Below are 55,036 nucleotides of genomic sequence, written 5' to 3' on the forward strand. Positions count from 1 at the left end.
GAAGCTGGCCAGGTCGGCGGAGGCGGCCGGCGTGGTGAAGTCGATGACCACGTCGGCCACGGCAAGTGCCTCGTCGCGGCTCACCAGCCCATCGCCGACACTGCCTGGCCGGTGAAAGCGGGCGGCAAGCGCCAGACGCGCATCGGCCCGCACGGCGTCCGCCATCTGGCGGCCCATGCGGCCGAGCGCGCCAGCGATGGCGATCCTGATCGGGGGCTGCGACATCGGCTCCCGCTATTTCCACATGCCGCGCATGCGCGCGCCGATGTCGACGCGCACCTCCGGCCGTTGTGCCCTGCCCTGCGCCGCTTGCGCGGCCGGCCACGAAAGCTGCTGGAACGCGGCAAGGATGGAGGGCGGGATGAAACGGGTGCGCGAGGCATAGAGATGACGGTCGCCGCGCGCCGCCTGGCCGTGCGGAAAGAAGCGCTGCGGCATGACCAGGTTGAGGCTGTCCTTGGCTCGTGTCATCGCCACGTAGAGCAGCCGGCGCTCCTCCTCGATATCCTCCTTGGTGCCGACGCCGAGATCTGCCGGGATGCACCCGTCGACCGTGTTGAGCACGAAGACGTTCTTCCACTCTTGCCCCTTGGCCGAGTGGATGGTGGACAGGATCAGATAGTCCTCGTCGCGATGCGGCGGCCCGGCCTGGTCGCTGGTTGCGTCCGGCGGGTCGAGCGTCAGCTCGGTCAGGAAGCGTTCGCGCGAGGCATAGCCCGACCCGATCTGCTCGAGTTGCAGCAGATCCGCCCGGCGCGTGATCGCATCCTCGTGGATGCGCTCCAGATGCGGTTCGTACCACAGCCTGACCTGTTCGAGATCGGCTGGCCATTTGGCGCCGGCCCGCAAGCCGGAATAGAGCGAGACAAAACCCGGCCAGTCGTCCGCGGCGCGCTGCGGCGGACGCCAGCCGGCCAGGCCCATCGCCTCGTCCAGCGCCGACGTCATGGCTTCGACGATCTGCGCGGCGGCCGAAGGGCCGATGCCCGGCAAAAGCTGCAGCACGCGAAAACCGGCGACACGGTCGCGCGGATTTTCGGCAAAGCGCAGCACTGCCAGCACGTCCTTGACATGGGCCGCATCAAGGAATTTCAGGCCACCGAACTTGACGAAGGGAATGTTGCGCCGCGTCAGCTCTATCTCCAGCGGCCCGCTGTGGTGCGAGGCGCGAAACAGCACCGCCTGTGACTTCAGCGCGGTACCGGCCTCGCGCTCCGCCAGGATGGTGTCGCAGACGAAGTTGGCTTGCTCGACCTCGTCACGAACGGTCACAAGTCTTGGCTTGTCGGCGGATTTGCGTTCCGACCACAGGTTCTTGGTGAAGCGCTCCGAGGCTTCGCCGATGACCGCATTGGCGGCCGCCAGAATGGTCTCGGTCGAGCGGTAATTACGCTCCAGCATCACCACATCGGCGGTCCGGGCGAACTGCTTTGGAAAATCGAGGATGTTGCGCACCTCAGCGGCGCGGAACGAATAGATCGACTGCGCGTCGTCGCCGACCACGGTCAGCCCGGCGCCGTCGGGTTTCAGCGCAAGCAGGATCGACGCCTGCAGCCGGTTGGTGTCCTGGTATTCGTCGACCAGCACATGGTCGAAACGCCCGCCCAGATGCGTGGCGATTTCAGGCTCGGCCGTCATCTGCGCCCAGTAGAGCAGCAGATCGTCGTAATCGAGCACGTTCTGCGCCTGCTTGGCCTCGACATAGCCGGCAAACAGCTGCTTGAGCTGTTCTGCCCAGCCGGCGCACCAGGGGAAGGCAGACCCCAGCACCTCACCGAGCGGCGCCTGCGCGTTGACGGCGCGAGAATAGATGGCAAGGCAGGTGCCTTTGGTTGGAAAGCGCGCTTCCGTCCTGGAGAAACCGAGTTCGTGGCGCACGAGATTCATCAGATCGGCGGAATCCTCGCGATCATGGATGGTGAAGGCCGGATCAAGGCCGATCTCCAGCGCATAATCGCGCAGCAGCCGCGCACCGATGCCGTGAAAAGTGCCGGCCCAGGTCAGCGCATCCGTGATCACCGCGGCATCGCGGCCGAGCACCTCGCCGGCGATGCGCTCGACGCGCCTGGCCATTTCGGATGCGGCGCGCCGCGAAAACGTCATCAGCAGGATGCGGCGCGGGTCGGCTCCCTTGACGATCAGATGCGCGACCCGGTGCGCCAGCGTGTTGGTCTTGCCCGAGCCGGCGCCGGCAATGACCAGCAGCGGCCCCGCAATCTTGCCGTCGCCATGTTCGACGGCCTGACGCTGGGCGTCGTTCAGCCGGGCGAGATAGGCTGGCTGGACGGTCTGTTCCAAAAAAGTCGAATCATGGGCGGCGAGGTTCATCGCCCATCAAGCATCGTTTCCGCTTTGTTCGCAACAGAGAAGCAACGCCGCCAGGTCGGCGAGCAATACGATCAGCGTTTCGGATCAACGCCCATCGACGCGGACTGCCGGCGCAGCGCCTCGCGATCGTTTGCGGGCGCCGGCAGCAAGAGCGGATCGACACTGTCGGGTACCTCGTCGATCATCTTGCGGGCGAGACGGTAAGCGACAAAGGCCAGCGTGCCAACCAGAAGCAAGCGGATCATTTGGGCGGTCCTCCTTCGCTGGGTCAACCTGAGGCTGGTCGTTTTGTTCCCTCGGCGCAATCGCCGCAATCAAACCGGCACCGCTTCGTTCCGAGGTTGAAGGAGGTGGCGATGAAAAAAGCTGGGAACGATCCTCGCGCTGGTGTCCAGCGCAAGACGATAGCGCCTTCAACGCATTTCCGCGATGCATTCCTCGAGGCGCTCGAGGCGGAACTTGGCATTGCGCAATTCGTGGCCTGCGTCCTGGCGCAACTGTCGTGTCTGGGCCGAGGCAGCGGTCAAGTTTTGTTCGAGTTCAGTGATCCGCGCGCGCACCAGTTGCGCTTCATCCTGACGCAACGCCTTTATCCAGCTCCGCCCGCGCATCCACGCACCCGCAGCACACCAAAAGCCTGCCGCAGTCATCGCAGCAAAACCCTAACCTCCGCCAAGCGCGAGCATTCTAAATTTAACGAAAGCTAATTTAGCGCAAAGAAGAAGGCCGGCGCCGCTTGGGAGGTAGTCTGATAGCGCCGGCCAGGCGGATATCAGGTCCGCCGCGCGAGGGAGGCTAGCTGAGTCTTGCCGCTGCGTCATGCGAGATCAAGGATTTCAGCCTTTCCCGGGCGTTTTCCCCCCGTAAAATGCCGCGAAAAGGGCCCGAGGGTTCAGGTCCCAAGCCGCTGCCTGGCGATGGCGACATGGAAATTGACGCCGAATAACAGCCCGTCATCGTTGAAGTCGTAGCTGGAATTGTGAAGCGGTGCCGAGGCCTCGCCATTGCCGAGGAAGACGAAGCAGCCCGGCACGTGGTCGAGGAAGCGGGCGAAATCCTCCGACGCCGTCATCGGCTCGCGGGCGACCGCGATATTGCCGGGCTCGAACACGGTCCCGGCGGCCGCGAAGGCTGCTTCGACCAGTTCGGCATCGTTGCGCAAAGGCACGAATTCCCTGGTGTAGTTGACTTCGGCGGCAACATTGTAGGTGGCAGCGATGCCTTCGGCGATAATGCGCATCTGGCGTTCGATTTCGGCGCTGACCTCGGGGCGGAAACTGCGCGCGTCGCCAAGGATTCGGGCAAGGCCCGGCAGTGCGTTGCGGGTGCCGTCGGTGACCAGTTCGGTCACCGAAACCACGGAAATGTCAGCCGGGCTCAGCCGGCGCGAGACGATGGTCTGCAGGCTGGTGACCAGCGCACAGGCGGCAACCAGCGTTTCCTGACCCGAATGCGGCCGCGCAGCGTGGCCGCCCACCCCCCTGAGCACGATCTCGAAGATATCTTCGGCCGACATGACCGGGCCGGCGCGGGTTTCGAAATGCCCGACGGGCGGGCCCGGCATGTTGTGCAGGCCAAATATCTCGTCGAAGGGAAAGCGCTGCATCAGGCCATCGTCGAGCATCGCCAACGCGCCTTTTCCCCATTCCTCCGCCGGCTGGAAGATGAAACGCACGGTGCCGTCGAAACCGCCCTCCCCGGCCAGGAGCCTGGCGGCACCCAGCAGCATCGCCGTATGGCCGTCATGGCCGCAGGCATGCATGAGACCGGGATTGCCGGAGCGGTATGGTGCGGTCGATTGCTCCGATATGCGCAGTGCATCCATGTCGGCCCGCAGTGCGATGGCGCGGTTGCCGCTGCCGCGCTTCAAAGTGCCGACGACGCCGGTGCCGCCGACACCCTCGGCGACATCATCCAGGCCGAACTCGCGCAGCTTGGCCGCGACGAAGGCCGCGGTGCGCTTCTCCTCGAAGCCGAATTCGGGGTGCGCGTGCAGATCGCGCCGCCATCCGGTCATCTCCAGCTTCAGCGCATCGCGATCGATTTCAGCCATTGCCTGACATCTCCTGATCCGCAAGGCGGGCGACGACATCAAGCAGGATGTTGGCGCCGGCGACAAGCTCGGCATCGGCGGTATGTTCGCGCGGATTGTGGCTGATGCCGCCGGCGCTCGGCACGAAAATGATCGCCGCGGGCGCGAGGCGCGCCATAATGGCCTCGCGCAGCCAGCCGACAAAGCGGTCGCGACCCAGCCTGTCGGCGTGGGAGGCGGCCAGCCGCACCAGCCTGCCCTCGCCGTCACGACCGATGCCGCCGAGCTCGCGGATGCGGCCAAGCAACCTTTGTGCGTCGATCGAGGTCATGGCTTTGCTCCAGAGAGCACCTTGCCGGCAAGCACATCCGCCGGATTCATGCCGACGAGTTCGGCATAGCGGCGGGGATCGGTCGCGCCTTCGGTGTTGACGACCAGCACGCGCGAAGCGGCGTCGAGGCCAAGCTCGGCCCTGTGACCGGCCATCGCCCGGATCAGGCCGGCAAGACCGACCCCGCCGCTTTCACCGGCGACGATGGCCGGATCGTTGCCGGTGGGGCGGGCCAACCGACGCATCACGGCGACGGCGTCGTCCTCGTCGACGGTCATGAAGGCATCGGCGGCGCGTGCCAGCACCCGCCAGGCGACCGGCGAGGCCTCGTAGCATTCGAGCATCGCCATGACCGTCGCCTCGCCATGCTCGATCTTGACCGGATGCCCGGCCTTGGCGGCGCCGAAGACGCAGGCGGCACGGGCGGGTTCCACCACCGTGAAAACCGGCCGGGTTTCACCAAGCACGATGGCGAGATGGCCGGCGATCGCGGCCGCGATGCCGCCGACGCCTGCCTGCACGAAGACATGGGTCGGTGGTTCCCGGAGCTGGCGCAACGCCTCGCGCACGATCGCCGTGTAGCCCTGCATGACGAGGCCCGGAATGCGTTCGTAGCCCGGCCATGAGGTATCGGAAACCACCGTCCAGCCTTTCTCGGCAGCGGTCTGCGCGGCCTGCCTGACCGAATCGTCGTAATTGCCGTCGACGCGGATCATCTCTGCCCCATAGCGAGCGATGGCCGCGACGCGTTCGTCGCTGACGCCGGCATGGACAAAGATCACCGCCTTGGCGCCTACGAGCCCGGCGCCTTGCGCGACGGATCGCCCGTGATTGCCGTCGGTGGCGCAAGCAACCGTCATGGTAGCCGCAACCGACCGGACTTCGGGCCGATCGAGATCGCCGACGTCGACGCGGCGGCCGAGCCGCTTGCCGGCCTCCTCCAGGACCAGGCGGAAAACCGCATAGGCGCCGCCCAACGCCTTGAAGCTGCCGAGGCCGAGCCGAAAGCCCTCATCCTTGACGTGCAAGGCAGCGAGACCGAGTTCGCCCGCCAGCGCCGGCAGCGCGTGCAGCGGCGTCGTCATATGATTGTCACGGCGGGCAAGGAAACGCTCGACCGTGTCCGCCCCGGCAATGCCGAGGGTTTCGGCATCGGCCGCGTCCAGCGGCCGGCCATGCAAGGCATTGCGATTGGTCAGGAACATTGACGGTCTCTCCTCGGCATTATCCGAGAGAAGATATTGCAGGATACACGCAAAAGGCGCTGTAATTCGGCGCCTGGAATGCAGGTTTGTTTCACTAGGGATACGCCAGTGCCTCAGCCGCCAGCCTCACTCGACAGCTTCGATCTCGCCATCCTTGCCATTTTGCAGCGGGACAACACGACGCCGCAGCGGCTGATCGGCGAGGCGGTGAAGCTGTCGGCGCCTGCCGTGCAGCGCCGCATCAAGCGCATGGAGCAGACCGGCGTCATCGCCGGCAATGTCGCCATTGTCGAGCCGGCGGCCGTCGGTCAGCCCATCACCATCTTCGTCGAGGTCGAGCTGGAAAGCGAACGCACCGAACTGATCGATGCGGCCAAGCGGCAATTCTCGGCGGAGCCGCAGGTGCAGCAATGCTATTATGTCACCGGCGAAAGCGACTTCATCCTCATCATCACCGTGGCCGACATGGGCGCTTATGAGGCGCTGACGCGAAAACTGTTCTTCGGCAGCAACAATGTGCGGAAGTTCCGCACCTTCGTCGCCATGGACCGCGTCAAGGTCGGGTTGACGGTGCCGTTGCCTGGATGAGCCGGTGGCACCCTTGGCACGTCTCTGACATTCTGGATCTCGAATTGGCGGTGGAGGCGCGCATGGACGAAACCACGAAAATCGCGATCATCGGTGCCGGACCGGCGGGCCTGGCGGTTGGCGCGTGCCTGCGGCAAGCCGGGCTGGATTTCGTCATGCTCGAAAAGGAGCAGCAGGCGGCGCCAGCCTGGCGACGCCACTATGACCGCGTGCATCTGCATACGACCAAGCGCTACTCCTCGCTGCCCTTCGTCCCCTTCCCCAGGGATTATCCGCGCTATGTGCCGCGCCATCTCGTGGTCGAGTATCTCGAAGCGTATGCAAAGCGTTTCGACCTCGAGCCCCGCTTTGGCGAGACGGTGCGGGCGATCGCCCAGGAAGGCCGCGGCTGGCGGGTGGAATCGACGTCCGGCGCCTTACGCGCTTCGCATGTGGTGATCGCGTCCGGCTACAATGCCGAGCCCGTGCTGCCCGAATTCAACGGCATGGACGCCTTCAAGGGCAAGACGCTGCACAGCGCCGACTATCGCAACGCCACGGCTTTTGCCGGCCAATCGGTGCTGGTCGTAGGCATGGGCAACACCGGTGCGGAGATTGCACTCGATCTTGCGGAAGGCGGCGCCCGGCCGACAATCTCGGTGCGTGGCGGCGTCCACATCGTGCCGCGCGAACTGTTCGGCGTGCCGATCCAGGTGGTCGGCATGGCGACGCGGTTCGGGCCACAGCGCATCAACGACGCCCTGTTCCCCGTCATCCTCGATCTGGTGCTGGGCAGGCTGGAGAAGTTTGGGCTCAGACGGCCGAAGCAGGGACTGCTGCAGCAGATCGCGCTTGCATCGCGCATTCCGGTGATCGATGTCGGCACCATCGGCAAGATCCGCGAAGGCGCGATCAAGGTGGCGCCCGACATCGCCGAAATCTCGGAACGCGGCGCCCGTTTTACGGACGGCAGGGACAGCGAATTCGACGCCATCCTCTTCGCCACCGGTTACCGGCCGGGCTATGCCAGGTCCCTCGAACCCGGCATCGAGCCGGGACCCAGCGGCGTCAATGCCCGCGCTTCGGATCTCGGCCTCTATCTGGTCGGCTTTCACAACGCGGTCACCGGGCTGCTGCGCGAAATCGGCATCGAAGCCCAGGCGGTCGCCGACGATATCCGCCAGCGCCAAAACAGGAAGAAGGCGGCCGAAACCCTGCCGGTGTGAAACCAGGCCGCGCTGTCAATCAGCCGTGGACGATGTCCTGAGGATCATGCCGACGATCGACGACGCTAGGCCGCCAGTTCACCCGCCTTGCGCAGCCACACCTTGTTGTCGTGGAAGGCAGCGCCGCCATAGGGTGCGGGCGCATCGGCTCCCGTGAGCACATTGATGCCTTCGCCGCGCTCATGCGCGCTGTTCGGCCAGATGCCTTCGGCGATCACGACGCCGCGCTTGATGCCGTCGAACAATCTGGCGTGCAGCACCACCTCGCCGCGCATGTTGCCGATCTCGACACGGTCGCCGTCGGCAAGCTCGAGAGCCGCCGCGTCATCGGGATGCAGCAGGAGTTCCGGGCGGCCTTCCTTGGCCTTCGAAACCGGTGTTTCGGAAAAGGTCGAGTTGAGGAAGTTGCGCGCCGGCGAGGTCGTCAGCCGGAACGGATGCGCCTCGTCAGCCACCTCGATCAGGTCGACATGATCGGGAAATTCGGGCAATCGCGCCACCGGGCCGAACAGACCCATGCTCTTCGGCGGCCGGTTGGGAGCCGCTTGCCCGGTCCAGTCGGCGCGGAAGCGGAATTTGCCGTCCGCATGGCCAAAGCCCCGGATGAAATGCGCCGTCTCGAAATCCGGCTGCAGGTCGACCCATTTCGCTTCCTTCAAGGAGTCGAAGCTGCCCAGCCCGCGCTTGCCTAGAATGATGTCGATATGCTGCCGTTCGGTGAGGCCGAAGCCCGGCCTGTCGGCGACGCCAAGGCGCGCGGCCAGTTGCTCGATGACGAAATGGTTGGTGCGCGGCCCTTGCGGCGGCTCGATCAGCTTGGGGCCAAGCGTGATGTGCTGGTTGCCGCCGCCCTTGTAGATGTCGTCATGCTCGACGAACATCGTCGCCGGCAGCACGACATCGGCAAGCTTGGCCGTGTCGGTCATGAACTGCTCGTGCACGCAGGTAAACAAATCGTCGCGCAGGAAACCCTGCTTCACCAGCCGCTGCTCGGGCGCGACGTTCACTGGATTGGTGTTCTGGATCAGCATCGCCGTCACCGGCGGTCCGCCATAAAGCGCGTCGCTGGCGCCGGTCAGCACCGGGCCGATGCGCGAATGGTCGAGATAGCGGATCGAGGGATCACGCATCCTCGTGCCTTCCAGCACATCCTGATTGAGCTTGAAGATGCCGGAATTGGAATGGAAGGCGCCGCCGCCCTCATACTGCCAGGCGCCGGTGACGGCGGCGATGCAGGACGCCGCATGCATGTTGACGGCGCCGTTGCGCTGCCGCGCAAAGCCATAGCCGAGGCGGAAATAGGTTTTCTTGGTCGTGCCGACCAACCGCGCGAGGGCTTCGATCTCGGCAACGCCAAGGCCAGTGATAGCAGAGGCCCATTCCGGCGTGCGCGTAAGCAAATGCGCTTCCAGCCCGTGCGGGTCGTCGGTATATTTTGCGAGATAATCGCGATCGGCCATGCCCTCGCGAAACAGCACATGCATCACCGCGCAGGCCAGCGCGCCGTCGGTGCCTGGCCTCAGCACCAGGCCCATGTCGGCCTGTTTCATGGTCGCGTTTTCGTACACGTCGATGACGACTATTTTCGCGCCGCGCTCCTTGCGCGCCTTGATGGCGTGGGTCATGACATTGACTTGCGTGACCACTGCATTGGTGCCCCAGATCACGACGCAGTCGGATTTGCCCATCTCGCGCGGGTCCGGTCCGCGTAGCGCGCCTGCCCCCATCATCCACCCGGTCCAGGCGAGGTTGGTGCAGATCGAGCCGAAGAAGCCTGAGTATTTCTTGGCGTGGCGCAGCCGGTCGATGCCGTCGCGCTGCACCAGCCCCATCGTGCCGGCATAGTAGTAAGGCCAGACCGTCTCCGAGCCATACTTCTCCTCGGCCGAGATAAACTTTTCGGCGACGAGGTCGAGTGCGGCCTCCCAGCTTGATTCCTGCCAAACGCCCTCGCCCTTGGCGCCCTTGCGCACCAGCGGCTTCAGCAACCGGTCGGGATGATGGACGCGGTCGGCATAGCGGGCGACCTTGGCGCAGACGACACCCGATGTATAGCTGTTGGCCTTGGCACCATGGACGCGGCCAATGCGGTTGCCATCGAGCAGTTCGACCTCGAGCGCGCAGGTCGACGGGCAATCATGCGGACAGGCCGAATGGCCGATGCGGAGGTTCGCGTGCTGGTTCATGGATCCTGTTTAGCGGCTTTGGAGGCTGAGGTGTAGGGCCAGATGAATGCGAGCAAAGAGCCTTGACGGACCGTAGTTTAAAAACTACATCACACTGATGTTCGAGCTGAAACAGACGGAGACTTTTCGCAAATGGCGAATGAAGCTCAAAGATGAACGTGCACGCGCATTGATCGCCTTGCGCCTGGACCGCGTTGCTTTCGGTCATGCGGGAGATGCCGAACCCGTCGGGGACGGAACCAGTGAAATTGCGCATCCACTACGGTCCGCATCTACTACCGCAAGCACGGCAATACGGTGCTGATATTGCTGTGCGGTGGAGACAAAGGCAGTCAAACGAAGGACATAAAAACAGCAAAACGCCTTTCGGGCGATTGGAGTGAATGACATGCCTGAAAAATTGAGTACGTACGACCCCGCCGAGGACCTCAATTCCGATGAGGCCATTGCCATCTTCATGACAGAAGCGTTCGAGACCGAAGACAGCGGGTATATCGCGCATGCGCTCGGCGTGGTGGCTCGCGCCAAAGGCATGACGCAGATTGCCAAGCAGACGGGATTATCGCGCGAACAGCTCTATCGATCCTTCAGCAGCGATGGCAACCCGACATTGAAGACCACGATCGCCGTGATGAATGCCCTGGGAATGCAGTTGACCACAAGGCCACATCCCTGACGCCAAGCGCGGCGCAATCTCCCCGCAGGAGGAGTGACGAGCACCCTACTCCGCCGTGCCTTCCTCGTACTCCGCGGACATGGTCAGCCATTTTTCCTCATGGCCGGCCAGCGTCTGGGCAAGCTGCGAGCGTTCCTTGGCGAGCCTGGTCGCCGTCGACGGATCCTTCTCATAGACCGCTGGGTTGGACAGTTCGTCCTCGATGCCATCGATGCGCTTGCGGATGCGGTCCATCAGCGCCTCGGTGGCGCGGATTTCCTTGGCCAGCGGTTCGAAGGCGGCACGGCGCGCGGCTGCATCGCGGCGGCGGTCGGCTTTGGACGCCTTGTCGGCCTCGCGCTTGCCGCGGCGGTCGCCGGAGACGCCGGTGACCAGCGTCTTGTAGTCTTCGAGATCCCCGTCATAGGGATTGACCGCGCCATCCTTGACCAGCCACAGCCGGTCCGCGGTCGCCTCGAGCAGATGGCGGTCGTGCGAGATCAGGATGACGGCGCCGGGGAATTCATTGAGTGCGTGGATCAGCGATTCACGGCTGTCGATGTCGAGATGGTTGGTCGGCTCGTCGAGGATGAACAGGTTCGGCCCTTCGAAAGCGGACAGCCCCATCAACAGCCGCGCCTTCTCGCCACCGGACAGGTCCTTGGCAGGCGTATTCATTTTCTCGGTCGTGAGACCGAACTGGGCGACGCGGCCACGCACTTTCGATTCCGGCGCCTCGGGCATCATTCGGCGGACATGCTCATAGGCATTTTCCTCGGGACGCAGATCGTCGAGCTGGTGCTGGGCAAAGATCGCCACCTTCAACCCGGGCGCCACCGTCATGATGCCAGTCTCCTGCTTCAGACGACCCGAAAGGAGTTTGGCGAACGTCGACTTGCCATTGCCATTGGCGCCAAGCAGCGCGATGCGGTCGTCGGCGTCGATGCGCAGCGTCATCTTCTTCAGGATCGGCTGACCCTCGGTATAGCCGACATTGACGTTGTTCAGCGCAACGATCGGCGAGGCCACCGTCTTCACGGGTTCGGGGAAAGAGAACGGCCGAACGGTGTCGTTGACGATGGCCGAGATCGGCTTCATCTTTTCCAGCGCCTTGATGCGCGACTGAGCCTGTCTTGCCTTGGAGGCCTTTGCGCGAAAACGCTCGACGAAGGATTCCATGTGCTTGCGGGCGGCCTCCTGCTTGACCCGGCCCTTTTCCTGCAATTCCTTCTGCTCGGTGTACTGGCGCTCGAACTGGTCGTAGCCGCCGCGCCAGAACGTCAGCTTCTTCTGGTCGAGGTGAACGATCGAATTGACGGCGCGGTTGAGCAGATCGCGGTCGTGCGAGATCAGAAGCACCGTGTGCGGATACTTCGACACATAGTTTTCCAGCCACAGCGTGCCTTCGAGGTCGAGATAGTTGGTCGGCTCGTCCAGCAGCAGGAGATCCGGCTCGGAAAACAGCACGGCGGCCAACGCCACGCGCATGCGCCAGCCGCCGGAGAAGGACGAGGCCGGACGCCGCTGCGCGGCGTCGTCGAACCCAAGACCGGCTAGGATGGTGGCCGCGCGGGACTCGGCCGAATGGGCGTCGATGTCGGCCAGCCGCATATGGATGTCGGCGATGCGGTGTGGATCGGTGGCGGTCTTTTCTTCTTCGAGCAGCGCGGTGCGCTCGAGGTCCGCCTTGAGCACGATCTCGATCAGCGGGTCCTCGGTTCCAGGCGCTTCCTGCGCCACCTGGCCGATGCGCGTGTTCTTCGGCAGGCTGATCGAGCCGGTCTCGGAGGGAAAATCGCCTGTTATGGCCTTGAACAGCGTCGTCTTGCCGGTGCCGTTGCGGCCGACGAGGCCGGCCTTGGTGCCGGCCGGCAAGGTGAGCGAGGCATGGTCGAGGAGCAAGCGCCCCGCCATGCGGAGCGAGAGGTCATTGATGATAAGCATGGCCGCGCTTTTGCACTGGACATCAACGCTTCGCAAGACCTTGCGGGCCAGTTGACCGCACAAGGCCTGGAAACGGCGCACATAATGCGCCGTCAGAGCAGCCGATCAGCGGCCTGCCATACCGGCCAGCAAGGCCTCAGGCAGTGGCCTTGCCGCGCTTTGTCGCCTTGGCCGCGACTGCCGGCGCAGCGGCCGGCTTGCGGCCAAGTCCAGTCGATTTCGCCAACGCCGACCGGGTCGCCGAGTAATTCGGGGCGACCATCGGATAGTCCGGTGGCAAGCCCCATTTGGCCCGATAGTCGTCCGGGCTCAAACCGTAGTCTGTCCTGAGGTGTCGCTTGAGCGACTTGAACTTCTTTCCGTCCTCCAGGCAGATGATGTAGTCGGGAAATACCGACTTTTTCGGATTTACAGCCGGAACCAGGCTCGGGCTTTCTACGACGGCCGCGCCAGCCAGCTTTCGGACCGAGGCGCTGACGCTGGCAATCAGGTCAGGCAGGCCGGAAGCCGGAAGCGGATTGTTGCCTACATAGGCCGAGACAATATCGGCGGTTAGCTCGATAACGATCTTATCCTCGATATTTGACAATTCTTTCACCCTATTTCCGACAAAGTCATCTACCCCAGTGAAGACTTTTGTCTATGTATCTTTTTAACCGCGTCCCCCAACGGGCCGCCAAGTCCCAAAACGAATCAAGACTTGACGTCAACTATCTTTATGGGAAATCGACGTCGCGCAAATTAGAAAATCTAATACTTGGAAGTGGCAGACTTGGTTGTCCGACCATCCGCCAATATCTCAAGAATACGCTTCCAGCGGGCACAACGCCCGAAATCCTTCTGCTCAATCGCCTTTTCGGCCTTCATCGCGGCGTAAAGCGGTGCCTCGGCGCCGAATTCCTTGATGAGCCAATGCGCTTCCTGCCTGGCGAGACGTTCATTGTCGTCAAACATAGTCTTGCGCCTCCGAACGCTCCAGGCCGACCGCGACACAACTGCCGATCACGAGGATGGCGCCGGCAATGGCGGTCGTCGTCAGCCGTTCACCGGACAAGGTCAGCAGCAGCGTCGAGGCAATCGGCGTGAGATAGGCGACGACAGCGACCTTGCCGCTGCCTCCGAGCTTCAAGGCGCGCGACCAGAAGTAGTAACCCAGCCCCATCGGGCCGGCGCCGAGATAGAGCCCGAGGGCGAGATCCACCCCGGTGGGCCATGCGACGCCTTCGCGAGCGGACCATATGAGCGTCAAGGCGACGCCAACCAGCGACGAGGGCAGCAACAGGCGGTCCGGCGAAGTGGTGAGCCGTCCCACCATCACCGAATAGAACGCCATGCACAGCGCAGACCCGAATGCGGCCAAATAACCGGCGAGGTCACCCTGGAACCAGGTGCGGTCACGTCCTCCCGAAATCACCAGCGCGACGCCGACGAACCCAAGGGCCGCGGCAAGGCCCAGCAAAACCGGACGCCGGGGATTGTCGAAGGCAATCACTGCCGCGGCAACCATCAAAGGCCAGGTGTAGGCCACGAGATTGGCTTCGATCACCGGCATCGAGGCAAAGGCGACATATTGCAGCACCATGGTGCCGACCAGACCGATAAGACCGACCGCGAGCGGCATCAGCGCGGTATTCGCCGTGACTGCTGCGGCTTTCTCGCCGCTTCTTAACCGGATCACCGCGAAAACCAGGGCAGCTCCCACAAATTGCAGGAACTGCACCTGCGACACCGGGTGACCGGCCAGCAGGGATTTGCCGACCAGCGCATTTGTCGACCACAACGCCACCGCGCCGGTGGCGAAGACAAGCGCGGATATCGAGCCTGATCCATGCCGAAAGAATTGGCATTGGGCTCTATGTCTGCGTTCGACCATGATCCTGTCCGAAAACCGGTTCCCACTTTTCGGGATCATGGGTCGCTACCATGATTCCCTGGCACCACCCGGAACCGCCGCTTCGGCGGGGGCCGGCGTCGGATGTTCCGCCTCGAACCGGCGATAGGCCGGCAGCTGGTTGGTCCACACATCTTCGGCCAGTTCGTTGACCCACTCGCGGTCGTGATCGTTGTCGGCGGCAAGATAGAACATCCTGTTGTCGTCGACATAGGGCTTGGCCACGGAGCGCTGGTTGAGCACCAGCGTGACGCGCTCGCCGAATTGGATCGGCGCCGTGCGATGCAGGACGCCGAGGAACTGCCCGAGCGTCGCGTAGTTCATCTTGTGATCGATGCGCATGATGCGGTTGCGCGGAATCTCGCGGCCGGATTCGAGAATGGCGCGGCCGGTCTCGGAATCGTCGCAATAAATTTCGAGATGGCCGCCGACCAGCGGATCGCTGATCGACAGCGGAATGAGTTCGGTGACCGGAACGCCGTCGCAATGCCATTCGACGGCGCCATCCCTGGGATTCATGAAGGTAACGGTCGAACCGACGATCGACAGCGGATAGGGCTCCAGTTTCGTGCCCATCATGTCGGACAGGCGCTCCAGGCGCAACTTGTTGTTCAGCAACTCCTTGATTTCCGGGATGAAACGGTCGGCGCCGGTGATGAAGGTCAGATCGAGGTGCTTGTGCACGGCATGGCTGGCCTTGAGCTTCAGGGCGGCCTCCTCGATCGCGGCAAGCAGTGCCGGATCGTAGCCATGCAGATACTGCGCGACGCCGAAGCTCGACACTTTCCATGCGGTTTCGTGGCCGATAATGGCCTCGCGGCTCATCGCATAGCGCAATTCGGGTACGGTATGTGCGTTCATTGTACTTCTCCAAGTGGGGGGCAAACACTTGGTTAACAGTCGATTAAATTAGCACCCCCTGTAAAATTAGGAATGCTAGTGCTACCGTAAGCCAAGCTTAAGGTCGAAACCGTGCGTCTGCTCAGTCAGGTCAACCTCAATTCGCTGAAAATCGTGGAGAGTGCTGCGAGGCACGGCAATTTCACGCGAGCCGGCGAAGAACAGTTCATCACCGCTTCGGCGGTCAGCCAGCGCGTCAAGAGCCTGGAAGACCAGCTGCGCTTCAAGATTTTCCAGCGCGGCGGCAATGCGGTGTCGCTGACGCCGGAGGGCGAGACCTATGTCTCGCGCGTTCGCGAGGCACTGGAGCGGATCGTCGCCGCCAGCATGGAAGCGACCGGGCAATCACAGGAACATGTGCTGAAGATATCCGTACTGCCGACATTTGCCGCGCGCTGGCTGTTTCCGCGCCTGCCGCTCTTTCAGCAGCAACATCCCGATATCGTGATGCGGGTTTCGACCTCGTACGCGACGCATGAATTCACGACTTCCGAATTCGATCTCGAAATCCGCTATGGCGACGGCCACTTCAACGGGCTGCCATCCGACCTGCTGTTTCGGGAAGACCTGACGCCGGTGTGCAGCCGCAAGCTGTTCCATGAAGTTCTCGGCGACAAGCCGCTATCAAAGGTCACACCGGACGACCTCAAGCACTTCACGCTGCTGCATTCCGACACCTGCACCCAGAACTGGCAATCCTGGCTTGGTTTCGCTGGCGCCAGCTTCGTGCTCAGCGAGACCAAAAGCATCTATTTCGACTCGTGCATGATGTCCTACGAGGCGGCCAACTCCGGAATGGGTTTTGCCGTTGCCAACCGCGCCTATATGGCCAGCGATATCCGCGCCGAAAAGCTGGTCGCTCCCTTTGCCGTTCATCATCCGAACACGGCCGGTTGGTACTTTGTCTCGCCCCACAAGAGCTTTGCCGCACGCAAGGTGCTGTTGTTCAAGCAATGGGTGATGGCGGAAGCGGCCATGACGCAACGCCAGTTGGACAGCGAAATCACCGACTTGGCTTCAGAGGCTGTCTGAAATTCGGACTGGTCCTCATTTGCCGCTCGATGACCGCAGGCGAGAGAAATTGGGGATCATCGACTAATGGGCGTCCAATCCAGGCAACCCGCCTTGGTCGGGGATCTCGTTGAGCTCAGTCCCCTTCAGCCGGAGCATTCCGCGGGGCTTTTGAACGCGGCCGCGGATGGCGAGCTATGGAACCTGAGGGCCACTGTGGTTCCTGGATCAGACACGATCGATGGCTATATTGCCGACGCCCTGGCTGGGCGACAGGCCGGGACCGTCATGCCATACGCGATCGTTCTGCGCGCCACGGGCTTGATTTGCGGTAGTACGCGGTTCTGGAAAATCGATCGCGCGAACAGAAAGTTGGAGATTGGGCACACGTGGCTCAGCAGTTCGGTCCAGCGATCGGCGGTCAACACCGAGGCTAAATACCTTCTCCTGTTCCATGCATTTGAGGTCATGGACTGTGTTCGCGTGCAATTCACCACCGACGAACTCAACGACGCGTCGAGAGCGGCCATTTTAAGAATAGGGGCGAAACAGGAAGGAATCGTTCGCAACGAACGGATCATGCCGGACGGCCGGAAACGCAATTCCGTCCGGTTCAGCATCATCGATTCCGAGTGGCCGGACGTGAAGGCGATGCTGCGGCAAAAAATGCGGCGATAGTCGGCGCGAGCTGTTCGCCTTCGAATTTAGAACGAAACCATATGGATCAGGCGAAGGCCCTGCCCTCCTCGGTCCGCTGGAAATGCGCCAGATCGAGCGGCACGGAAGGGCGGCCCAGGACCGTCAGGATCATATGCGCCTGGCCGCGGTGATGGGTCTGGTGGTTGAAGACATGAGCCAGCGCGGGCGCCAGGCGCTGCGAGACGGTGCGCATGTCCGATACGGTCATATAAGTGAAACGACCCGACAGCGCCTTGTCGTTCAAGCCGCCGAGCCAGTCGATGATGCGCCGGTCCTCGGCCTCGCGCGCTGTCCTCAGGACAGGCAAAGCCCGGTGCAATATGGCGTCCAATGTCGTCGGCGCGGCGCCTTCGCCGGTGAAACGCTTCATCCAGATGCGATCGGCGACGAGCAGGTGGTTGAGCGTGCCCATCAGCGAGCCGAAGAAGGCGCCGACGTCGCGGTTGAATTCCTCATCGTTGAGATCGTCGGCGGCATCGTAGATGCGGCCATTGGCCCATTGATTGTAGGCCGCAAACATCATGAAGTGCTGTTTCATCTTTTCTCCGGCCGCGCCCGTTTCGGTTCGGGAGCGATACCTAGACCGCAAAGGGACCCAACGCCAATGACCATTCTGCTTTATGATCTCGTCGGGCGTGACGAGGGCCGACCGTTCAGTCCGCATTGCTGGAAGGCAACGATGGCGCTGGCCCATAAGGGACTTGACGTCTCGACCGCGCCGACGCGTTTTCTCGAAGTGCCGGCCATTGAAGGCGGCGTCTCAAAAACCGTTCCGGTCATCCGCGATGGCGACAAGGTCGTCATCGATTCCTTCGCCATCGCGCTCTATCTCGATGAGGCCTATCCGGATCGCCCGACGCTGTTTGGCGGCGAAGGCGGCAAGGCGATGGCGCGCTTCATCGAGCGCTGGTCGCAATTGACCATCCACCCTTATGTTACCACCGCGGCGCTCGTTGACCTCCATGCCATGCAAGACGAGGAGAATGCCTCCTATTTCCGCCAGAGCCGGGAGCAGCGCTTCGGCAAGCGGCTGGAGGACGTCGTCGCCGCACGCGACGCCGGCCTGGCAACCTTCCGGGCAGCGCTGGAGCCGCTGCGCTCCATGTTGAGCTACCAGCCGTTCATCGGCGGCGCCTCGCCGCTGTTTGCCGACTATATCGTTTTCGGCGCACTGCAATGGGCACGCATCGCATCGCCATACAAACTGCTCGAAGACAGCGACGCGGTGGCGCAGTGGTTCACTCGCTGCCTCGACCTGCATGGCGGGCTGGGACGAAAGGTTTCCGCGGCAGCGTGACGGGCGCAGCGACCTGCCTGCCGGCAAGGCAGTTCGAGCGCCGTCAACCTGTTGCGAAAATCAGCGGCGGAACAGTTGGGCCTACTTGGCCGCCTTATTTGGCGGCCTTCTTTGGCTTGCTGGCTTTCGTGGCAGTCTTTTCTTCCTTGGGGGCGGCTTTTGCCTTGCCGGCGCCAGATGCCTTCTTGGCTGGCTTCTTGTCCGCCGACGGCTTCCCCGCGTCCTCCCGATCGACGTCGGCCGCCGCCTGGTGCCAGTGGCGTTCGTGGTGACCGGCCGGTTGCCCTTCCTCCTGCCAGATCTGATGTGCACGGTTGCGAATGCGCTCCTGACGATCGTCTGCCATGGTCATTTTGTCTCCATTCGGGCCGACTTCAGCGCGGCGCCGACCGAGCGACTATAGCAAGCAAACCGTTGCTTTACAGCCGTCTGATCTCGCTTCCCCGGCGCCGACCAGCCACGGAAGCACGCACCTTCCGACCCCTCGCCATCGCTCCGGACATTCATCGCTCGAAAAGCCAAGCAATCGGCTTTCTGCCCACTTGGCGGCCGCTCCTCACCCCGCTCCTCACCCCTCTTGGCAATCAGCCGGGCGGCTTGTATAGAGCCCGCCACTCTCAATTCGAATTCAGACAAGGACGACCCATGGCGCTCGAACGCACTTTTTCCATGATCAAGCCGGACGCAACGCGGCGCAACCTCACCGGCGCCATCACCAAAATGCTGGAAGACGCCGGCCTGCGCGTCATCGCCTCGCGCCGGGTGTGGATGAGCCGCCGTGAGGCCGAAGGCTTCTACGCCGTCCACAAGGAGCGGCCGTTCTTCGGCGAGCTGGTGGAATCCATGTCCTCGGGCCCGACCATCGTGCAGGTGCTGGAAGGCGAGAGCGCCATTATCAAGAACCGCGACGTGATGGGCGCTACCAACCCGGCCAACGCCGCCGAAGGCACCATCCGCAAGGTGCATGCGCTGTCGATCGGCGAGAACTCGGTGCACGGCTCCGACGCGCCGGAAACGGCCGCGCAGGAGATCAAGTACTGGTTCTCGGACACCGAGATCGTCGGCTGAGCCGACAGTCCATATCTCACATGCAAGAAAGGCCGGCGAAATGTCGGCCTTTTTTTGTATAGGACATGGTCTCAGGCTCCGCGGCATCTCACATGAAGCGAGCCGCCGCAAAGTCCGGCAAAGTACGAGATGCGTGAATAGACTGGAGCTCCGTCGCGATGGAGTCGACCCGACCATGACCAGCGCCATTCCAGGGTTCTTCCAGGGCACCGATATGCCGACCAGCGGATGGTGGGAGGCGCTGTGGCCCGAGCCGGCGGCAGTGCTTGCGGCCACCGGGATCAAGCCGGGTATGGACGTGATCGATCTCTGCTCCGGCGATGGCTGGTTCACATTGCGGATTGCCAGGGTCGCGCGTCATGTCACCGCCATCGATATCGACGCCGACTTGCTCGAAGTCGCGCGCCGGCGCCTGACTGAAAATGGCCTGTCGAATTGCGACTTCGTGGCGGGCGACGCCTATGAGATTGCCAGCCTGGCAGCCCGACCCGCCGATTTCGTCTTCATGGCAAACGCCTTTCATGGTGTTCCGGATCAGCTCCGCCTGGCCCGCGCGGTCCATGCGACGCTTGGCCCGTCAGGCCGTTTTGCCATAGTGAACTGGCATCGGACGCCGCGCGAGCGAACGGTGGTGCTGGGCGAGCCTCGCGGACCGAAAACCGAGTTGAGACTGTCGCCGGAACAGACCATCGCCGCCGTCGAGCCGGCCGGTTTCAAGCTGGCTGAAATGGTTGACGTGCCGCCTTACCACTACGGCGTCATCCTCGTCCCATCGTCCGCGGCAGTTCCAGGAAAAGTGTGAAACGGTTTTCCCGGGGAAAGCGCGTAGCAATTTCCCCGGAATTGCTCAGCTCGCGGCGCTGAAGCGCAGGATTTCGCGGCCGCCCTTATCTGATATGGCGAGCTTGCCGGCATCGACAGTGTACGACGCCGCCTTGGCCAATGCATCGAACAAGGCTTTTTCCTCGGCCATCACATCGGGCGCGCAAGCTTTGTAGGTCGAACCGATATCGCTGATCGCGATCGCCTGGCCCTCGACCTTCGTCGTGGCAAAATAGGTGTTGCAGGGACCGCTGCCACCGGCCTTGCCGGCCTCGCTGACCCTGAACGTCGCCTGCGGCGCGGTGATGGCGCCAATGCCATCGACATAGTCGACCACCCAGAGCTGATCAAAGACGGAAGCCGCTGGCTCCTTGCTGGGTGCGACCATCTTCAGCACGATGGTCTGCGGCGCGTCGGTCAGTGGATCGAGCTGATGGCGCACATCTGAGATGAACATCAGCCTTCCGTCCACAGTGATCCGGGCCTGCAGCGCGTAGGTCATCCGCGGCCGGATGATAGAGGGGTCGAATTTTATCTCGAAGCTGATCGGCACCTGGCCGGCGGGCTCGATCTTCTGTTGCCCGATGATCTTGGCCGGCGCGTCGGCCAACGAGACGTCGGCAAGCTCGACGGAAAGCACGGCGCTGGGTGGCAATGCGATGCGCTCGCGATAGATCACCTCGCCCCTCACCGCCTTTTCCGCGGCAGCGGACAGCTCCGGCACCGCCAGGGTGCCGACGATCAGGGGCACCAAGCCGAAGACGAAGAATTCGGCGATCCTGTCCAGCATGACCGTCTCCCTTGCCCAAATCAGTCACGCGACCAGTTGGCAGAAGGATTGCGGTCGTTCCGTGACGTCTGCACGGCATTATTCGGACGGCGGCTGCTTCCAGCGCCGGGCTGCCTCAGCGTCGGTTTCCTTGGCGTCGACCCAGCCGCCCTCGGAGCCGTCGGTGCGATGTTCCTTCTTCCAGAAGGGTGCACGTGACTTGAGGTAGTCCATGAGGAAGTTCGCCGCCTCGAACGCCGCCTGGCGGTGCACCGAAGCGGCCACCACCAGCACGATGTTCGCCCCCGGCGCGATCTTGCCATGGCGATGTATGACGGTGAGGCCTTGCAGCGGCCAACGCTCGGTGGCTTCGGTTGCGATGCGGCCGATCTCGGCTTCAGCCATGCCCGGATAGTGCTCGAGCTCAAGTGCCGAGAGTGCGCCCTGCTCGTCGCGGCACAGGCCGGAGAAGGTGACCACCGCGCCAATGTCGGCACGGCCCTGCGTCAGCGCGGCGATCTCGGCGGCAACGTCGAAATCCTGGCGCTGGATGCGCACATTCGGCACCAGGACGGCCGACATGAGTGTCAGCCCCCGGTCATCGGCGGGAACAGTGCGATCTCGCGTGCGCCCGATATCTTCTCGCGGTGATCGACATGTTCCTGGTTGATGGCGACGCGGATCACATCGGGATATTGCAGCGCGTGTTGGTAACCTTCGCCGCGCGACTGCAGCCAGCGCAAAAGGTCGGCGACCGTCTCGATGCCGGCGGGCAGTTCGACATCTTCTTGCGATGTGCCGATCCGTTCGCGAACCCAGGCGAAATAGATGAGGCGGGTCGTCATCTCACTCGTCCATGATGTGCTTGAGGCCGGCGCGGAAATAGTCGTAGCCGGTGTAGAGCGTCACGAGGGCCGCGACCCACAGCAGCACGAGGCCGGTCTGCGTTGTCAGCGGAAAGATCTTGTCACCGGCCGGTCCCGCCAGCAGGAAGGCGATGGCGACCATCTGGATGGTGGTCTTCCACTTGGCAAGCTGCGTCACCGGCACCGAGACCTTGAGCGCCGCCAGATATTCGCGCAGGCCCGAAACCAGGATTTCGCGGCACAGGATGATGATCGCCGCCCAGAGCGACCAGCCGGCGATACCGGCGTGACGATCGGTGTCGGCCGCCAGCAGCAAGAGGCAGGTGGCGACCAGCAACTTGTCGGCGATCGGATCGAGCATCTTGCCGATGTTGGAGGTCTGCTGCCAGGCGCGCGCAAAATAGCCGTCGAAGTAGTCGGTGACCGATGCCAGCAGGAAAATGACCAACGCCGACCAGCGGGCGAAGTCGCTCGATTTCAGATGGCCCTCCAGAAAAAAGCACAGCACGACCAGCGGCACCGCGATGATGCGGGCGTAGGTCAGCATGTTGGGCAAGTTGAACGCGCGCTGGGCCATGTCTGGTGGACTCTTTCTGCCTGCGTACTCAAATCAGAAGCGGATGTAGGGGGTCAACAGGCCAGATTCGACTGGCCAGCTGAAAGTGGCGATTTTTTCAGCTCTCGTGGAAATGATTGTAGACCAGTTTCGCGACCTGCTCGGAAATGCCGTCGACTTTCCTCAGATCCTCGATTGCGGCACGGCTGACCGCCTTGGCGGTGCCGAAATGCAAGAGAAGCGCGCGCTTGCGGCCGGGGCCGATGCCGGCGATTTCGTCGAGCGGGCTCTTGACCATTTCCTTCTTGCGACGGGCCCGGTGTGACCCGATGGCGAAGCGGTGGACCTCGTCGCGCAGCCGCTGGACGAAATAGAGTACTGGATCGCGAACGGGCAGCGAAAACGAGTCCCTGCCCTTGACGAAGAAGCGTTCGCGGCCTGCATCGCGGTCCTGCCCCTTGGCGATGCCGATGGCGACGACCCGGTCCTCGATGCCGAGATCCGACAGGATCTTGCGCACCGCCGTCATCTGGCCCTGACCGCCATCGATCAGGATGACATCGGGCCAGGCAGGGAAGCTTCCGGAGAGATCCTCCTCGATATCGTCGCCCGCCTCGGCTGCCATCACCTCGCCCGCTGCCGCATCGTCGGCCAGGACAACATCGCCATGCTCCTTGAGCAATCGCGAAAAACGCCGCTCCATCACTTCGCGCATCATGCCGAAATCGTCGCCCGGCGTGATCTCGGTCGAGCGTATGTTGAATTTCCGGTACTGGTTCTTCACAAAGCCTTCCGGCCCCGCGACGACCATGGCGCCGACGGCGTTGGTGCCCATGATGTGCGAGTTGTCGTAGACCTCGATGCGCACTGGCGGCTTGGCCAGGCCGAAGGTCTCGGCGAAACCGGCAAGCAGCCGCGCTTGCGTCGAGGTTTCGGCCAGCCGGCGGCCGAGCGCCTCACGCGCATTCTGCAAGGCGTTGTCGGTCAGGTCCTTTTTCTCGCCGCGCTGCGGCACCGAGATCGCCACCTTGCGGCCGGCGCGGGTCGAGAGCGCCTCGGCCAGCAGTTCCTGGTCGTCGACGGCCTGCGACAGGAGAATGGCACGCGGTGTCGGCTTGTCGTCATAGAACTGCGCCAGGAACGAGCCTAGTACTTCCGATCCCTCCAGCGCCGGATCGGCCTTCGGGAAATAGGCGCGGTTGCCCCAGTTCTGACCGGTGCGGAAGAAAAACACCTGGATGCAGACCTGGCCGCCTTCCTGATGGATGGCGAAGACATCGGCCTCGTCGACGGTCGCCGGGTTGATGCCCTGATGGCTCTGCACGTGCGACAAGGCGGCCAGCCGGTCGCGATAGATGGCGGCGCGCTCGAAATCGAGGTCTTGCGAAGCCTGCTGCATGGCAGCCGAAATCTCGGTCTTCACCTTCTGGCTGCGACCCGAGAGAAAGTCCTTCGCCTCGGCGACCAGATCGGCATAACCCTGATGCGAGATTTCGCCGGTGCACGGACCGGCGCAGCGCTTGATCTGGTAGAGCAGGCATGGCCGCGTGCGGTTCTCGTAGAAGGAATTGGTACAGCTTCTGAGCAGGAAGGCGCGCTGCAGCGAATTGATGGTGCGGCCGACGGCGCCGGCCGAGGCAAAGGGGCCGAAATAGTCGCCTTTACGCGAGCGTGCCCCGCGGTGCTTGTAGATGCCGGGCGAGACATGGTCGCCGGTCAAAAGGATATACGGAAACGACTTGTCGTCCCGCATCAGCACATTGAATCGCGGCCGCAAGCGCTTGATAAGATTTGCTTCGAGCAGCAGCGCCTCGATCTCGGTGCGGGTGACGACGAACTCCATCGTCGACGTCTCGCGCACCATGCGGCCGATGCGGTTGGTGTGGAATCTGCCTTGCGCGTAGTTGGTGACACGCTTCTTCAGGCTACGCGCCTTGCCGACATAGAGCACGTCGCCAGCGGCGTTCATCATCCGGTAGACGCCGGGCGCATTGGGCAGCCGCTTGACCAGCGTCTGGATCACCTCGGCGCCGACCATGCCTTCGGCGTCCCCGGCATGCGGCGTCCAGTCGATTGCCGTGAACGCGACATCCGGGCCAACCGGTTCGACGATCTCCTCCAGCGCCTCGTCCTCGAGGTCGATTTCGGGAGGAAGATCATCAGCGCCGCCGCGCGCCTTGTTCTTGTGATCCAAAGGACTCATTCCGCCATGCCTGTCACATCGGGCGTCTGCCATGCAAGATGCTGGCCGCCATCGAGTGCGATCATCTGGCCGGTGACCGAACGCGCCTGCCAGAGATAACGGATGGTGGCGCCGAATTCCGGCAATTCCGGGCCGCGCCTCAGAATGAGGCCGGCGACCTGCGCGTCAAAATCGGAATCGTCCTGGCGTGCGTTCTTCAGCGTCGGGCCTGGCCCGATCGCATTGACGCGGATGCGGGGGCCGAGCGCCTGCGCCAACATCTGCGTCTGGGTCCACAGCGCCGATTTCGACAGCGCATAGGAAAAATAGCGCGGTGTCGGTCGCCAGACTCGCTGGTCGATGATGTTGACGATCAGCCCCTCCTGCCCTCCCGGCAAGGAACGGGCGAAGCTCTGCGCCAAAAGCGCCGGGGTTTTCACGTGAATGGCAAAATGGCGGTCCCAGGCATGCCAGTCGAAATCCTCGACGGAATCATCGACGAAGAGCGAAGCATTGTTGACCAGCAGCGAAATTGGACCCAGCGCTGCTTCCGCCTGACCGACGAGGTCGCTGACAGCGTCCATGTCGGTCAAATCAGCCGCAACCACGGCAGCGCGGCCGCCCGACCGGTTGATCGCCGCGGCCAATGCATCCGCCTCATCGTGCGAGCGGTTGGAATGGACGGCGACCGCAAAACCATGGCTGGCGAGGTCCTCGACGATCGCCTTGCCGATCCGTTTCGCTCCACCGGTCACCAGCGCCACGGCAGTGGCTTTGCTCATCTGCTGTCAATCCTCAATTTCGGCCCGAAAACGCGACGCCGACGAAATATGGCCCGGCATGCGTTAAACGGCGTTCGCACCTGGGGCAACATTGTGGCGAAGTGCCCGGTTCGGCATGCCGAGTCCTCTTGGACTCGGAACCGCCGGACCGCAATATAGGTCGCTGGAGTCCTTGCACCAAGCCGCGTGCAGCGCAGCATGAACTTGCTGCTGACATTTCGCTGTTGCGAAGATGCAACGTCAAGGTTCTGCCTCATTCGTGCCGGGTAATGACCCAAGTTCAGGTTCGGTTCAGCCGCATTTTGACACGACATTCGGAACCGACGAACGCCAGATCCGTTTCACCCCCCGGGCGGGTCGATGGCGATCGTGAGAAACAAGCCTGTGTCCTGTGGCTTAAGGAGTAAAGAACAATGCAAGCCAATCTCAAATTCGCACGGCCGCTGGCTGTCGCGCTCGGGCTCTTCGCCCTCGGCGGTACCGCTTATGCTGCGGACGTCGTCCAGGAAGAGCCGCCGGCACCCGCTCCGGTTGCTGAACTTCCGGTCGCCTCGTGGGCCGGCCCCTATGCCGGTATCAACGTTGGCTACGGCTTCAGCGGCAAGACCAAGGAAAAGGATTTCGGCGTTTCGACCGATACCAAGGGTTTTGTCGGCAGTGTCTTCGGCGGCTATCAGTGGCAACAGGAGAACTTCGTGTACGGCGGTGAAGCCGAACTCGGCTACAACGGCGTCAAGGGTGACGACAACGGCATAAACTCCAAGGGCGGCTTCGAAGGCTCGCTGCGCGCCCGTCTCGGTTACGCCGTGACCCCGGAAATCCTGCTCTATGGCACCGGCGGTCTCGCCGGCAGAAGCCTGAAGGTGGAAGACTCCGTCATTCCTGCCAGCGACACCGCCACCATGCTCGGCTGGACCGCCGGCGTCGGCACCGACATCAAGCTGACCGACAATGTGTTCGGCCGCGTCGAGTATCGCTACACCGACTTCGGCAGCAAGAGCTTCGACGGCATCGGCAAGGTCAAGGCGACGGACAACCGCGTCACCTTCGGCCTCGGCATGAAGTTCTAAGACGTTCAAGCCACGACACGAAAAGCCGGGCCTCGCGCCCGGCTTTTTTATATCCGGTCGCTCAGGCCGGAACAGCAGATTTGATCGCTCAGGCCGGAACCACGGACTTCAACTCCGGGAATTTTTCGTCGAAGTGCGCCACCCAGCGGGTCAACCGGCTACGCCCTTTCTCCCACTGACCGGCAAAACGCAGCGAGAGATAGCCGAGGCAGGCACGCAACGCCAACTGACCGGCCGTGATCTTCTTCGGCAGCTTGGGCGGATTGGCGTTGAGCAGATCGAGTGCTGCCGTGATCTTCGCCCACTGGCGGTCGAGCCAGGGCTGATAGACCATCTCTTCGGGCCGGGTGCGGCGCTCGTAGACCATCGACAGCGCGCAATCGCAGATACCGTCAGCCAGCGCCTCCAGCACTTCCGCTTCCAGACGCTTGTCGGGGTTGCGTGGAAACAACGCGTTCTTCGAAATCCGGTTGAGGTGCTGGGTGATGGCTCGGCTGTCGTGAATCGAACGGCCATCGTCGAGCACCAGCACCGGGATCTTGCCGAGCGGATTGGCGCCGATCAGTTCGGCCGGCCTGTCCTCGGTCTTGACCGGCACCTCATCGATTGCGATCCCGGCATAGGCCGCTGCCATCCTTACCTTGGAGCTGTAGGGAGAGGCGGACGCGTAGAGCAGCTTCGGCATGATCGGTTTCCTGTTTGCGACCGTCCAGTGTTGACCGGACACACTCTTGCGATCAATCGCCAGAGTGCAAAAAACCAACGACCAGAAACCGGCCGCGGTTCTCCGTCCTGGCATCATCACAGCCTGAAACCGGTATGCTGGAAAAGTATCAGCAGGCCTCGACAGCGAACTGCGGGGATTCGAACCTGCATTCACACTTCACAGGCGCCCATACTTCACAGGCGCCAGGCATCGGGCCGAGATCTTCGCCAACCACGGCGAGGAGCGAAAGAGCGGGCGAGCGAGGCAGCCAACCGGCGCCTCGCTTTGCTTGCCCCTCGGCCCCTTTCCGACGTTCAGCCCAGAGGGCTGAACCCGCTGCCGAACATGCTCCGATCCAGAGCGTCTGAGCGTCCTTGCCGGATCCCGAAGGACAGGTGACGCTCCAACGATCCGTCTACTTCTTGGCCGGAGCTTTCGCTTTCGCCTTCGCAGGCGCTGCCTTTGCCTTCGGCGCCGCGGCTTTCTTCACCGCCGGCTTGGTCGCGGCCGCGGCTGCTTTCATAGCTGGCTTGGCCGCCGGCTTCTTGGCCGGTGCCGCTTTCGCTGCCGGCTTAACCGCGGCTTTCGCGGGCGCTGCCTTCTTCGCTGCCGGCTTCGCCGCGGGTTTGGCCGCCGCCTTGGCCGCCGGCTTCTTGGCCGGTGCCGCTTTCGCTGCGGGCTTCGCCGCGGCCTTCGCGGGCGCTGCCTTCTTCGCTGCCGGCTTCGCGACGGCCTTTGCCGCTGCCGCGGGTTTCTTCGCCGGTGCCTTGGCCGCGGCTGCCTTCGGCTTGGCGGCAGGCGCTGCTTTCTTCACTGCCGTCGCGGCCTTCGCCGCGACTGCTTTTGCGGGTGCTTTCTTTGCCGGTGTCTTGGATGCCGGCGCTTTAGATGACTGCTTAGCCATGTCATGCCCCTTCACGTTATGCCGATGGCCGTGAATGACCCCGGCGCGCAATGCATATCTGACTCGCGTCTCGCTAGCCAGCGAAGCAATGATATGATTTTCTCAACTTAACTTTTGGTTGCGATCGACACACAATCACACTCATCATCGGAAAAATCCACTGTTGATCTTCTGACGTCGCCAGCAATTTGACACCGGCATTCCCGATGCGAGCTCGCCATCAAGCTCCCAAGATTAGCGGGCAACTTCACGCATGATATCCGGCCGTGAATATCATGACTTGCCGCCTCATCGAGACGATCATCTTTTGCAAGCGAGCGGTCCGTGCGGATCACGAGCGCGATGCGACGCCCGATCTGAAGATCACCTTGTCAAGCATGTTTCGAGCACCCTCTTTCTGATTGACGGAATACTCTGTATGGCAGAGTATTCTGTCAATCAGTGTGCTTGCGCCTTGGATTTCGGCCATACAAAGGCAGTGACACCAAGGCGGCAGAGATTGCCGAGTCACACGGCGACAGCAAGGCTTTGCCGCATTGGAGCCCATTGATGAGCGCCAACGACATTATCCACCAGAGTACGCGGCTCAGGATCATGGCCGTCCTGAACACGCTGGAAAGGCGCGAGGCCTTGGAGTTCACCCAGTTGAAGGCCATGATCGAAGCCACCGACGGCAATCTCGGGGCACATCTCGATACGCTGGCCAGAGCTGGCTATGTCGACATTGAAAAGCTTTTTGTCGGGCGTCGGCCGCAGACACGGGTCAGAGCCACGACGGCCGGGCGCCGGGCCTTTCGCGGCCACATTGCCTTTCTTCGCAAGATCATCGATCAGGCAGAGGCAACGCGGCGCGGAAAATAGCCCTGCGATTGGACGAACACCTGGCAACGCCGGCGCCAAAGCGCCTGCGACCGCTTCGGGCAGCAGGCGCGAAAAAAGGTCGGGAAAGACGCGTTCAGCGCAGGACGCGGCAACGGCCGTTGTAGACCATCCAGCGATCGAAGCCCGAGACGCAGAACTCGACATTGTCGCCGATCGAGGCAAAACCCTGGCCTTCCTCGATCAGATAGAAGATCGACCGGTCCCGGCCATCCGACAGGCTGACGGTTGCCCGGCAATAGTGACGGCCGATCGGCCATTCCTCGCTCGCCTGCTCATAGCGGTGCTGGCGAATGTCGCGAAAATCGGTGATGGCGACATCGGGCAGATGCGGCACGTGATGCACCTGGTAGGAGAACCGATGCGTGATCTTGCTCAGCACCCATGTCTCGCCACAGACGCTGCCATCGTTCTCGGAATAGACGGCGAGGTCGGCCGCATGGACCGCCTGGGTGATACCGAGAGGCGCGGCAAGGGGCGGGCAGAGCGAAATCAGGGCAGCAAGTGCGGATTTGGCGAAGCGAGTCATGGCAGCCTCTCAAGGTCGATTGCGCGCACTGTGCGGATTCGCTCGGCGGCGGTCAAGCGGTTGCCTAAACAATGGTTTCCAAAAGCCGGCTCCGGGCAGTTGCTGTAAGCAGCAACCCGCAGACAACGGCGAAGTTCCCTGCGGGCGGATCGTGCGGTCGTACGAAGCAGGCGGTCGAAGGCGGCTAGACCTGCGGCGGGGCCTGCTCGCCGGCCAGCCATTCCATCGACCAATGCGCCGGCTTTTCCACGGCAAGCAATTTGTGCAGTGCCGGTAATAGGGTTCGCAGTTCGCCTTCCAGCATGAAGGGCGGATTGACCACCACCATGCCGGTGCCATCGAGGCTGGGTTCCGAAGAGGCCGGCCTGATCTCGAATTCTATGTCGAGGATTTTCGGGATGCCGGATTGCTTCAGCGCTTTCCTGAAGGCGATGATCGCCTTGCGGTTCTTGATCGGATACCACAGCGCGTAGATGCCGCTGGGCCAGCGCCTGTGCGCTTTCGCCAGCCCCTCGACGAGGCGGCCGAACTCACCCTCTTCCTCGAAGGGTGGGTCGATGAGCACCAGGCCGCGCTTTTCCTTGGGCGGCAGGTGCGCCCCGAGCGCAAGCCAGCCGTCAAGTTCCATCACCCTTGTCTGGAAATCGCCGGCGAACTCCGTCTTCAGCTTCGCGGCGTCTTTCGGGTGCAGTTCGATCGCCGACAACCGGTCCTGCTTGCGCAGGAGATTGCGCGTGAGCAGCGGCGACCCCGGATACTTCTTGACACCGCCCTCGGGATTGAGCGAGCGCACCGCCGCCAGATAGGGCGCCAGCAGCGCCGCCGCCTTCGCGTCGAACGAGGCATCGATCAGCCTGCCGATGCCGCCCTGCCACTCACCGGTCTTTTGCGCTTCGAGTGACGACAGGTCGTATCGGCCAATGCCGGCATGGGTGTCCACGACACGAAACGCCTTGTCCTTCTGTTTGAGATAGTCGAGCAGGCGCGTCAGCACGACATGCTTGACGACATCGGCAAAATTTCCGGCATGATAGGCGTGGCGATAGTTCATGTGGGACCCCTGCCCCATCGTGGCGGCGGCGGCTGCGAGTTCGGATTTTCCGGTCGCCCGCCACCAGAACGCAAAGACAGCAGGAATCCGATCAAGCCGACCGCCATCAGCGAGAAGCCTATCGGCCGCGCGCGGCCGTCGATTTCGCCGACGCCGGAGCGCAAGACAAGGTCGACCGCCCGCATCGGTATGTCGTCGGCATCGCCCGGGCCGACGGTGAAGACGTAAGCGCCTGGGCTGACGGTGGCAATCAGGCCGGCTTCGTCGCGAAAGATCTTGTCGGGCAGTTGCGGGCTGGCCTGGCGTGGATTGTCCGCATGGTTGAACTGCAGCGTCGAGGCAAGCATCGTGCGGCCGTTGGTGGCCGCGGTCAGCGTCAGCACCGTACGCTGCTGCGAAACGATGCGTTCGGCCCTCGCGGTCAGGTCCACCAGCACCCGCACCGGCGCATCGCCCGGGGCAAGTTGAACCGTCACCGGTCGGAATTGGCCGCCCTCATAAACGCGGTATGTGCCGACCGCCCTGCCCGAGAAATTGCTCACCGCCCACGGAGAGAAAATGCCGATGGCGGCGCCGGCGATCAGAAGCAGGATGGAGAGAAAGCGCATCGAAAAACCTTGGCTATTTCTACTTCTGCTCGCTATGGCTGCCGCCCTGCGCGGACCTGTCCACGGTAGCAGTGCGGATCCGCTCCATCTCGTCCAGAAGCATCTCCAGGCCAAGATCGAAGGTTTTGTCGAATTCAGCGGTGCCGAAGTAACGTCCCGCGGTGGCGATGTTGGGGAAATCGCGCTCAAGCTGCTCACTGCCGACCGTTGTGACCGCCGACGGACCCTTTGAGTAACCGGCGGTCTCGTCGAGCACCGCCCCCGCCAGATAATACCCGACCGCACGGAACAGCCTTGCGGCCATTTCCTGATCGAAGCCGCCGTCATTGAACAAGCCCACGATGTTATTGATATAGCCAAGGCAAATGGGCGAATTCATGCGGTAGCTGAGAAAATAGCTCGCGAAGGCCGGATGCTCGCGGCCGATACGCCGATAATCCAATACCGCCATGCGCATCCTCTGGCGCCATGGCAGATCCGGATCAGGCATCTTCAACGGACCAATCAGCCTGTCGACCAGCGCCTCAAAGAGATGCGCCTGCGAGGGGAAGTGATGGTAGATGCTCATTGCCTCGCAACCAAGTGCTGCCGCCAGCTTGCGCATCGAAAAGCCGGAAAGGCCCTCCCTCTCGATCACCTCGAAAGCCGCGTCCTCGATCATTTCGCGCGACAGACGTCCGCGCGCTCTCTTTTTCTTGATTGATTGATCCATCGCGCTGCTTGACAACTTACAGTGTAAGGTTCATCTTCGCCGTCACCTTACATCGTAAGGCTAACAAAGACCAGAGGAGAAAACCATGTCGTATCATCGCATCGTCAAATCCGTGCAGTCTTCATCCCAACGTGCGTTCCTGATCGCCGCCGCGGCCTGCGTGCTGTCGCTCGGCACCGCGGCGGCCCATGCCGACGACTATGATGCAACCCTCAAGGACATACAGTCCACCATGGGCGGTGTACCAAGCTTTGTGAAACAGTTTCCCAAAACCGGTCTGCCCGGTGCCTGGGCCGAGGTCAAGGCCATCGAACTCAGCGACAAGACGGCGCTGCCGCCCAAGGTCAAGTCGCTGATCTCCCTGGCCGTGGCGGCACAGATCCCTTGCACCTACTGCATCTGGTCGGACACGCAGGACGCCAAGCGCGCCGGCGCAACCGATGAGGAAATACAGGAAGCCGTGGCGATGGCGGCGCTGACCCGCCACTGGAGCACTGTCTTCAACGGCATGCAGGTCGATTTCGATACATTCAAGAAGGAAATGGGCGGGCAGTAAGCCCGCCGGCAAGAAGGAAATGGCCGGGCAATAAGCCTCAAGTGCTCTACAGAGATGACTCGGCGCGCGGGTCGTCTCTGGTCTGCATCTCGGCTTCGGGTGCTGCCTAAGCCTTGCGCTCCCAGCGGCGGTCCGCGGTCTGCTGCCAGTAGGTCACGGCGTGGCCCGCCTCCTTCATCGTTTTCCAATGCGCCCGGGCCATCTCGACCTGGGCCGCGTCATGGCCATCGAACAGGAACACCGCACGCTCGTAGCCGCCAAGGTCGGGCGCCGCCGCGCCGTCGACCAGGAACCTGATCTTGGCTCCGTTGGGATTGCCGTCGCCGGTGGTCAACAGGATTGGTTGTTCATCTGGATAAGCTTCGCGATCGGTCGCGTGTGCCAGAAAGGAATCATCGCGGAAAGTCCACAGATGCTGGTCCAGCGCGTCGCGCCGCTCCTCGGTGCCGGTCTGCACCACGGCGCGCCAGCCGCGATCGAGGCTGCGCTCGAGCAGGCCTGGCAGCGCATCTTCCAGCGTCGATTCGGTCAGATGGTAAAACAGCACATCGGCCATGGATCGACGTCAGCTCTCGTAGTGATCACGCACCAGCCGGTCCAGCAGCCGCACGCCGAAACCCGAAGCCCATGACTGGTTGATCTCGTTCAATGGCGAGCCCATCGCGGTACCGGCGATGTCGAGATGCGCCCAGGGCGTGTCCTTGACGAAGCGCTGCAGGAACTGCGCGGCGATGATCGCGCCACCATAGCGGCCACCGATGTTCTTCATGTCGGCATTCTTGGAATCGATCAGCTTGTCGTATTCGGCGCCGAGCGGCATGCGCCACAGCCGTTCCTGCGTTGACTGTCCGGCCGCGGTCAGCCTTTGCGCCAGTTCGTCGTTGTTTGAGAACAGGCCGGCATGATGCAGGCCGAGCGCAACCATGATGGCGCCAGTCAGCGTCGCCAAGTTGACCATGAATTTCGGCTGGAAGCGGTCGTTGCAGTACCACAGCGCGTCGGCCAGAACGAGGCGCCCCTCCGCGTCGGTGTTGAGCACCTCGATGGTCTGTCCCGACATCGAGGTGACGATGTCGCCCGGGCGCTGGGCATGACCATCGACCGCGTTTTCGACAAGACCGATGATGCCGACGACATTGGCCTTGGCCTTGCGGGCGGCGAGCGCATGCATCAACCCGGTCACGGCGGCAGCGCCGCCCATGTCGCCCTTCATGTCCTCCATGCCCGACGCCGGCTTGATCGAATTGCCGCCGGTGTCGAACGTGACGCCCTTGCCGATGAAGGCGACCGGGCTGTCCTTGGGCTTGCCGCCGTTCCATTGCATGACCGCCATACGGGCGCCTCGGGGCGAGCCTTGCGCGACACCGAGCAGCGAGCCCATGCCGAGCTTCTTCATTTCCTTCTCGGTCAGGATCTCGACCTTGACGCCGAGCGCCTCGAGGTCCTTGGCGCGGGCGGCGAACTCGACCGGTCCCAGCACGTTTGCCGGTTCATTGACGAGATCGCGCGCCAGAAGCACACCGTCGATCACCGCCTCGGCATCGGCGAAGGCTTTCTTGGCGCCTGCCGGGTCGGCGGTATGGATGGTCACCTTGACCGGCTTTTTCGGGTCGGCTTTACCGCCCCCCTGGCCGTCGTCCTTATCCTTCCTGGTCTTGTACTTGTCGAAGGAATAGCCGCGCAAAAGAATGCCCGCAGCGAGGTTCGCGGCGTCCTTGCCATCGGGCGAGGCACCGGCCAGGTCGAGGACCACGGCGACGTCGGTTGCCTTGCGCAGCGATGCCGCAATGGTGCCGCCGAGCTTCAGCCAGGCATATTCGTCGAGCCCCGACACCCTGCCGGCGCCGACCGCGACCAACCTGTCGAGCGATGTTGCTTCCGGCGCCAGGATTTCGACAGTGCTGGCGAACTTGCCGGCAAACTCGGCGACCGGGAAAGCCCGATCCAGCGTCTTGCCCGGATCGTAAGCCCTGGCCGCATCGCTCAAGCCATCATCCGCCGACAGCACGAAGACCGTGCCCTTTCTGTTCGCCGCCGACTGGGGCGCGGCGAATTTTGCAAAGGCGATCGACGGTCTCGGGTTCATCATGTCCTGCTTTCGGGGATTGCGCGATGATGCGCGAAGCGGTTTGAAGCGATCCGCGACATTTGGTCGTTTTCCGGCATTTGGCAAGACTTTGCCAAAATGGCTACCCATATGAGACACGGAATCGATGGCGATTCGTCGCGGCACGGCCCGCTTCAAGCCGCAACCTGTTGTTAACCATCGATGTTCGTCCTTTCTTATCCATTGCCGCCGACACTCCGGCCTACTGCGGCACGCGACGTGGGACGGGAACCGCCTCGCCTGCCCAATGCAGCCCAACGGAGCCAGTTGTGCGGGCGTCGCCGGACAGCTACCCTTGGCATGGGTGGCATGATGCCGTTCGAGAAAATCGAGTAAAGCCTTCATGAAGGTCGTTGAACGCTACATCATGCGCCGCGCTTTCGTGGTCTTCCTGGCAGCACTGGTCTGGACGCTGGCCATCGTGTGGACGACGCAAGTGCTGGCCAAGATCAACCTGGTCACCGACAGCGGTCAGTCAGCTTTGACCTTCTTCGAGGTCGCGTCTCTTATTCTCCCCTCCATCGTTCCGATCGTCGTGCCTTTCGCGCTCGTGGTGGCCGTCGCCCAGACGCTCAGTGTGATGAATTCGGATTCGGAACTCGCGGTGGTCAACGCATCGGGGGCCTCGCGCTGGACCATCGTGCGGCCGATCATGCTGCTGGCGCTGGCCGCCAGCGTCTTTTCGTTCGCCGTGGACAACGGCATCGACCCCTATGCACGACAGAAGAACCGCGCGCTCGTGGCGGAGTCGCGCGCCGATCTTTTGTCGCTGATCATCCAGGAAGGCACGTTCCGGAAGATCGAGGACGGACTGTTCCTGCAGATTGGCGAGCGGCTTCCCGACAACCGGCTGGGTGGCATCTTCGTCGCCGATTCGCGCGAGGAAGGCGTCAATCTCGTCTATTATGCCAAGACCGGCAGCATCATCGAGCGCGGCGGCGAAAAGGTGCTGATGATGAATGACGGCGTCATCCATCGCAAAACGCTGACGGGCGACCTCAGTGTCATCCGGTTCACGTCCTATGCCTTCGACATGTCGGCCTTCATGTCGGCGGCCAACCAAGTGACGCTCCTGCCAAAGGACCAGACGACGCAGTACCTGCTCAATCCAAGCCCTAACGACAAGAACTATCAGCAAAATCCCCAGGAGTACCGGGCCGAGGTCGACCAGCGGTTTACGGAATGGACATACTCCATGGTTTTCGCCCTGATCGCGCTCGCGGTCGCGGGAGACGCGCGTTCGCATCGCGAGGCGCGCGTCAATCCGCTGATCACGGCCATCGCGATATCGCTGTTCGTGCGCTGGCTGGGTTTCTTCGCCGCCAGCAAGGCCGACGAGGTCCCGCAATATTCCTATATGGTCTATGGCGTACCGATCGTGGCTTCCGCGGTGGCGATCTGGTTCATCGTGTCGAACCGGACAATGGAATTGCCGGTCGCCTGGGCGGACTGGATGACAAACCTGGCCAGCCGCATCGGTGACGGCTGGAATGCCCTCAAGCTGCGTCTATCCAGGCGTGACACCTCGGGCCAGGGAGCCGGCTGATGGGCTGGACTCTGGGCCGTTACTTCTTCTTCCGCTACGTGGCGATCACGATCTGGTTCTTCCTCGGCCTTCTGGCGCTGGTATTCCTGATCGATTTCACCGAACTGTCCGGCCGCACCACCGGCCTGCCGGGGTTCACCTATGGCACGGCGATGGCCATTTCAGGCCTTCGAATGCCGATGATCATGCTGCAGACGGTGCCGTTCGTCGGCTTGTTCTCGGCGATGGCGACGCTGGTTTCGCTCAACCGACGTTACGAACTCGTCATCGCACGGTCCGCGGGCGTTTCCGCCTGGCAGTTCCTTTTGCCATGCTGCATCGGGGCACTGCTGTTCGGCGCCGTGTCGGTCGGGATCATCAACCCGCTCGCCGCGCACGCCTTCTCCTTGTCCGAACAGATCGAGACCGAGCTGCGCTCCGGCAAATCCAACACGGTTTCGGCCGATGCCGCTCCCTGGATTCGCCAGAAAACCAGTTCCGGCGACACGATCATCGGCGCGCGCGCCATCCTCGGCCAGGGTCTGGAGATGGCCGACGCGGTCTTTTTCATCCTCGACCAGCAGGGCAATATCGTCGAGCGCAAGGATGCGGCGCGTGCCTACCTGCGCGACGGCTATTGGGAATTGCAGGATGTGAAGACCTTCAGGAACGGCACCATCCAGACCGTCGCGAACGATCGTGTGCCGACCAATCTGAAGCCGGAATTCGTGCAGGAGCGGCTGGCGCGCCCGGAGACGATTCCCTTCTATGACCTGCCCGGAAAAATCGAGGTTGCCCGTTCCTTCGGCCTCAAGGCAAATGCCTTTGCCATGCAGTTTGATTCGCTGGTGGCGTTGCCGTTCCTCCTCGTCGCCATGACGCTGATTGCGGCAACAGTTTCAATGCGATTTGCGCGAATGGGGCAGTCGGCAACGATGATTCTAGGTGGCGTCGTTGCCGGGTTTCTGCTTTATGTCGTTTCGGTGCTGGTGAAGGCGTTCGGCGTGGCGGGGTTCGTGCCGACTGCGATAGCCGCCTGGGTGCCGGTCGTGGTAGCTATGTTCTTCGGGGTGACTTTCCTGCTATACAAGGAAGACGGCTAGTGAGGGAGGCGTTTTTGCCCAGCGACAGGCAGGCCCGTTTGGCGCGCCTCTATGCGGCGAGCGCCTTGGCGTGCCTGCTTGCCTGCGGCGTCCCGTTGCCGGCGTTCGCGCAGGATGTCGGCAACATGGCGGCCACGGTTCCGTCCGGCTCGCAGATGCTGCTGGCCGCCGACACGCTGGAATACAACAACGACAACCAGACCGTGACCGCCATCGGCGGCGTGCAGATCGACTATGGCGGCAACCGGCTCGTTGCCCAGAAGGTCGTCTACAACCGCAACACCAAGCGGATGGTTGCCAGTGGCAATGTCGAGATCGTCAACAGCGACGGCACCAAGATCAATTCACAGCACATCGACATCACCGACGATTTCGCCGACGGTTTCGTCAACGCGCTACGCGTTGAAACCGTCGACAAGGCCTATTTCGCCGCCGAAAGCGCCGAACGCATGGGCGGCGTGCTGACCACCTTCCACAATGGTGTCTACACCGCCTGCGAACCGTGCGAGGACAAGCCCGACAAGGCACCGACATGGCGCGTCAAAGCCAGGAAGATCATCTGGAACGGCGAGAAGAAGACGGTTCGTTTCGAGAACGCGAATTTCGAGTTCTTCGGTTTTCCGCTGGCCTACCTGCCGGCGTTCGAGATCGCCGACCCGACGGTGAAGCGCAAGAGCGGCTTCCTGATCCCCAGCATCGGCTACAACAGCCATCTGGGGTACAGCGTCAAGGTTCCCTACTATTTCGCCCTTTCGCCGACATATGATCTGACGGTGACCGGAAGCGGCTACACCAAGCAGGGCTTCCTCGGCGAAGCCGAATGGCGCCAGCGCTTCAACAACGGCCAATACACTTTTAAGGTCGCCGGCATCCAGCAGCAGAATCCCGACGCCTTCATCGACAGCGCCGGCCGCAATATCGATTCGGGCGCAGTGGGCGATTCCAACAAGTTCCGCGGCATGATGGGCACGCAGGGGCAGTTCGCCATCAATGAACGCTGGAATTTCGGCTGGGACGTGCTGTTGCAGACCGACAAGGATTTCTCGCACACCTACAACATCGCCAAGTACAACGAATACGTTCACCAGTCGTCGGTCTACCTGACCGGTCTCAATGACCGTAACTATTTCGACGTGCGCGCCATGCATTTCGAAGTCCAGGAAAACACGCTCAACAGCAATCCAGCAGCGCGAAGCGGCCAGCAGCCGTGGGTGCTGCCGTCGCTCGACTATGCCTATATCCCCGACACATCGGTCGCCGGCGGCCAGCTGTCGCTCAACGTCAATACGCGCGTCATCCGTCGCGAAGATCTCGACGAGGCTTTCAACAAGCCATACGACCCTGCCACGCTGGCACAGCGTGTCCGTGGCATAGAAGGCGAGTCTGGCCGACTCACCACCGAAGCCGAATGGAAGCGGACATTCGTTACCGATGATGGGCTGGTATTGACACCATTGCTGGCGCTGCAAGGCGATGTTGACTACGTCCGCGCTTCATCGGCTTCGCTCGCGGCCATTCAGGAGATGGCCGCCAACCCTGTGATAAATACCAGCGAAGACATGCGCTCGTCCTTTGCCCGTTACATGGCGACCGCCGGGCTCGAGATGAGCTGGCCGCTGTTGTTCTCCCTGGCCAGCGGGTCGAGCCACGTTGTCGAGCCGATGGCCCAGGTGTTCCTGCGTCCGAACGAACAATATGTCGGCGGTCTCTCCATTCCGAACGAAGATGCTCAAAGCATGGTTTTCGACGCGACCACGCTGTTCGAACGCGACAAGTTCTCCGGTTATGACCGCATCGAGGGCGGCTCGCGTGCCAATGTCGGGCTGCGCTATTCCGGCTCCTACATCAATGGCTGGGGCACCAATGCGATCTTCGGCCAGTCCTATCAGATCGGCGGCGAAAACTCCTTCGCGGCACCCGATCTGGTCAATGTCGGCGCAAATTCAGGGCTTGAAACCACCAAGTCCGACTATGTCGGCCTGTTTGGCATAACCAGCCCCAATGGCTTCGCCGCCTCGGTCAGCGGTCGTTTCGACGAACAGAGCTTCGAGATCCGCCGCGCCGAGCTGAAAGCCGCCTATTCCGGCCTGCCGGTGTCGTTGAGCGCCAAGTATGCCTTCATCCAGGCCCAGCCGCTCTATGGTTTCACGACCGACCGTCACGAGGTCACGCTCGGCGCATCGACGCATCTTGCCGAGAACTGGCGCGTGTTCGGGACAGGAACCTACGACTTGCAGGAGGGCCTGCTGGTCAAGGACGGGGTCGGCTTCGCCTACAACGATTCCTGCTTCACCTATCTGATGACGTACGCACAGTCGCGTGACCTGAACACCAGGGAAGTGACGCAGAGCATCGGATTCAACCTGTCGTTCCGCACCCTCGGCGACTTCGGCTCGTCGACCAACGCAATCGACACCATCCAATAAGCGGCGACATCGTTTCGCCGCATAGGGCTGGCACGGATTCGCATATCCGGAAGGGGACGGAATTGGGCGGAGCCGGAATGGAATTGGGATGCCAACGATGAGGAAATACCTCTTTTCAGCAGGGTTCGCGCTGCTTGTGGCGGCGACATCCGTGTCGATGACAGTGATGACGCCGCCGGCTTTCGCCAGCGAGATCAAATACGTCGTCAACGACATAGCAATCACCAGTGGTGATATCGCCCATCGTGCCGCCTTCCTGAAGCTGCAGCGCAAGAAGGGCGACGCTGCCCAGGAAATGATCGACCAGACACTGCGCGTCGCCGAGGCCAGACGGCTGGGCATTCGTATCAGCGATGCACAGGTCGCGGCCGCCTACCAGCGCTTTGCCACCAACAACAAGATGCAACTCGCTCAGCTTGATGGCGTCATGGAAAAATCCGGCGTCGGCAAGGATCATTTCAAGGAGTTCATTCGCGCCCAGATGGCATGGAACCAGGCCCTGAGCGCACGTTACCGTTCCGGCGAAGGTGGCAGCGTGACCGAACAGGACGCGGTGCGGCGCATGCTCGACAAGGGCGGAGCAAAGCCGAGCGCCATGGAATACATGCTGCAGCAGGTCATCTTCGTCGTGCCAGCGGCCGAACGCAGCGCGACACTGGCCAAACGCAAGCGCGAGGCCGACGCCATGCGTGCCCGCTTCAACGGCTGCAACACGACGCGCGAGTTCGCCAAGGGCCTGATCGACGTCACCGTTCGCGACCTCGGCCGGGTGCTGGCGCCGCAACTGCCGCCGGACTGGGCCGAGCAGATCAAAGCGACCAAGGTCGGTGGCGCCACCGTCACGCGCGAGACCGAACGCGGCGTCGAATTCATCGGCATCTGCTCGTCGCGCGAAGTGTCCGACGACAAGACGGCCCAGATGGTGTTCCAGAGCGAAGGCTCCAACGACAAGGCCGCCGACGATCTCAGCAAGAAATATGTCGACGAGCTGAAGGCGAAAGCCCGCATCGTCAAGCGCTGACGTGGGCAACGCGATGACCGCGCTGGCGTTGAGCGTCGGCGATCCGTCCGGTATCGGCCCTGAAATCGCCATCGCCGCCTTCCTTGCGCGCAACGCCGTCGGCTTGCCCCCCTTCTACCTGCTGGCCGACCCGGCCGTGGTCGCCTCTCGCGCACGCCACCTTGGCGTCCCGCTGCCTGTCGAGGAAGTGATGCCGGTGCAGGCAATCGAGGTCTTTGGCCGCGCCTTGCCGATCGTTCCCCTGACGGCGCGTTTCATCGACAGCCCCGGCCGACCCGACCCGGCCAATGCCGCGGGCACCATCGAAGCGATCGACCGCGCAGTCGGGGCCTGCCTTGCCGGCGAGGCCGCTGCCGTGGTGACCTGCCCGATAGCCAAGAAACCGCTCTACGATGCCGGCTTCCGTTTTCCCGGCCATACCGAATATCTGGCGCATCTTGCGGCTCGGCACAGCGGCCTCGAGGCGATGCCGGTGATGATGCTGGCAGGTCCCGACTTGCGCACGGTTCCCGTCACCATCCACATCGCTCTGGCCGAGGTGCCGAAGGCCCTGAGCACCGAATTGATCGTCGCGACCGCGCGCATCACCGCGGCCGACCTTGCCAACCGCTTCGGCATCGCCAAGCCGCGGCTCGCCATTGCCGGCCTCAATCCGCATGCCGGCGAAAGCGGCTCCATGGGCCTGGAAGACGAGCATGTCGTGCGCCCGGCGGTCGACATCCTGCGCGCGGAAGGCATCGATGCTTTCGGCCCCCTGCCTGCCGACACCTTGTTCCATGCCCGGGCGCGGGCAGGCTACGACGTCGCGCTGTGCATGTATCACGACCAGGCATTGATCCCGGCCAAGGCGCTGGCCTTCGACGAGGCGGTCAACGTCACGCTGGGCCTGCCCTTCATCCGCACCTCGCCCGACCACGGCACCGCCTTCGACATCGCTGGCAAGGGCGTGGCGCGACCCGACAGCCTGATCGCGGCGCTGAAGCTCGCCAGAAACCTCGCCGACATCGACGCAAAGGCCGTCGCCGCATGAGTGCTTCCGCTTCCGGTCTTCGCGCATGAGTATCGATGGGCTGCCGCCGTTGCGCGACGTCATCGAGCGCCATGGGCTGCAGGCGAAGAAGGCGCTCGGCCAGAACTTCCTGCTCGATCTCAATTTGACCGGCAAGATCGCACGCAGCGCCGGCGACCTGACAAATGCCACGGTGATCGAGGTCGGGCCTGGGCCTGGAGGGCTGACAAGGGCGCTGCTGTCGAACGGCGCCCGCCGGGTCGTCGCCATCGAGCGCGACGAACGCTGCCTGGCAGCGCTCGCCGAAGTCTCGGCTCATTACCCCGGTCGGCTGGAGGTGATTTCGGGCGACGCGCTGAAGACCGACTTCGCCGCCCTCGCCTCGGGGGCCGACCACGGTCCTGTCCGGATCGTAGCCAATCTGCCCTACAACATCGGCACCGAACTGCTGGTCCGATGGCTGACGGTTCCGGACTGGCCGCCCTTCTACGCCTCGATGACGCTGATGTTCCAGCGTGAGGTCGCCCAGCGCATCGTCGCGGCACCCGACAGCGATGCCTATGGCAGGCTGGGTGTGCTCGCCGGCTGGCGCACGCAGGCCAGAATCGCCTTCGACGTCCCGCCCCAGGCCTTCACGCCACCACCCAAGGTCACCTCTTCGGTGGTGCACCTGGAGCCGCGCACGACACCGCTGCCCGCCGATGTGAAGAAACTCGGCCGGGTCACGGAAGCCGCCTTCGGCCAACGCCGGAAGATGCTGCGGCAGAGCGTGAAAAGCCTCGGCGGCGAGGCCTTGCTCGAACGAGCGGGGATCGACCCGACGCGCAGGGCGGAAACACTCAGCGTCGAGGAGTTCGTGCGGCTGACGAATGCGGTCTAGCGCCGGCAAGTCTGGAATTGCCACGATCAAGACATAGGTAGTCTGGCGAACATGCCGGAGAACCAAGAATGCCCGCCTATGTCATTTCCGATGTCACGGTCCGCGACGAAGAGGCGTTGCGGACATACCGCTCCCGCGCCGCAGCCTCGATCGCCCGGTATGGCGGGCGCTATCTGGTGCGCGGCGGTCAGGTGCAGACGCTGGAAGGTGAGTGGCATCCGGAGCCGCTGATCGTTGTCGAATTTCCTGACATCGAGCAAGCACGGCGCTGGTACGCATCCGCCGAATATGCGGCGGCGCTGGAGGTGCGCGATGCCGCGCTCGACCGAGTCTGATCCTGGTCGACGGCATGGCGCCCTGACGCCAGTCAGACGGTTTTTTCGTCCAACAATCCCGACACGAAATCGAAGAGACCGGGCCGGCGGTCGCGCCGCAGCCGCTCGGCGACGACGATACCGCGCACCTCGGCGAAGGCGCGGTCGAGATCGTCATTGACGATGACGAAATCATATTCCTTCCAGTGCTCGATCTCATTGCGGGCGTTCTTCAGCCGCGTCTCGATCACCGCCTCCTGGTCCTCGGCGCGGCGCTTCAGCCGCGCCTTCAATTCCTTCATGGACGGAGGCAGGATGAAGATCGAGACGATGTCGGCGCGCATCTTCTCCTTGAGCTGCTGAGCGCCCTGCCAGTCGATGTCGAACAGCATGTCGCGCCCCTGGGCCAGCGCCAGTTCGGCCGGCTCGCGCGGTGTCGCATAGCAATTGCCATGCACCTCCGCCCATTCGAGCAGCGAGTCGGAATCGCGCAACCGCTCGAATTCGCGCATCGTGCGGAAATGGTAGTGAACGCCCTCGATTTCCGAGCCGCGGCGCGGCCTCGTGGTGACCGAGACCGACAGTTCGAGGCTTGAATCGCTCTCCAGCAGGTTGCGCGCGATCGTCGACTTGCCGGCACCCGATGGTGACGACAGGACGAGCATCAGCCCTCGGCGGCGGATGCGGGACCCCAAATCCCTGGGAACCATCGGTTCCTTGGCAACCATCGGCTACTCCAGATTCTGGACCTGTTCACGGAACTGGTCGACCACAGCCTTCAATTCCAGCCCAATCGCTGTGACCGCCGCGGCATTCGACTTGGAGCACAGCGTATTTGATTCGCGGTTAAATTCCTGTGCCAGAAAATCGAGTTTGCGGCCGACGGCGCCGCCACCCACGAGCAAGGTCCGGCCAGACGCGACATGCGTCTTCAGCCGGTCTATCTCTTCGCGAATATCGGCCTTGGTGGCAAGGAACGCCGCCTCCATGTGCAGCCGGCTTGCATCCAGATTGGCGGATGCGTCCATCAGCAGCCTGACCTGCTCGGCGATGCGTTCGCGGATCGCCGCCGTATCGCGTGACGGGTCGGCTTCCGCGCGCAGGGTCAGTGTCTCGATGGTGTCGATATGGCCGGACAAAAGCAGGGCCAGCGCGGCGCCCTCGCCTTGGCGGGCCTGTTCCAGACCGTTCAGCGCCGCATCGAGCGCGCCTATGATGGCGGTGTCGAGCACGGCCCGCACTTCTTCGGTTTCGATGGTTTCGGCAACGTCGAGCACACCACGCAGCGACAGCAATCCATCAGCCGTCGCAGGCGCAACGCCGAACTGTTCCTGCAGCCGCTTGGCCAGGCCGGCGAGATCTTTCAGAAACGCCTCGTTGACGATGGGTTGCGCCTGCGCGCCGGCGGCGCGGCCGATGGTCAGCGTCGCCTGGAAATTGCCGCGCGCGAAACGCTTCTGCAGCGTTTGCCTGACTACAGGCTCCAACCGCTCGAACCCCTGCGGCAGCCGCAGCCGCACCTCGACGCTCTTGCCATTGACGGATTTGACCTCCCAGGCAATCGAGGTGCCGTCATGCTCGGCGACGGCCCGCGCAAAACCGGTCATGCTCTGCAAATTCATGTCGCCTGCACATCCCTGAAGCCTCACCCCAAACCGGTTTTCCGGAGGGGCAAGCGCGGCTTAAAATGACCACGCCGCGAATGCGTCGAAATCGGACGCCTGGCGTTCTTTCAAATGTCAGGCTGTCGCCTTCCAGGCAACGCCTTTCTTCACCTTACTGGGCCGCGCCGGCATCACCGCCGGCATCGCCATTGTCGCCACCGGTACCATCGCTGCCGTCGACAGGCTTATCTGCTGCTGCTGCTGCAGGCTTGTCGGCACTGCCGCTGGTGCCGGCGGCAGCGGCTGCCTTGGCTGCTTCATCGGCCTGCTTCTTCTGCAGCGCGCGATAGCGGGCGACGTTTTCATTATGCTCGTTGAGGGTCGAGGCAAAGACGTGGCCGCCCGTGCCGTCGGCGACGAAATAGAGATCGTCGGTCTTCGACGGATTGGCCACGGCCTCGAGGGCCGCGCGGCCCGGATTGGCGATAGGCGTCGGCGGCAGGCCGCTGATGACATAGGTGTTGTAAGGCGTCTGCTTTTGGATGTCGGACTGGTAGATGGGGCGGTCCGCCGGCTTGCCCTTGCCGCCAAACAAACCATAGATGATAGTCGGATCGGACTGCAGGCGCATGCCCTTGGCCAACCGGTTCAGGAAGACGGCGGCCACGCGTGAGCGTTCATCGCCCTTGCCGGTTTCCTTCTCGACGATCGAGGCCAGGGTGACAAAGTCCTCGACGTTGGCCAGGGGCAGATCCGGCGCGCGCCGCTGCCAAACCTCATCGACCAGTTTCTTCTGATCGGCGAGCAGCTTGTCGACCATCTGCTGACGCGTCGCGCCACGCGTGAAGCGCAGCGTGTCGGTGGCAAGGCTGCCCTCGGGGGGCGTCTTCGCCGGCATGTCGCCGCTCAGGGCGGGTTCGTCGGCGATGCGCTGCAAGGCCTGCTCGACGGTCAGCCCTTCCGGAACCGTCAGCGAGTACATCACCGACTTGCCGCTCTTCAGGAGCTCCATGATGTCGCGCATGGATGCCCTGGGCTTGATCTCGTATTCGCCGGCCTTGAGCGCGGAATCGTTGCCGAAGGCACGCACGCCCAGGCGGAATACGCGGGCGTCGCTGATCAGTCCGCGGCGCTCAAGCTGGTCGGCGATGTCCTGGACGCCGGTGCTGGGCTTGACGAGGAAGGTGTCGCCATTGGCGGAAGGGCCGGGTTCGGTAAACTCCTGCTTGCCGAAATAGAGAGCCATGCCCGCCGCCAGAATCATCAGCACCACCAAGGAGATGACGAAGTTCATGAACACGACGATCTGGCTGCGCGAAGCGCGCGACCGTTTCGGCGGCGGCGTTCCGGCCTCCGGCCGCAGCGCCTCGCTGGCCGTCTTCGGCATGATCGGCCCGGTGTTCGCCGGCCTTTGCCCGAATTCTCCGTTGCCTGACGGATTTGTGTTCATTTCGCCCTACCGTTTGATCTCTCAACGAATCCCCTGCGGCAGAGTAGGGGCGAATATGGCAAAATTGACGACACGCCAAAGTATCGCCCGGCAGTTGGGTCAGCCATTATAACGCTGGAAGACGAGCGAAGCGTTGGTGCCGCCGAAACCGAAGGAATTGGACAGGGCCACGTCGATCTGGCGGGCGCGTGGCTTGTTCGGCACCAGGTCGATCGCGGTTTCGCGCTCGGGATTGTCCAGGTTGATGGTCGCCGGTGCAATATTGTCGCGGATGGCGAGGATCGAAAAGATCGCTTCGGCCGCGCCCGCCGCTCCCAGCAGATGGCCGATCGACGACTTGGTCGACGACATCGAAATCTTGGACGCCGCATTGCCGACCAGCCGCTCGACGGCGCCGAGTTCGATCGTGTCGGCCATGGTCGAGGTGCCGTGCGCATTGATGTAATCGACGTCGGCTGGCGTAAGCTTTGCCCGGTTCAGCGCCGCCGTCATGCAACGGAACGCCCCGTCGCCATCTTCGGCCGGTGCGGTGATGTGATAAGCGTCGCCGGTCAGACCGTAGCCGGTCACCTCGGCATAGATCTTGGCGCCGCGCGCCTTGGCGTGCTCGAGTTCCTCCAGCACGACGACACCGGCGCCCTCGCCCATGACGAAGCCGTCGCGGTCGCGGTCGTAGGGCCGCGAGGCGGTTTGCGGGGCATCGTTGCGTTCGGTCGAGAGTGCCCTGCAGGCGGCGAAGCCGGCGAGCGACAGCCGGGTCACCGGCGATTCGGCGCCGCCAGCCAGCATGATGTCGGCATCGCCGAAGATGATCAACCGGGCGGCGTCGCCAATGGCGTGCGCGCCGGTCGAGCAAGCGGTGACGACAGCGTGGTTGGGGCCTTTCAATCCATGCCGGATCGAAACCTGGCCCGATACGAGATTGATGATGTTTCCGGGAATGAAGAACGGGCTGATGCGGCGCGGGCCGCGTTCCTTGAGGATGATCGCGTTCTCGGCGATGCCCTCAAGGCCGCCGATGCCGGAGCCGATCAGCACACCGGTGGCGCAACGCTCCTCTTCGGTTGAAGGCTTCCAGCCGGAATCCTTCAACGCTTCATCGGCGGCCGCGATCCCGTACAGGATGAAGTCGCCGATCTTGCGAAGTTCCTTCGGCTCGAGAATGGCTTCGGGATTGAGCGTGCCGTTGGAGCCGTCGCCACGCGGAATGACGTGGGCGATCTTGCAGGCAAGATCGTCCACCTCGAACTCGGTGACGCGCTTGGCGGCGCTGCGGCCGGTCAGCAGTTCCTTCCAGCCGTGCTCGAAGCCCATACCGAACGGCGAAACCAGGCCAAGGCCCGTTACGACGACACGCCTCATCGCAGGTCCTCCCCGGTGATGACTGCAGAAAGCGTCAGGCCGAAGCCTTGTCGATGTACTTCACCGCATCGCCGACCGTCAGAATGGTCTCGGCTGCGTCGTCCGGGATCTCGACGCCGAATTCTTCTTCGAACGCCATGACGAGTTCAACCGTGTCGAGGCTGTCAGCGCCCAGATCATCGATGAAGCTCGCCTGCTCCGTCACTTTGTCGGCATCGACGCCAAGGTGTTCGATGACGATCTTCTTGACGCGCTCTGCGGTGTCACTCATTTGGGGCATCCTCGTCTTTTGTTTGTCTGTCTTCGTTAGCGGGCGGAATGCCGCTAATCAAGCTGAAAGATGGTCCTGCCGGTAACGCAACGGCCACGGACCGGTTTTGCCCGAACCGCCGGGTTGCGGGCCGCATTACACGAAAAATAGCCGAGGTCCAAGCCGAAATGGTGGGTTTTCACAGCACAGCGATGACGCTGCCGAACATCGCTCAGATCATCGCCATACCGCCATTCACGTGAATGGTCTGCCCGGTTACGTAGGCGGCCTCGTTCGAAGCCAGATAAGCAACGGCGGACGCCACTTCGGCACTGGTGCCCATGCGCTTCGTGGGGATCGCCGCCATGATCGCCTCTTTCTGCTTGTCGTTGAGCTTGTCGGTCATCGCCGATTCGATAAAGCCCGGCGCGACGCAGTTGACGGTGATGTTGCGGGTGGCGATCTCCTGCGCCAGCGATTTGGACAGGCCGATCATACCGGCTTTGGACGCGCAGTAGTTCGCCTGACCGGGATTGCCGGTCACCCCGACCACCGAAGTGATGTTGATGATGCGGCCATGGCGGCGGCGCATCATCGGGTGGGTCAGCTCACGGGTCAGCCGGAAAACGGCGGCGAGATTGACCTCCAGCACCGTGTCCCAGTCGGCGTCCGACATGCGCACGAACAGGCCGTCCTTGGTGATCCCGGCATTGTTGACCAAGATGTCGACACCCTCGAGATCGGCCTCCGCCTTCTGGCCGAGTGCCTTGACCTCGTCGCGGTTCGACAGGTTGGCCGGGAACAGCTTGACCCGGTCGCCCAGTTCGGAGGCCAGCGTCTCCAGTTTCTCGACGCGCGTGCCGTGCAGGCCGACGATCGCGCCCTGCGCATGCAGCACCCTGGCGATCGCCTCGCCGATGCCCCCCGATGCGCCGGTGACAAGCGCCTTGCGGCCGGTCAATTCGAACATTTTTGTCTCCAGGTTGAGAAGAGGGCACCCCATATAGGGATGGTATCAAATGGCGTTTTATGCAAGCGCCGCCAATGCCGCCTCGACCTCGGCCGCGGAATCTACAGAGGCGGTGGCGATGTCGCGGTTGATGCGACGAGCCAGTCCCGAAAGCACCTTGCCGGCGCCGATCTCGTAAAGCGTCGAGACACCGTTGGCGCCGAACCATTCCACAGTTTCGCGCCAACGCACGCGACCGGTCACCTGCTCGACCAGACGCCGGGCGATCTCGTCGGGATCGATCGATGGCTGCACCGATACGTTGGAAAGGACGGGAACGACTGGCGCAGTCTTTGCCACGCCGGCAAGAGCCTCGCGCATGACGTTGGCCGCAGGTGCCATCAGCGCAGAATGGAAGGGCGCCGACACCTGCAGCATCAGCGCCCGTTTGGCGCCCTTTTCGGTGCACAGTTTCGCTGCCAGCTCAACCGCGGCCTTCGCACCTGAGATGACCAGCTGGCCGCCGCCATTGTCGTTGGCGATCTGGCAAATCGAGCCCTTTGCGGCCTCGGCACAGGCAGCTTCGACATCGGCCTGCTCCAACCCGATGATCGCCGCCATGGCGCCTTCGCCGGCCGGCACCGCTGCCTGCATGGCGTTGCCGCGAATGCGCAGCAGACGGGCGGCATCGCCAACAGAAACGAAGCCGGCGGCGGCGAGTGCCGAATATTCGCCCAGCGAGTGGCCGGCGACATAGGCGACCTTGTCGTTCAGCGAGAAACCGCGCGCTTCCAGCGCCCTGATCGCCGCCAACGACACCGCCATCAGCGCCGGCTGCGCGTTGGCCGTCAGCGTCAAGGTCTCTTCGGGACCTTCCCAGATCAGCTTCGACAGGTTTTCGCCGAGCGCGTCGTCGACTTCCTGGAAAATCCTACGTGCCTCGGGAAAGGCATCGGCGAGATCCTTGCCCATGCCGACAGCCTGGCTGCCTTGTCCCGGAAAGGTGAATGCAACGGCCATGCGAGGGCTCCCCAGACTGGTTTTGCTTGCCTGATACTACGAATTTTCCCTGCCTGTGGCGCAAGGCAGCCTGCCAAGTCAAGCCACTTCAGCCCATGCCGAACGCCGTATCCGCGCGCGCGTGCCTGTTCCAAAAGGCTTTTTGGCGATCACACCTGATGAAAACCGCTCACGAATCGTTTGCTGGCTCTTCTTATTTCCGCCACAGGCGCTAGCCTTGCGTGACAATTATATGACAATCGAATGACGTGGGTCGTCTTTGGGTGGGAAGTTAAAGTGGCAAAGAGTTTCAAACGTACCGGCAACGCCGCGCCGCAATTCCTGGAAGACGATCCGTCCACGGGCTATCTGCCGGGCCGGAAATGGCCGGTCGTCCGCTACGGACTGATCAGCCTGGCGATCTCGGCTGTCCTGGTGTTCGCCATCGAACTGATCGTGCGGGGTGATGTCGCCGGCACCGTTTCCTTCTTCCTGCAGCCGCTCAAGCCCGGCTGGACCACCATCGTCGTGTTCGCGCTGATCCTGATCGGCCTCGACGCGGTGCTCGGCCGCAGTCATCAAAGCCTGATGATCGTGGCGCCGCTGACCCTGTCGCTGGCCTTTGTCGGCCACCAGAAATCGCATTATCTCGGCGATCCGCTCTACCCGACCGATTTTCTCTATGCCCGCCAGATCTTCGCCCTGCTGCCGCTCCTTGTGCGCGACCGGCCTATGACCGCGCTCGCCATGGTCGTGGGCATCGTCGCCGGCCTGTCCCTGCTGGTCTACGGCTGGCGGCTTTGGCGCCGCAAGGTTCCGGCCCTCAGCCACAAGGGCCGCCTTGCCCGGCTGACGCTGGCGGTGCCGCTGCTCGCCTTCTTCGTCTCGATCATGGACTATGCCACTTTCTCGTGGACGCGGGACCGGCTGCAGATCATCCCGATCATGTGGGACCAGAAGGAAAACTACGCCTCCAACGGCTTTGCGCTCGCCTTCGCGCTCAACGTGCCGATGGCGCACGTCTCGGCCCCGCCAGGCTATTCCGACAAGGCTATTGCGGCCATTGACCGAACCAATGTGACCGCCTCGGTGCCGGCCCAGAAGCCAGACATCATCGTCGTCATGAGCGAATCCTTCTGGGATCCGACCAAGCTGCCCGGCGTCACCATCACCCCCGATCCGATGCCCAATGTGCGGGCGCTTCGCTCGGGTTCGATGTTCTCGCCTGAATTCGGCGGCATGACCGCCAATATCGAATTCGAGGCGCTGACCGGGTTCTCGAACGCCTTCCTGCCGGCCGGCAGCATCCCCTACCAGCAATATGTGCGCACCCCGACACCGTCGATGGCGACCTTCCTGAAGAGCGAAGGCTATAAGGCGCGTGCCATCCATCCAGGCACCAACTGGTTCTGGAATCGCGGCGCGGTCTATGCCGATTTCGGTTTCAACGACTTCAAATCGGAAGAGACGCTGCCGCCCATGCAAAAGCGCGGACCGCTGGCATCCGACGCCGCGATGACCGACGAAATCATCCGCGAAGCCGATGCCAGCGACGACCCCGTGTTTTTCTTCGCGGTCAGCCTGCAGAACCACGGCCCCTATGAACCGAGACGTTATTCCAACCCGACCCACTCGGTGCAAGCCCCGATCAGCCAGTGGGCGCGTGAGTCGCTGCTCTCCTATGCCGAGGGTTCAGCCGACGCGGACCACGGCCTCGAACGGCTGGTCGAATGGGCCAAGACGCGCGAGCGGCCGACGATTGTCGTCTTTTTCGGCGACCATCTGCCGCCACTTGGACCGGTCTATGTCGAGACCGGCTTCCTGAAGGACAACGTCGCGCCCCGCAGGGAACCGACACCGGAGGCGGCTCTCGAACATCACGCGACACCGCTGATCATCTGGTCGAACCGCTCAGGCCCGGTCGAGAATCTGGGGACGGTGAGCCCTGCCTTCCTCCCCTATCATATCCTCACCGCGGCGGGCATCACCCACCCTTACTACACCGGCTTCCTGGGCGAGATGCGGGAGCGCTATCGCGTTGTCGACCGCAACCTGCTGCTCACGCCGACGGGTGAGGCCACGTCCGACTGGGCGCGACAGCAGGAGATCGACCCGGCGATCCGCGATTTCCGGCTGATCCAGTACGACATGATGTTCGGCAAGCGCCATGCGGCGCCCGACTTCTTCCCCGAGACGGTCGACAAGGTCGTCTCCCATACGAGTTGAGTGGCTCGATCCCCTCAGTAATGCGCGCTCTCGGTATCGGCGCTCAATTCGTCAGTTGCAGCTTCGAGAACTTGTTGGCGATCTGCTGAAAGACGTTCGGCAGCTTGGCCGGGTCGTTGACGGCGTAGTAATCGCTCGGGTCGGAAGCGCAGGCGCTGTAAAGCGTGCGGTTGGCGGCGGTGTCGGACTGCAGCACCATCGTGTAAATCTGCACTCCCTCGTTCTTCAACTGCGTGCAGACGCTCTTGGTCCAGCCGTCGACATTGCGGGCCGCCGTCGCCTGGTTATCCGACCCGAAGCGGCCACCCGCCAGATAGCCATAGGATGTGTAGTCGGACTTCGTCGGCTGTTCATCACTGGCGCCATAGACGACATTCTCACCGTCGGTGAGCAACAGCACGATCTTGCTGATGCCAGGCGTCTTGAACGGCGCACCGCCGGTATAGGGCGCGCCGGGCGAGAGCACCCGCATGCCCCAGGACAGCCCTTCCGACACATTGGTGCCCGAACCATTCCACTCGGTCATCTGGCTTGCCGCCTTGCGCAGCTTGTCGAAATCGTCGGTCAAGGGAACGACAGGGGTAGGGCAGGAACGGTTGGGACCAACGGTGATCGCGGAACCGGTCTCGGTTATGAGTTCCTTAACGGGCGCTACATATTTCGCGACCTCTTCCTTGGTGGATTTGTCGGGATCGCTGTCGAGGCCACTGAAGTCGATGCCGAGCCGGTTGTTGCCTTTCTGTTTGTCCAGCTTGACCGTGTCGCCGGTGTCGGCGAGATAAGAATTGTTGTAGTATTTTGCCTGATTGCCGTAGGAGCTGGACGGCATCTGCGCATCTCCCGGATCATCCGGCGCGAAATAGGGAACGAACAGCGTGTCGGGCTTGGCCGGGTCGGGCGGCGTGTCGGAAATGTTATAGGCGCCGGCCCGCGCCTCCACGCAGCCCTTCCATCCCGTGCCGTTCCATCCGGACTCGGCCCATCCGGTGTCCTTCAGCTGCTTGAACAGCGCCATGTGGTTCGGGCGCTTGCCGTCGATGACGGGGAAATTGATGCCGTTGGTCGAGGATTTGCCGTCCATGTCGATCCAGGACGGGTCGAACCCGTCGCCGTTGACGTTCACGGCCGTGACGAAGGGAACCAGCGAAGCACGGACCTGGCGCGTCGGCGATTTTGTCGATTCGAGAGTGTCGAGCAACGACTTCGTCGCCGTCCTCAGGGCCGTCATGCGGGCGCCGGCCATCGAGCCGGTATTATCCAGCACCAGCACGACTTCGAGCTGGTTATTGGACTCGACCGCCGACGCATCGACCACGATGTGCTTGCTCTGGCCGAACAGGAAAGCGAAGTTCAGATTGACGTCGGCCGAGGCGACCGCCTTGGTCTTGATGAAATTGACGCCCTTGTCGACGGTCAGCGTCGCCTGTGCGTTGACGAGTTCACCATGGCCAACGATGTTGGCCTGGAAATAACGGTCGAAAGCATCGGTGCGGGTAATGTCCAGATCGCCAAGATGCGACGAGGCAAGATTTGCCGCATCGAGCGCATTCTGCAGGTTGCTCTTCGCCCGCATCATGGTCGAGACGTCGGTCGCGAAGGCCACGGCCGACAGAATGGCTGGCAGCCCCAACCCCATCAGAAGCGCGAAATTGCCGCTCTTCGAGCGCCAGAATCTGTTGAGAAGCATCCTTACCCCCGGAAATGCCTGCCGCTTGATATGCGCGGTTGTCCGGTCTTTTGCCTGCTGCGTGATGAATCGACCGTTGACGGCCGGACTCAACACGGCGCAAGCTGATATTGTGGTTAAGCGCCGGTTGCCGGGAAAATCGCCAGGCCTTGCCGGCGCCGCTACTCGATTTTCCGGTGGCTGCGACATCGGGGACGCCGCTTGCCCTTGCTTTATCAGCGGATTGCTGTAAAGACGCGGCCAATCTGCCGGTCCCAGCTGGGGGCTGAACGGAGGGCCGGAGGTTTTTTCGAGAACCTTTCGTGTGAAGCCAGAAGCGCTTCCGCCTCCCGTGTCTCCGCTCTCGACCGTCTCGTCATGCTCCTTTCTTCCCCGCGCCTTTCGAGGCACATGCGGGTCAGAGAAGTTGCAGAGGCTTTTGCCGCCGGGAACCGGGAGAGAAACGAAGAAAGGCACTGATACATAATGGCTCTTTACGAACATGTGTTTCTTGCCCGGCAGGACCTCTCGCAGCAGCAGGTCGATGCGCTTGTCGAACAGTACAAGGGCGTCATCTCAGCAAATGGCGGGTCCGTCGGCCGGGTCGAGAACTGGGGACTGAAGTCCCTCACCTACCGGGTCAACAAGAACCGGAAGGCATACTACACGCTGATGGACCTTACCTGCCCGCCGGCAGCGCTCAACGAGATGGAGCGCCAGATGGGCCTGTCCGAGGACGTGCTGCGTTTCCTGACCATCAAGGTCGAGGCGCATGAGGAAGGCCCTTCGGCCATGATGCAGAAGCGCGAAGAGCGCTCCGAGCGCGGTGGCTTCGGCGATCGCGACCGTGGTGATCGTCCGGCGCGCAGCTTCGGGGACCGCGGCGATCGTGGCCCGCGTTCGTTCGGCGATCGCGAAGGCGGCGACCGTGGTCCGCGCCGTCCGCGCGAAGGTTTTGAAGGGGGTGCAGAATAATGGTCGACATCAACCAGATCCCCACCCGGCGCCCTTTCCATCGCCGCCGCAAGACCTGCCCGTTCTCCGGCGCCAACGCACCGAAGATCGACTACAAGGACGTGCGTCTGCTGCAGCGCTACATTTCCGAGCGCGGCAAGATCGTGCCGTCGCGCATCACCGCCGTCAGCCAGAAGAAGCAGCGCGAGCTCGCCAAGGCGATCAAGCGCGCCCGTTTCCTCGGCCTGCTGCCCTACGTGGTTCGCTAATTCTTCCGAACGGGCGGTTCGCCGCCCGTTCGTTATCACCGGCCATGACGGGCATGGCCGGTTAGGCATCAAATCCCGAGTTGAGGTCAAAAACCTCTAACTGCCGCGACAGGCAGGACAGCGACACCGGCGGCAACGCCCTTTGCTTCCTGACCTGTTCCAGAGAATTCGGCGTCGGCCTTGTGGACGGACGCCCAACCAAAAGGAACATAGCCATGGACGTCATTCTTCTCGAACGCGTTTCCCGCCTCGGCCAGATGGGCGATACCGTCAAGGTCAAGGACGGTTTTGCCCGCAACTTCCTGCTGCCGCAAGGCAAGGCGTTGCGCGCCAACGAAGCCAACAAGAAGAAGTTCGAAGGCCAGCGCGCCCAGCTCGAGGCCCGCAACCTCGAGCGCAAGTCGGAAGCGACCCAGGTCGCCGAAAAGCTCGACGGCAAAAGCTTCATCGCGGTGCGTTCGGCCGGTGAGACCGGCCAGCTCTACGGTTCGGTGTCGACCCGCGACATCGCCGACCTGCTGATCGCGGAAGGCTTCACGGTCAACCGCAACCAGATCCAGCTCAACCAGCCGATCAAGACCATCGGCCTC

The 55,036-nt window shown here is 62.7% G+C and carries 58 protein-coding genes and 3 pseudogenes (2 of these 61 only partly in view); 24 read left to right on the plus strand and 37 right to left on the minus strand.

All coding sequences use genetic code 11. The features are described from left to right. From dapB to LB536_RS06080, 3 genes are all read right to left on the minus strand, one after another. A protein-coding gene (gene dapB / locus LB536_RS06070; protein WP_224590471.1) for a 4-hydroxy-tetrahydrodipicolinate reductase crosses the window boundary here: on the minus strand, positions 1-225 show its 5' end (the start). 558 nt of this gene lie to the left of the window's left edge; the window shows 225 of its 783 coding nt (coding positions 1-225); its start codon is at positions 223-225; its stop codon lies off the left edge, out of view. 9 nt (positions 226-234) lie between these two features. Further along, positions 235-2,328: an ATP-dependent helicase gene (locus LB536_RS06075; RefSeq protein ID WP_140812571.1), complete on the minus strand. Its 2,094-nt coding sequence runs from the start codon at positions 2,326-2,328 to the stop codon at positions 235-237. A 71-nt stretch (positions 2,329-2,399) separates the two neighbouring features. Next, positions 2,400-2,573 carry a hypothetical protein gene (locus LB536_RS06080; protein ID WP_181183033.1) on the minus strand — a complete coding sequence of 58 codons (174 nt, stop codon included), beginning with the start codon at positions 2,571-2,573 and terminating at the stop codon, positions 2,400-2,402. A 111-nt stretch (positions 2,574-2,684) separates the two neighbouring features. On the opposite strand from LB536_RS06080, the gene LB536_RS06085 reads away from it, so the two are divergent. Next, positions 2,685-3,035, plus strand: coding sequence for a hypothetical protein (locus LB536_RS06085; protein ID WP_224590472.1), 351 nt, complete (start codon positions 2,685-2,687; stop codon positions 3,033-3,035). A 185-nt stretch (positions 3,036-3,220) separates the two neighbouring features. Here LB536_RS06085 and LB536_RS06090 read toward each other — a convergent pair whose 3' ends face one another. The 4 genes and pseudogenes from LB536_RS06090 to LB536_RS06100 form a co-directional block, all read right to left on the minus strand. Continuing rightward, positions 3,221-4,381 carry a M20 aminoacylase family protein gene (locus tag LB536_RS06090; RefSeq protein ID WP_224590473.1) on the minus strand — a complete coding sequence of 387 codons (1,161 nt, stop codon included), beginning with the start codon at positions 4,379-4,381 and terminating at the stop codon, positions 3,221-3,223. Further along, positions 4,374-4,541 (minus strand): annotated as a pseudogene (locus LB536_RS06095) (Zn-dependent hydrolase); the annotation flags it as partial. The pseudogene LB536_RS06095 and the gene LB536_RS06090, both read right to left, overlap by 8 nt. Then, a pseudogene (locus tag LB536_RS31305) lies at positions 4,542-4,691 on the minus strand (Zn-dependent hydrolase); the annotation flags it as partial. Next, positions 4,688-5,896, minus strand: a complete 1,209-nt coding sequence (locus tag LB536_RS06100; RefSeq protein WP_224590474.1) for a diaminopropionate ammonia-lyase — start codon at positions 5,894-5,896, stop codon at positions 4,688-4,690. The pseudogene LB536_RS31305 and the gene LB536_RS06100, both read right to left, overlap by 4 nt. 78 nt (positions 5,897-5,974) lie before the next feature. On the opposite strand from LB536_RS06100, the gene LB536_RS06105 reads away from it, so the two are divergent. Both LB536_RS06105 and LB536_RS06110 read left to right on the plus strand, forming a co-directional pair. After that, positions 5,975-6,484 carry an Lrp/AsnC family transcriptional regulator gene (locus tag LB536_RS06105; RefSeq protein ID WP_224590475.1) on the plus strand — a complete coding sequence of 170 codons (510 nt, stop codon included), beginning with the start codon at positions 5,975-5,977 and terminating at the stop codon, positions 6,482-6,484. A 62-nt stretch (positions 6,485-6,546) separates the two neighbouring features. Beyond that, positions 6,547-7,689 (plus strand): flavin-containing monooxygenase, encoded by a 1,143-nt coding sequence (locus LB536_RS06110; RefSeq protein WP_224590476.1) that lies wholly within the window; start codon positions 6,547-6,549, stop codon positions 7,687-7,689. A gap of 65 nt (positions 7,690-7,754) precedes the next feature. On the opposite strand, the gene LB536_RS06115 is transcribed toward LB536_RS06110, so the two are convergent. Further along, a complete protein-coding gene (locus LB536_RS06115; protein ID WP_224590477.1) occupies positions 7,755-9,875 on the minus strand; it encodes a molybdopterin-dependent oxidoreductase in 2,121 nt (706 codons plus the stop codon). A 388-nt stretch (positions 9,876-10,263) separates the two neighbouring features. On the opposite strand from LB536_RS06115, the gene LB536_RS06125 reads away from it, so the two are divergent. Further along, positions 10,264-10,551: an addiction module antidote protein gene (locus tag LB536_RS06125; RefSeq protein WP_224590478.1), complete on the plus strand. Its 288-nt coding sequence runs from the start codon at positions 10,264-10,266 to the stop codon at positions 10,549-10,551. Positions 10,552-10,596: 45 nt separating this feature from the next. Here LB536_RS06125 and LB536_RS06130 read toward each other — a convergent pair whose 3' ends face one another. The 5 genes from LB536_RS06130 to LB536_RS06150 all read right to left on the minus strand — a co-directional run bounded on the left by LB536_RS06130 (position 10,597) and on the right by LB536_RS06150 (position 15,226). Continuing rightward, on the minus strand, positions 10,597-12,474 hold the full coding sequence (locus LB536_RS06130; RefSeq protein WP_140812564.1) for an ABC-F family ATP-binding cassette domain-containing protein: 1,878 nt from the start codon (positions 12,472-12,474) through the stop codon (positions 10,597-10,599). A 136-nt stretch (positions 12,475-12,610) separates the two neighbouring features. After that, positions 12,611-13,063: a MucR family transcriptional regulator gene (locus LB536_RS06135; protein WP_140762076.1), complete on the minus strand. Its 453-nt coding sequence runs from the start codon at positions 13,061-13,063 to the stop codon at positions 12,611-12,613. Between the two features lie 161 nt (positions 13,064-13,224). After that, positions 13,225-13,428: a hypothetical protein gene (locus LB536_RS06140; RefSeq protein WP_140761962.1), complete on the minus strand. Its 204-nt coding sequence runs from the start codon at positions 13,426-13,428 to the stop codon at positions 13,225-13,227. Beyond that, positions 13,421-14,347 carry a DMT family transporter gene (locus LB536_RS06145; protein WP_224590479.1) on the minus strand — a complete coding sequence of 309 codons (927 nt, stop codon included), beginning with the start codon at positions 14,345-14,347 and terminating at the stop codon, positions 13,421-13,423. Before LB536_RS06145 ends, LB536_RS06140 begins: the two co-directional genes overlap by 8 nt. A gap of 45 nt (positions 14,348-14,392) precedes the next feature. Further along, the gene (locus LB536_RS06150) at positions 14,393-15,226 is read right to left on the minus strand and encodes a hypothetical protein (protein ID WP_224590480.1); all 834 of its coding nucleotides are present in this window, start codon (positions 15,224-15,226) and stop codon (positions 14,393-14,395) included. 111 nt (positions 15,227-15,337) lie between these two features. Here LB536_RS06150 and LB536_RS06155 point away from each other — a divergent pair, with 111 nt between their 5' ends. Both LB536_RS06155 and LB536_RS06160 read left to right on the plus strand, forming a co-directional pair. Next, a complete protein-coding gene (locus LB536_RS06155; RefSeq protein WP_140761969.1) occupies positions 15,338-16,297 on the plus strand; it encodes a LysR substrate-binding domain-containing protein in 960 nt (319 codons plus the stop codon). Between the two features lie 93 nt (positions 16,298-16,390). Then, a complete protein-coding gene (locus LB536_RS06160) occupies positions 16,391-16,954 on the plus strand; it encodes a GNAT family N-acetyltransferase (protein WP_224590481.1) in 564 nt (187 codons plus the stop codon). 46 nt (positions 16,955-17,000) lie between these two features. Here the strand turns inward: LB536_RS06160 and LB536_RS06165 are convergent, their stop codons facing one another. Further along, entirely contained in the window at positions 17,001-17,513 is a 513-nt protein-coding gene (locus LB536_RS06165) for a DinB family protein (protein WP_224590482.1), read from the minus strand. Positions 17,514-17,579: 66 nt separating this feature from the next. Between LB536_RS06165 and LB536_RS06170 the strand changes: the two genes are divergently transcribed. Next, positions 17,580-18,272: a glutathione S-transferase family protein gene (locus LB536_RS06170; RefSeq protein WP_224590483.1), complete on the plus strand. Its 693-nt coding sequence runs from the start codon at positions 17,580-17,582 to the stop codon at positions 18,270-18,272. Between the two features lie 94 nt (positions 18,273-18,366). Here the strand turns inward: LB536_RS06170 and LB536_RS06175 are convergent, their stop codons facing one another. Then, positions 18,367-18,624: a DUF2934 domain-containing protein gene (locus LB536_RS06175; protein WP_140761981.1), complete on the minus strand. Its 258-nt coding sequence runs from the start codon at positions 18,622-18,624 to the stop codon at positions 18,367-18,369. 293 nt (positions 18,625-18,917) lie between these two features. Here LB536_RS06175 and ndk point away from each other — a divergent pair, with 293 nt between their 5' ends. Continuing rightward, positions 18,918-19,340 carry a nucleoside-diphosphate kinase gene (ndk, locus tag LB536_RS06180; RefSeq protein ID WP_140761984.1) on the plus strand — a complete coding sequence of 141 codons (423 nt, stop codon included), beginning with the start codon at positions 18,918-18,920 and terminating at the stop codon, positions 19,338-19,340. A gap of 175 nt (positions 19,341-19,515) precedes the next feature. Beyond that, a complete protein-coding gene (locus LB536_RS06185; protein WP_224590484.1) occupies positions 19,516-20,142 on the plus strand; it encodes a class I SAM-dependent methyltransferase in 627 nt (208 codons plus the stop codon). Positions 20,143-20,187: 45 nt separating this feature from the next. Here LB536_RS06185 and LB536_RS06190 read toward each other — a convergent pair whose 3' ends face one another. From LB536_RS06190 to LB536_RS06215, 6 genes are all read right to left on the minus strand, one after another. Further along, a complete protein-coding gene (locus LB536_RS06190) occupies positions 20,188-20,952 on the minus strand; it encodes a YbaY family lipoprotein (protein ID WP_224590485.1) in 765 nt (254 codons plus the stop codon). A gap of 78 nt (positions 20,953-21,030) precedes the next feature. Then, positions 21,031-21,513 carry a molybdenum cofactor biosynthesis protein MoaE gene (locus tag LB536_RS06195; protein WP_224590486.1) on the minus strand — a complete coding sequence of 161 codons (483 nt, stop codon included), beginning with the start codon at positions 21,511-21,513 and terminating at the stop codon, positions 21,031-21,033. Positions 21,514-21,518: 5 nt separating this feature from the next. Further along, on the minus strand, positions 21,519-21,776 hold the full coding sequence (gene moaD / locus LB536_RS06200; protein ID WP_027144520.1) for a molybdopterin converting factor subunit 1: 258 nt from the start codon (positions 21,774-21,776) through the stop codon (positions 21,519-21,521). Position 21,777: 1 nt separating this feature from the next. Beyond that, positions 21,778-22,374, minus strand: coding sequence for a CDP-diacylglycerol--glycerol-3-phosphate 3-phosphatidyltransferase (gene pgsA, locus LB536_RS06205; RefSeq protein WP_140761997.1), 597 nt, complete (start codon positions 22,372-22,374; stop codon positions 21,778-21,780). Between the two features lie 97 nt (positions 22,375-22,471). Continuing rightward, on the minus strand, positions 22,472-24,556 hold the full coding sequence (gene uvrC / locus LB536_RS06210) for an excinuclease ABC subunit UvrC (protein ID WP_224590487.1): 2,085 nt from the start codon (positions 24,554-24,556) through the stop codon (positions 22,472-22,474). Next, complete coding sequence (locus LB536_RS06215; RefSeq protein ID WP_224590488.1) at positions 24,553-25,317, minus strand: SDR family oxidoreductase; 765 nt, start codon at positions 25,315-25,317, stop codon at positions 24,553-24,555. The genes uvrC and LB536_RS06215 overlap by 4 nt, the downstream gene beginning before the upstream one ends. Before the next feature lie 413 nt (positions 25,318-25,730). Here LB536_RS06215 and LB536_RS06220 point away from each other — a divergent pair, with 413 nt between their 5' ends. After that, positions 25,731-26,387, plus strand: a complete 657-nt coding sequence (locus LB536_RS06220) for an outer membrane protein (RefSeq protein WP_140762004.1) — start codon at positions 25,731-25,733, stop codon at positions 26,385-26,387. 88 nt (positions 26,388-26,475) lie between these two features. On the opposite strand, the gene LB536_RS06225 is transcribed toward LB536_RS06220, so the two are convergent. Both LB536_RS06225 and LB536_RS06230 read right to left on the minus strand, forming a co-directional pair. After that, a complete protein-coding gene (locus LB536_RS06225) occupies positions 26,476-27,072 on the minus strand; it encodes a glutathione S-transferase family protein (RefSeq protein WP_224590489.1) in 597 nt (198 codons plus the stop codon). A 436-nt stretch (positions 27,073-27,508) separates the two neighbouring features. Continuing rightward, complete coding sequence (locus tag LB536_RS06230) at positions 27,509-27,997, minus strand: hypothetical protein (protein WP_224590490.1); 489 nt, start codon at positions 27,995-27,997, stop codon at positions 27,509-27,511. A 549-nt stretch (positions 27,998-28,546) separates the two neighbouring features. Between LB536_RS06230 and LB536_RS06235 the strand changes: the two genes are divergently transcribed. After that, complete coding sequence (locus LB536_RS06235) at positions 28,547-28,858, plus strand: transcriptional regulator (protein ID WP_224590491.1); 312 nt, start codon at positions 28,547-28,549, stop codon at positions 28,856-28,858. Between the two features lie 94 nt (positions 28,859-28,952). On the opposite strand, the gene LB536_RS06240 is transcribed toward LB536_RS06235, so the two are convergent. The 4 genes from LB536_RS06240 to LB536_RS06255 all read right to left on the minus strand — a co-directional run bounded on the left by LB536_RS06240 (position 28,953) and on the right by LB536_RS06255 (position 31,725). After that, complete coding sequence (locus tag LB536_RS06240; RefSeq protein ID WP_224590492.1) at positions 28,953-29,405, minus strand: hypothetical protein; 453 nt, start codon at positions 29,403-29,405, stop codon at positions 28,953-28,955. Between the two features lie 184 nt (positions 29,406-29,589). Beyond that, positions 29,590-30,456, minus strand: a complete 867-nt coding sequence (locus tag LB536_RS06245) for a 23S rRNA (adenine(2030)-N(6))-methyltransferase RlmJ (protein WP_224590493.1) — start codon at positions 30,454-30,456, stop codon at positions 29,590-29,592. Next, positions 30,453-31,064 (minus strand): hypothetical protein, encoded by a 612-nt coding sequence (locus LB536_RS06250; protein ID WP_224590494.1) that lies wholly within the window; start codon positions 31,062-31,064, stop codon positions 30,453-30,455. Before LB536_RS06250 ends, LB536_RS06245 begins: the two co-directional genes overlap by 4 nt. Positions 31,065-31,083: 19 nt before the next feature. Then, on the minus strand, positions 31,084-31,725 hold the full coding sequence (locus LB536_RS06255) for a TetR/AcrR family transcriptional regulator (protein ID WP_224590495.1): 642 nt from the start codon (positions 31,723-31,725) through the stop codon (positions 31,084-31,086). A 136-nt stretch (positions 31,726-31,861) separates the two neighbouring features. Between LB536_RS06255 and LB536_RS06260 the strand changes: the two genes are divergently transcribed. After that, entirely contained in the window at positions 31,862-32,332 is a 471-nt protein-coding gene (locus LB536_RS06260) for a carboxymuconolactone decarboxylase family protein (RefSeq protein ID WP_224590496.1), read from the plus strand. Positions 32,333-32,438: 106 nt separating this feature from the next. On the opposite strand, the gene LB536_RS06265 is transcribed toward LB536_RS06260, so the two are convergent. Together LB536_RS06265 and LB536_RS06270 are read right to left on the minus strand one after the other, a co-directional pair. Then, positions 32,439-32,888 carry a DNA polymerase III subunit chi gene (locus LB536_RS06265; protein WP_224590497.1) on the minus strand — a complete coding sequence of 150 codons (450 nt, stop codon included), beginning with the start codon at positions 32,886-32,888 and terminating at the stop codon, positions 32,439-32,441. 9 nt (positions 32,889-32,897) lie between these two features. Beyond that, positions 32,898-34,418, minus strand: coding sequence for a leucyl aminopeptidase (locus LB536_RS06270; protein ID WP_224590498.1), 1,521 nt, complete (start codon positions 34,416-34,418; stop codon positions 32,898-32,900). Between the two features lie 364 nt (positions 34,419-34,782). Between LB536_RS06270 and lptF the strand changes: the two genes are divergently transcribed. The 7 genes and pseudogenes from lptF (at position 34,783) to LB536_RS06305 (ending at position 42,764) form a co-directional block, all read left to right on the plus strand. Next, complete coding sequence (gene lptF / locus LB536_RS06275) at positions 34,783-35,985, plus strand: LPS export ABC transporter permease LptF (protein WP_140762032.1); 1,203 nt, start codon at positions 34,783-34,785, stop codon at positions 35,983-35,985. Beyond that, positions 35,982-37,067: an LPS export ABC transporter permease LptG gene (gene lptG, locus LB536_RS06280; protein WP_181178731.1), complete on the plus strand. Its 1,086-nt coding sequence runs from the start codon at positions 35,982-35,984 to the stop codon at positions 37,065-37,067. The genes lptF and lptG overlap by 4 nt, the downstream gene beginning before the upstream one ends. After that, positions 37,067-39,493, plus strand: a complete 2,427-nt coding sequence (locus tag LB536_RS06285) for an LPS-assembly protein LptD (RefSeq protein WP_181178727.1) — start codon at positions 37,067-37,069, stop codon at positions 39,491-39,493. Before lptG ends, LB536_RS06285 begins: the two co-directional genes overlap by 1 nt. An 88-nt stretch (positions 39,494-39,581) precedes the next feature. Next, on the plus strand, positions 39,582-40,514 hold the full coding sequence (locus LB536_RS06290) for a peptidylprolyl isomerase (RefSeq protein WP_181183028.1): 933 nt from the start codon (positions 39,582-39,584) through the stop codon (positions 40,512-40,514). A 1-nt stretch (position 40,515) separates the two neighbouring features. Continuing rightward, complete coding sequence (gene pdxA, locus LB536_RS06295) at positions 40,516-41,544, plus strand: 4-hydroxythreonine-4-phosphate dehydrogenase PdxA (RefSeq protein WP_411966533.1); 1,029 nt, start codon at positions 40,516-40,518, stop codon at positions 41,542-41,544. A 25-nt stretch (positions 41,545-41,569) separates the two neighbouring features. After that, entirely contained in the window at positions 41,570-42,403 is an 834-nt protein-coding gene (gene rsmA, locus LB536_RS06300; protein ID WP_140812541.1) for a 16S rRNA (adenine(1518)-N(6)/adenine(1519)-N(6))-dimethyltransferase RsmA, read from the plus strand. 68 nt (positions 42,404-42,471) lie between these two features. Next, positions 42,472-42,764, plus strand: a pseudogene (locus LB536_RS06305) (DUF1330 domain-containing protein). A gap of 6 nt (positions 42,765-42,770) precedes the next feature. Here LB536_RS06305 and gmk read toward each other — a convergent pair. The 3 genes from gmk to mltG all read right to left on the minus strand — a co-directional run bounded on the left by gmk (position 42,771) and on the right by mltG (position 45,708). Continuing rightward, positions 42,771-43,427, minus strand: a complete 657-nt coding sequence (gene gmk, locus LB536_RS06310; RefSeq protein ID WP_140762087.1) for a guanylate kinase — start codon at positions 43,425-43,427, stop codon at positions 42,771-42,773. 21 nt (positions 43,428-43,448) lie between these two features. Beyond that, positions 43,449-44,339 (minus strand): YicC/YloC family endoribonuclease, encoded by an 891-nt coding sequence (locus tag LB536_RS06315; RefSeq protein ID WP_140762051.1) that lies wholly within the window; start codon positions 44,337-44,339, stop codon positions 43,449-43,451. 154 nt (positions 44,340-44,493) lie between these two features. Further along, positions 44,494-45,708, minus strand: a complete 1,215-nt coding sequence (gene mltG, locus LB536_RS06320; RefSeq protein WP_224590630.1) for an endolytic transglycosylase MltG — start codon at positions 45,706-45,708, stop codon at positions 44,494-44,496. On the opposite strand from mltG, the gene LB536_RS06325 reads away from it, so the two are divergent. Then, positions 45,614-45,883, plus strand: a complete 270-nt coding sequence (locus LB536_RS06325; RefSeq protein WP_224590640.1) for a hypothetical protein — start codon at positions 45,614-45,616, stop codon at positions 45,881-45,883. The genes mltG and LB536_RS06325 overlap by 95 nt on opposite strands. Here LB536_RS06325 and fabF read toward each other — a convergent pair. The 4 genes from fabF to fabD form a co-directional block, all read right to left on the minus strand. After that, a complete protein-coding gene (gene fabF, locus LB536_RS06330; RefSeq protein WP_224590500.1) occupies positions 45,871-47,133 on the minus strand; it encodes a beta-ketoacyl-ACP synthase II in 1,263 nt (420 codons plus the stop codon). The two genes, LB536_RS06325 and fabF, sit on opposite strands and share 13 nt — an antisense overlap. Before the next feature lie 34 nt (positions 47,134-47,167). Beyond that, positions 47,168-47,404, minus strand: coding sequence for an acyl carrier protein (locus LB536_RS06335; RefSeq protein ID WP_006203723.1), 237 nt, complete (start codon positions 47,402-47,404; stop codon positions 47,168-47,170). Between the two features lie 211 nt (positions 47,405-47,615). Continuing rightward, entirely contained in the window at positions 47,616-48,353 is a 738-nt protein-coding gene (gene fabG, locus LB536_RS06340) for a 3-oxoacyl-[acyl-carrier-protein] reductase (RefSeq protein WP_140762058.1), read from the minus strand. A gap of 57 nt (positions 48,354-48,410) precedes the next feature. Then, a complete protein-coding gene (gene fabD / locus LB536_RS06345; protein ID WP_224590501.1) occupies positions 48,411-49,352 on the minus strand; it encodes an ACP S-malonyltransferase in 942 nt (313 codons plus the stop codon). 243 nt (positions 49,353-49,595) lie between these two features. On the opposite strand from fabD, the gene LB536_RS06350 reads away from it, so the two are divergent. Then, positions 49,596-51,557 (plus strand): LTA synthase family protein, encoded by a 1,962-nt coding sequence (locus LB536_RS06350; protein ID WP_224590502.1) that lies wholly within the window; start codon positions 49,596-49,598, stop codon positions 51,555-51,557. A 43-nt stretch (positions 51,558-51,600) separates the two neighbouring features. On the opposite strand, the gene LB536_RS06355 is transcribed toward LB536_RS06350, so the two are convergent. Then, positions 51,601-53,244, minus strand: a complete 1,644-nt coding sequence (locus LB536_RS06355; RefSeq protein ID WP_224590503.1) for a pilus assembly protein — start codon at positions 53,242-53,244, stop codon at positions 51,601-51,603. A 465-nt stretch (positions 53,245-53,709) separates the two neighbouring features. Here LB536_RS06355 and rpsF point away from each other — a divergent pair, with 465 nt between their 5' ends. The 3 genes from rpsF to rplI all read left to right on the plus strand — a co-directional run. Next, on the plus strand, positions 53,710-54,198 hold the full coding sequence (rpsF, locus tag LB536_RS06360; protein ID WP_015318508.1) for a 30S ribosomal protein S6: 489 nt from the start codon (positions 53,710-53,712) through the stop codon (positions 54,196-54,198). After that, positions 54,198-54,446, plus strand: a complete 249-nt coding sequence (rpsR, locus tag LB536_RS06365) for a 30S ribosomal protein S18 (RefSeq protein ID WP_006203718.1) — start codon at positions 54,198-54,200, stop codon at positions 54,444-54,446. The genes rpsF and rpsR overlap by 1 nt, the downstream gene beginning before the upstream one ends. Positions 54,447-54,661: 215 nt before the next feature. Then, positions 54,662-55,036, plus strand: the 5' portion of a protein-coding gene (gene rplI, locus LB536_RS06370) for a 50S ribosomal protein L9 (RefSeq protein WP_140765429.1). It continues 210 nt past the right edge of the window; 375 of the gene's 585 nt are visible here — the first part of the coding sequence; it begins with the start codon at positions 54,662-54,664; the stop codon falls past the right edge of the window.

Source organism: Mesorhizobium sp. ES1-3 (assembly GCF_020164795.1).
Taxonomy (GTDB): Bacteria; Pseudomonadota; Alphaproteobacteria; order Rhizobiales; family Rhizobiaceae; genus Mesorhizobium.

Coding starts and splice junctions, on each gene's coding strand:
- LB536_RS06075 (WP_140812571.1), bottom strand. CDS start 2,328: ATGAACCTCGCCGCCCATGATTCGACTTTTTTGGAACAGACCGTCCAG.
- LB536_RS06080 (WP_181183033.1), bottom strand. CDS start 2,573: ATGATCCGCTTGCTTCTGGTTGGCACGCTGGCCTTTGTCGCTTACCGT.
- LB536_RS06085 (WP_224590472.1), top strand. CDS start 2,685: ATGAAAAAAGCTGGGAACGATCCTCGCGCTGGTGTCCAGCGCAAGACG.
- LB536_RS06090 (WP_224590473.1), bottom strand. CDS start 4,381: ATGGCTGAAATCGATCGCGATGCGCTGAAGCTGGAGATGACCGGATGG.
- LB536_RS06100 (WP_224590474.1), bottom strand. CDS start 5,896: ATGTTCCTGACCAATCGCAATGCCTTGCATGGCCGGCCGCTGGACGCG.
- LB536_RS06105 (WP_224590475.1), top strand. CDS start 5,975: ATGCAGGTTTGTTTCACTAGGGATACGCCAGTGCCTCAGCCGCCAGCC.
- LB536_RS06110 (WP_224590476.1), top strand. CDS start 6,547: ATGGACGAAACCACGAAAATCGCGATCATCGGTGCCGGACCGGCGGGC.
- LB536_RS06115 (WP_224590477.1), bottom strand. CDS start 9,875: ATGAACCAGCACGCGAACCTCCGCATCGGCCATTCGGCCTGTCCGCAT.
- LB536_RS06125 (WP_224590478.1), top strand. CDS start 10,264: ATGCCTGAAAAATTGAGTACGTACGACCCCGCCGAGGACCTCAATTCC.
- LB536_RS06130 (WP_140812564.1), bottom strand. CDS start 12,474: ATGCTTATCATCAATGACCTCTCGCTCCGCATGGCGGGGCGCTTGCTC.
- LB536_RS06140 (WP_140761962.1), bottom strand. CDS start 13,428: ATGTTTGACGACAATGAACGTCTCGCCAGGCAGGAAGCGCATTGGCTC.
- LB536_RS06145 (WP_224590479.1), bottom strand. CDS start 14,347: ATGGTCGAACGCAGACATAGAGCCCAATGCCAATTCTTTCGGCATGGA.
- LB536_RS06150 (WP_224590480.1), bottom strand. CDS start 15,226: ATGAACGCACATACCGTACCCGAATTGCGCTATGCGATGAGCCGCGAG.
- LB536_RS06165 (WP_224590482.1), bottom strand. CDS start 17,513: ATGAAACAGCACTTCATGATGTTTGCGGCCTACAATCAATGGGCCAAT.
- LB536_RS06170 (WP_224590483.1), top strand. CDS start 17,580: ATGACCATTCTGCTTTATGATCTCGTCGGGCGTGACGAGGGCCGACCG.
- LB536_RS06175 (WP_140761981.1), bottom strand. CDS start 18,624: ATGACCATGGCAGACGATCGTCAGGAGCGCATTCGCAACCGTGCACAT.
- ndk (WP_140761984.1), top strand. CDS start 18,918: ATGGCGCTCGAACGCACTTTTTCCATGATCAAGCCGGACGCAACGCGG.
- LB536_RS06185 (WP_224590484.1), top strand. CDS start 19,516: ATGACCAGCGCCATTCCAGGGTTCTTCCAGGGCACCGATATGCCGACC.
- LB536_RS06190 (WP_224590485.1), bottom strand. CDS start 20,952: ATGCTGGACAGGATCGCCGAATTCTTCGTCTTCGGCTTGGTGCCCCTG.
- LB536_RS06195 (WP_224590486.1), bottom strand. CDS start 21,513: ATGTCGGCCGTCCTGGTGCCGAATGTGCGCATCCAGCGCCAGGATTTC.
- moaD (WP_027144520.1), bottom strand. CDS start 21,776: ATGACGACCCGCCTCATCTATTTCGCCTGGGTTCGCGAACGGATCGGC.
- pgsA (WP_140761997.1), bottom strand. CDS start 22,374: ATGGCCCAGCGCGCGTTCAACTTGCCCAACATGCTGACCTACGCCCGC.
- uvrC (WP_224590487.1), bottom strand. CDS start 24,556: ATGAGTCCTTTGGATCACAAGAACAAGGCGCGCGGCGGCGCTGATGAT.
- LB536_RS06215 (WP_224590488.1), bottom strand. CDS start 25,317: ATGAGCAAAGCCACTGCCGTGGCGCTGGTGACCGGTGGAGCGAAACGG.
- LB536_RS06220 (WP_140762004.1), top strand. CDS start 25,731: ATGCAAGCCAATCTCAAATTCGCACGGCCGCTGGCTGTCGCGCTCGGG.
- LB536_RS06225 (WP_224590489.1), bottom strand. CDS start 27,072: ATGCCGAAGCTGCTCTACGCGTCCGCCTCTCCCTACAGCTCCAAGGTA.
- LB536_RS06230 (WP_224590490.1), bottom strand. CDS start 27,997: ATGGCTAAGCAGTCATCTAAAGCGCCGGCATCCAAGACACCGGCAAAG.
- LB536_RS06235 (WP_224590491.1), top strand. CDS start 28,547: ATGAGCGCCAACGACATTATCCACCAGAGTACGCGGCTCAGGATCATG.
- LB536_RS06240 (WP_224590492.1), bottom strand. CDS start 29,405: ATGACTCGCTTCGCCAAATCCGCACTTGCTGCCCTGATTTCGCTCTGC.
- LB536_RS06245 (WP_224590493.1), bottom strand. CDS start 30,456: ATGAACTATCGCCACGCCTATCATGCCGGAAATTTTGCCGATGTCGTC.
- LB536_RS06250 (WP_224590494.1), bottom strand. CDS start 31,064: ATGCGCTTTCTCTCCATCCTGCTTCTGATCGCCGGCGCCGCCATCGGC.
- LB536_RS06255 (WP_224590495.1), bottom strand. CDS start 31,725: ATGATCGAGGACGCGGCTTTCGAGGTGATCGAGAGGGAGGGCCTTTCC.
- LB536_RS06260 (WP_224590496.1), top strand. CDS start 31,862: ATGTCGTATCATCGCATCGTCAAATCCGTGCAGTCTTCATCCCAACGT.
- LB536_RS06265 (WP_224590497.1), bottom strand. CDS start 32,888: ATGGCCGATGTGCTGTTTTACCATCTGACCGAATCGACGCTGGAAGAT.
- LB536_RS06270 (WP_224590498.1), bottom strand. CDS start 34,418: ATGAACCCGAGACCGTCGATCGCCTTTGCAAAATTCGCCGCGCCCCAG.
- lptF (WP_140762032.1), top strand. CDS start 34,783: ATGAAGGTCGTTGAACGCTACATCATGCGCCGCGCTTTCGTGGTCTTC.
- LB536_RS06290 (WP_181183028.1), top strand. CDS start 39,582: ATGCCAACGATGAGGAAATACCTCTTTTCAGCAGGGTTCGCGCTGCTT.
- rsmA (WP_140812541.1), top strand. CDS start 41,570: ATGAGTATCGATGGGCTGCCGCCGTTGCGCGACGTCATCGAGCGCCAT.
- gmk (WP_140762087.1), bottom strand. CDS start 43,427: ATGGTTCCCAGGGATTTGGGGTCCCGCATCCGCCGCCGAGGGCTGATG.
- LB536_RS06315 (WP_140762051.1), bottom strand. CDS start 44,339: ATGAATTTGCAGAGCATGACCGGTTTTGCGCGGGCCGTCGCCGAGCAT.
- LB536_RS06325 (WP_224590640.1), top strand. CDS start 45,614: ATGAACACGACGATCTGGCTGCGCGAAGCGCGCGACCGTTTCGGCGGC.
- mltG (WP_224590630.1), bottom strand. CDS start 45,708: ATGCCGAAGACGGCCAGCGAGGCGCTGCGGCCGGAGGCCGGAACGCCG.
- fabF (WP_224590500.1), bottom strand. CDS start 47,133: ATGAGGCGTGTCGTCGTAACGGGCCTTGGCCTGGTTTCGCCGTTCGGT.
- LB536_RS06335 (WP_006203723.1), bottom strand. CDS start 47,404: ATGAGTGACACCGCAGAGCGCGTCAAGAAGATCGTCATCGAACACCTT.
- fabG (WP_140762058.1), bottom strand. CDS start 48,353: ATGTTCGAATTGACCGGCCGCAAGGCGCTTGTCACCGGCGCATCGGGG.
- fabD (WP_224590501.1), bottom strand. CDS start 49,352: ATGGCCGTTGCATTCACCTTTCCGGGACAAGGCAGCCAGGCTGTCGGC.
- LB536_RS06350 (WP_224590502.1), top strand. CDS start 49,596: ATGACGTGGGTCGTCTTTGGGTGGGAAGTTAAAGTGGCAAAGAGTTTC.
- LB536_RS06355 (WP_224590503.1), bottom strand. CDS start 53,244: ATGCTTCTCAACAGATTCTGGCGCTCGAAGAGCGGCAATTTCGCGCTT.
- rpsF (WP_015318508.1), top strand. CDS start 53,710: ATGGCTCTTTACGAACATGTGTTTCTTGCCCGGCAGGACCTCTCGCAG.
- rpsR (WP_006203718.1), top strand. CDS start 54,198: ATGGTCGACATCAACCAGATCCCCACCCGGCGCCCTTTCCATCGCCGC.